Source organism: Streptomyces sp. NPDC050703 (genome assembly GCF_040654435.1).
Lineage (GTDB): Bacteria > Actinomycetota > Actinomycetes > Streptomycetales > Streptomycetaceae > Streptomyces.
The window spans coordinates 1-51105 of record NZ_JBFAHX010000049.1 but is presented as its reverse complement, the minus strand read 5'-3'; the positions used below and the strand labels follow the sequence as shown (position 1 = coordinate 51105).

General features: G+C 73.2%; 41 protein-coding genes. 25 read left to right on the top strand and 16 right to left on the bottom strand.

Features of this window, described 5'->3' with window-relative positions:
• Window positions 1–399: 399 nt before the first annotated feature.
• Together AB0I16_RS31060 and ptsP are read left to right on the top strand one after the other, a co-directional pair.
• On the top strand, window positions 400–849 hold the full coding sequence (locus tag AB0I16_RS31060) for a PTS glucose transporter subunit IIA (protein WP_363252966.1): 450 nt from the start codon (window positions 400–402) through the stop codon (window positions 847–849).
• A 76-nt stretch (window positions 850–925) separates the two neighbouring features.
• Window positions 926–2596: a phosphoenolpyruvate--protein phosphotransferase gene (ptsP, locus tag AB0I16_RS31055; protein ID WP_363252965.1), complete on the top strand. Its 1671-nt coding sequence runs from the start codon at window positions 926–928 to the stop codon at window positions 2594–2596.
• A gap of 61 nt (window positions 2597–2657) precedes the next feature.
• Here the strand turns inward: ptsP and AB0I16_RS31050 are convergent, their stop codons facing one another.
• Together AB0I16_RS31050 and AB0I16_RS31045 are read right to left on the bottom strand one after the other, a co-directional pair.
• Window positions 2658–3551: a hypothetical protein gene (locus tag AB0I16_RS31050; protein WP_363252964.1), complete on the bottom strand. Its 894-nt coding sequence runs from the start codon at window positions 3549–3551 to the stop codon at window positions 2658–2660.
• An 85-nt stretch (window positions 3552–3636) separates the two neighbouring features.
• Window positions 3637–5622, bottom strand: coding sequence for an acetoacetate--CoA ligase (locus tag AB0I16_RS31045; protein WP_363252963.1), 1986 nt, complete (start codon window positions 5620–5622; stop codon window positions 3637–3639).
• A 215-nt stretch (window positions 5623–5837) separates the two neighbouring features.
• On the opposite strand from AB0I16_RS31045, the gene AB0I16_RS31040 reads away from it, so the two are divergent.
• Window positions 5838–8198, top strand: coding sequence for a glycoside hydrolase family 31 protein (locus AB0I16_RS31040; RefSeq protein ID WP_363252962.1), 2361 nt, complete (start codon window positions 5838–5840; stop codon window positions 8196–8198).
• A gap of 102 nt (window positions 8199–8300) precedes the next feature.
• Here the strand turns inward: AB0I16_RS31040 and AB0I16_RS31035 are convergent, their stop codons facing one another.
• Window positions 8301–8834: an NUDIX domain-containing protein gene (locus tag AB0I16_RS31035; protein WP_363252961.1), complete on the bottom strand. Its 534-nt coding sequence runs from the start codon at window positions 8832–8834 to the stop codon at window positions 8301–8303.
• 72 nt (window positions 8835–8906) lie between these two features.
• Here AB0I16_RS31035 and AB0I16_RS31030 point away from each other — a divergent pair, with 72 nt between their 5' ends.
• The 5 genes from AB0I16_RS31030 to glpK all read left to right on the top strand — a co-directional run bounded on the left by AB0I16_RS31030 (window position 8907) and on the right by glpK (window position 14182).
• The gene (locus tag AB0I16_RS31030) at window positions 8907–9713 is read left to right on the top strand and encodes a M15 family metallopeptidase (RefSeq protein WP_363252960.1); all 807 of its coding nucleotides are present in this window, start codon (window positions 8907–8909) and stop codon (window positions 9711–9713) included.
• Window positions 9714–9816: 103 nt separating this feature from the next.
• Window positions 9817–10263: a zinc ribbon domain-containing protein gene (locus tag AB0I16_RS31025; RefSeq protein ID WP_363252959.1), complete on the top strand. Its 447-nt coding sequence runs from the start codon at window positions 9817–9819 to the stop codon at window positions 10261–10263.
• Window positions 10260–11450 carry a lipid-transfer protein gene (locus AB0I16_RS31020; RefSeq protein WP_363252971.1) on the top strand — a complete coding sequence of 397 codons (1191 nt, stop codon included), beginning with the start codon at window positions 10260–10262 and terminating at the stop codon, window positions 11448–11450. The genes AB0I16_RS31025 and AB0I16_RS31020 overlap by 4 nt, the downstream gene beginning before the upstream one ends.
• 413 nt (window positions 11451–11863) lie before the next feature.
• Complete coding sequence (locus AB0I16_RS31015; RefSeq protein WP_363252958.1) at window positions 11864–12619, top strand: MIP/aquaporin family protein; 756 nt, start codon at window positions 11864–11866, stop codon at window positions 12617–12619.
• Window positions 12620–12661: 42 nt separating this feature from the next.
• The gene (gene glpK / locus AB0I16_RS31010) at window positions 12662–14182 is read left to right on the top strand and encodes a glycerol kinase GlpK (protein ID WP_363252957.1); all 1521 of its coding nucleotides are present in this window, start codon (window positions 12662–12664) and stop codon (window positions 14180–14182) included.
• A 73-nt stretch (window positions 14183–14255) separates the two neighbouring features.
• On the opposite strand, the gene AB0I16_RS31005 is transcribed toward glpK, so the two are convergent.
• From AB0I16_RS31005 to AB0I16_RS30990, 4 genes are all read right to left on the bottom strand, one after another.
• Complete coding sequence (locus tag AB0I16_RS31005; protein WP_363252956.1) at window positions 14256–14861, bottom strand: ATP/GTP-binding protein; 606 nt, start codon at window positions 14859–14861, stop codon at window positions 14256–14258.
• Window positions 14862–14962: 101 nt separating this feature from the next.
• Window positions 14963–15424, bottom strand: coding sequence for a DUF742 domain-containing protein (locus AB0I16_RS31000; protein WP_363252955.1), 462 nt, complete (start codon window positions 15422–15424; stop codon window positions 14963–14965).
• A gap of 9 nt (window positions 15425–15433) precedes the next feature.
• Entirely contained in the window at window positions 15434–15874 is a 441-nt protein-coding gene (locus tag AB0I16_RS30995) for a roadblock/LC7 domain-containing protein (RefSeq protein WP_363252954.1), read from the bottom strand.
• On the bottom strand, window positions 15871–18816 hold the full coding sequence (locus AB0I16_RS30990; protein WP_363252953.1) for a nitrate- and nitrite sensing domain-containing protein: 2946 nt from the start codon (window positions 18814–18816) through the stop codon (window positions 15871–15873). Before AB0I16_RS30990 ends, AB0I16_RS30995 begins: the two co-directional genes overlap by 4 nt.
• A gap of 437 nt (window positions 18817–19253) precedes the next feature.
• On the opposite strand from AB0I16_RS30990, the gene AB0I16_RS30985 reads away from it, so the two are divergent.
• Window positions 19254–19754, top strand: a complete 501-nt coding sequence (locus AB0I16_RS30985; protein ID WP_363252970.1) for a hypothetical protein — start codon at window positions 19254–19256, stop codon at window positions 19752–19754.
• Between the two features lie 49 nt (window positions 19755–19803).
• Here the strand turns inward: AB0I16_RS30985 and AB0I16_RS30980 are convergent, their stop codons facing one another.
• A complete protein-coding gene (locus tag AB0I16_RS30980; RefSeq protein WP_363252969.1) occupies window positions 19804–21009 on the bottom strand; it encodes an FAD-dependent oxidoreductase in 1206 nt (401 codons plus the stop codon).
• Between the two features lie 20 nt (window positions 21010–21029).
• A complete protein-coding gene (locus AB0I16_RS30975) occupies window positions 21030–21353 on the bottom strand; it encodes a bifunctional 3-phenylpropionate/cinnamic acid dioxygenase ferredoxin subunit (protein ID WP_363252952.1) in 324 nt (107 codons plus the stop codon).
• Window positions 21354–21543: 190 nt separating this feature from the next.
• Here AB0I16_RS30975 and AB0I16_RS30970 point away from each other — a divergent pair, with 190 nt between their 5' ends.
• From AB0I16_RS30970 to AB0I16_RS30950, 5 genes are all read left to right on the top strand, one after another.
• Window positions 21544–22374 carry an IclR family transcriptional regulator gene (locus tag AB0I16_RS30970; RefSeq protein ID WP_363252951.1) on the top strand — a complete coding sequence of 277 codons (831 nt, stop codon included), beginning with the start codon at window positions 21544–21546 and terminating at the stop codon, window positions 22372–22374.
• An 800-nt stretch (window positions 22375–23174) separates the two neighbouring features.
• Window positions 23175–24260, top strand: coding sequence for an S-(hydroxymethyl)mycothiol dehydrogenase (locus AB0I16_RS30965; RefSeq protein WP_363252950.1), 1086 nt, complete (start codon window positions 23175–23177; stop codon window positions 24258–24260).
• Between the two features lie 26 nt (window positions 24261–24286).
• Window positions 24287–26746, top strand: a complete 2460-nt coding sequence (locus AB0I16_RS30960) for an FAD-dependent oxidoreductase (RefSeq protein WP_363252949.1) — start codon at window positions 24287–24289, stop codon at window positions 26744–26746.
• Window positions 26747–26755: 9 nt separating this feature from the next.
• Window positions 26756–27910, top strand: coding sequence for an N-methyl-L-tryptophan oxidase (gene solA, locus AB0I16_RS30955; protein WP_363252948.1), 1155 nt, complete (start codon window positions 26756–26758; stop codon window positions 27908–27910).
• Between the two features lie 14 nt (window positions 27911–27924).
• Window positions 27925–29082 carry an aromatic ring-hydroxylating dioxygenase subunit alpha gene (locus tag AB0I16_RS30950; protein WP_363252947.1) on the top strand — a complete coding sequence of 386 codons (1158 nt, stop codon included), beginning with the start codon at window positions 27925–27927 and terminating at the stop codon, window positions 29080–29082.
• On the opposite strand, the gene AB0I16_RS30945 is transcribed toward AB0I16_RS30950, so the two are convergent.
• The 4 genes from AB0I16_RS30945 to AB0I16_RS30930 form a co-directional block, all read right to left on the bottom strand.
• Window positions 29039–33652, bottom strand: a complete 4614-nt coding sequence (locus tag AB0I16_RS30945) for a hypothetical protein (protein ID WP_363252946.1) — start codon at window positions 33650–33652, stop codon at window positions 29039–29041. The genes AB0I16_RS30950 and AB0I16_RS30945 overlap by 44 nt on opposite strands.
• Window positions 33653–33729: 77 nt before the next feature.
• The gene (locus AB0I16_RS30940; RefSeq protein ID WP_363252945.1) at window positions 33730–34623 is read right to left on the bottom strand and encodes a hypothetical protein; all 894 of its coding nucleotides are present in this window, start codon (window positions 34621–34623) and stop codon (window positions 33730–33732) included.
• A gap of 76 nt (window positions 34624–34699) precedes the next feature.
• A complete protein-coding gene (locus AB0I16_RS30935; protein ID WP_363252944.1) occupies window positions 34700–36226 on the bottom strand; it encodes a hypothetical protein in 1527 nt (508 codons plus the stop codon).
• A gap of 138 nt (window positions 36227–36364) precedes the next feature.
• The gene (locus AB0I16_RS30930) at window positions 36365–37069 is read right to left on the bottom strand and encodes a GntR family transcriptional regulator (RefSeq protein ID WP_363252943.1); all 705 of its coding nucleotides are present in this window, start codon (window positions 37067–37069) and stop codon (window positions 36365–36367) included.
• A gap of 212 nt (window positions 37070–37281) precedes the next feature.
• Between AB0I16_RS30930 and AB0I16_RS30925 the strand changes: the two genes are divergently transcribed.
• The 5 genes from AB0I16_RS30925 to AB0I16_RS30905 are packed head-to-tail and all read left to right on the top strand — an operon-like array spanning window position 37282 to window position 41666.
• A complete protein-coding gene (locus AB0I16_RS30925) occupies window positions 37282–38583 on the top strand; it encodes an MFS transporter (protein ID WP_363252968.1) in 1302 nt (433 codons plus the stop codon).
• On the top strand, window positions 38580–39383 hold the full coding sequence (locus AB0I16_RS30920; RefSeq protein ID WP_363252942.1) for a putative hydro-lyase: 804 nt from the start codon (window positions 38580–38582) through the stop codon (window positions 39381–39383). The genes AB0I16_RS30925 and AB0I16_RS30920 overlap by 4 nt, the downstream gene beginning before the upstream one ends.
• Before the next feature lie 29 nt (window positions 39384–39412).
• Window positions 39413–40177 (top strand): 5-oxoprolinase subunit PxpA, encoded by a 765-nt coding sequence (locus AB0I16_RS30915; protein WP_363252941.1) that lies wholly within the window; start codon window positions 39413–39415, stop codon window positions 40175–40177.
• Entirely contained in the window at window positions 40174–40800 is a 627-nt protein-coding gene (locus tag AB0I16_RS30910) for an allophanate hydrolase subunit 1 (RefSeq protein WP_363252940.1), read from the top strand. Before AB0I16_RS30915 ends, AB0I16_RS30910 begins: the two co-directional genes overlap by 4 nt.
• The gene (locus AB0I16_RS30905; RefSeq protein WP_363252939.1) at window positions 40797–41666 is read left to right on the top strand and encodes a biotin-dependent carboxyltransferase family protein; all 870 of its coding nucleotides are present in this window, start codon (window positions 40797–40799) and stop codon (window positions 41664–41666) included. The genes AB0I16_RS30910 and AB0I16_RS30905 overlap by 4 nt, the downstream gene beginning before the upstream one ends.
• A 51-nt stretch (window positions 41667–41717) precedes the next feature.
• On the opposite strand, the gene AB0I16_RS30900 is transcribed toward AB0I16_RS30905, so the two are convergent.
• Together AB0I16_RS30900 and AB0I16_RS30895 are read right to left on the bottom strand one after the other, a co-directional pair.
• Window positions 41718–43136, bottom strand: coding sequence for a HEAT repeat domain-containing protein (locus AB0I16_RS30900; RefSeq protein ID WP_363252938.1), 1419 nt, complete (start codon window positions 43134–43136; stop codon window positions 41718–41720).
• Window positions 43137–43435: 299 nt separating this feature from the next.
• Window positions 43436–43828, bottom strand: coding sequence for an ankyrin repeat domain-containing protein (locus tag AB0I16_RS30895; protein WP_076687167.1), 393 nt, complete (start codon window positions 43826–43828; stop codon window positions 43436–43438).
• Window positions 43829–44102: 274 nt separating this feature from the next.
• On the opposite strand from AB0I16_RS30895, the gene AB0I16_RS30890 reads away from it, so the two are divergent.
• Window positions 44103–44297: a hypothetical protein gene (locus tag AB0I16_RS30890; protein ID WP_062779671.1), complete on the top strand. Its 195-nt coding sequence runs from the start codon at window positions 44103–44105 to the stop codon at window positions 44295–44297.
• A 40-nt stretch (window positions 44298–44337) separates the two neighbouring features.
• Window positions 44338–45915, top strand: coding sequence for an ATP-binding protein (locus AB0I16_RS30885; RefSeq protein WP_363252937.1), 1578 nt, complete (start codon window positions 44338–44340; stop codon window positions 45913–45915).
• Window positions 45916–45927: 12 nt separating this feature from the next.
• Here AB0I16_RS30885 and AB0I16_RS30880 read toward each other — a convergent pair whose 3' ends face one another.
• Window positions 45928–47427, bottom strand: a complete 1500-nt coding sequence (locus tag AB0I16_RS30880) for a PLP-dependent aminotransferase family protein (protein ID WP_363252936.1) — start codon at window positions 47425–47427, stop codon at window positions 45928–45930.
• A 194-nt stretch (window positions 47428–47621) separates the two neighbouring features.
• On the opposite strand from AB0I16_RS30880, the gene AB0I16_RS30875 reads away from it, so the two are divergent.
• The 4 genes from AB0I16_RS30875 to AB0I16_RS30860 all read left to right on the top strand — a co-directional run bounded on the left by AB0I16_RS30875 (window position 47622) and on the right by AB0I16_RS30860 (window position 51029).
• Complete coding sequence (locus AB0I16_RS30875; protein WP_363252967.1) at window positions 47622–48245, top strand: hypothetical protein; 624 nt, start codon at window positions 47622–47624, stop codon at window positions 48243–48245.
• The gene (locus AB0I16_RS30870) at window positions 48242–49009 is read left to right on the top strand and encodes a glycerophosphodiester phosphodiesterase (protein WP_363252935.1); all 768 of its coding nucleotides are present in this window, start codon (window positions 48242–48244) and stop codon (window positions 49007–49009) included. Before AB0I16_RS30875 ends, AB0I16_RS30870 begins: the two co-directional genes overlap by 4 nt.
• A 42-nt stretch (window positions 49010–49051) precedes the next feature.
• Window positions 49052–50398, top strand: coding sequence for an MFS transporter (locus AB0I16_RS30865; RefSeq protein WP_363252934.1), 1347 nt, complete (start codon window positions 49052–49054; stop codon window positions 50396–50398).
• Window positions 50399–50654: 256 nt separating this feature from the next.
• A complete protein-coding gene (locus AB0I16_RS30860) occupies window positions 50655–51029 on the top strand; it encodes an RNA polymerase-binding protein RbpA (RefSeq protein WP_030360404.1) in 375 nt (124 codons plus the stop codon).
• Window positions 51030–51105 lie beyond the last annotated feature (76 nt).

Genomic DNA, 51105 nt, shown 5'->3' with positions numbered 1-51105 from the left:
GACTCTTTCGTGTCCGATTTCCTCGGCGCCTTTCCGGTTCCCGCTCGGCCTTTCGGCTCTCGCGTTTCCCTTTCCGGCGGTTCCGACTTTATCAGGTCTTGTCCGTCTCCCTGACCACGGTCACCGCAGACATGCGGAACCAGACTCAAGGATAGGATCTGATCTGATGGGTGCCGCCGAGGCGGGGCGCTTGACCGCGCTCCATGGCCTCAGGCAGGTCTACGACTCTACATCGCGTCCTCGGCGGGCGCAAATCGTTCGTGCTGTGCCTCTACGTCTGTCAACCGGTACCACTCATGCGGAACCGGGACTTCTCATGACTTACGCTTCTGAACAGCGCGCGTCGTCCAGGACAGGTAGCGACGACGGCCACGAATCTCCACCCCTGGGAGGCTTGCCATGACCACCGTTTCGTCCCCGCTTGCAGGACGCGCCATCGGACTCGCCGCAGTACCGGATCCCGTGTTCTCAGGCGCGATGGTCGGTCCCGGCACGGCCATTGACCCCGTGCGCGAGGCTTCCGAGGCGGTCTCCCCGGTGGACGGCATCGTCGTCTCTCTCCACCCGCACGCGTTCGTGGTGGTGGACGACCAGGGTCACGGCGTCCTCACCCACCTCGGCATCGACACCGTCCAGCTGAATGGTGAGGGCTTCGAGCTCCTCGTCAACAAGGGGGACACCGTTCGGCGCGGTCAGTCCGTGGTCCGCTGGGACCCGGCCGCCGTCGAGGCCGCGGGCAAGTCCCCGGTCTGCCCGATCGTGGCGCTCGAAGCCACGGCCGAGTCCCTCTCCGCACTGGTCGAGGCCGGCGAGGTCAAGGCCGGCGACGAACTCTTCAGCTGGCAGTGACGTCATCGCCGTCACTGACGGCGGACAGTACAACCATCGCGGCGGCCGTTCCGCCGCACTATCGGAGACGGGTTTGATGGAGACAACGCTGCGAGGCGTCGGTGTCAGCCACGGTGTGGCGATCGGCGAGGTCCGGCACATGGGGACGGCCGTTCTCGAGCCGCCGGCCAAGCAGATTCCCGCGGAGGAGGCGGAGCGCGAACAGGGGCGCGCCCGCCAGGCCGTGGAAGCTGTGGCCGCCGACCTGATGGCGCGCGGCAATCTGGCCGGGGGCGAGGCGCAGGCGGTGCTTGAGGCACAGGCCATGATCGCCCAGGACCCGGAGCTCATCGCCGACGTCGACCGGCGCATCACCGTCGGCAGCACGGCCGAGCGTGCCGTCTACGACGCGTTCTCCCACTACCGGGAACTGCTGGCCGGTGCCGGTGAGTACATGGCCGGGCGCGTGGCGGACCTCGACGACGTGCGGAACCGCATCGTCGCCCGGCTGCTCGGTGTTCCCATGCCGGGTGTGCCGGACAGCGACGAGCCGTACGTACTGATCGCGCGTGACCTCGCTCCCGCCGACACCGCGCTGCTCGACCCGGCCCTCGTCCTCGGCTTCGTCACCGAGGAGGGCGGGCCCACCAGTCACAGCGCGATCCTCGCGCGGGCGCTCGGTGTGCCGGCCGTCGTGGCGCTGCCCGGTGCCGGGGAGCTGGCCGAGGGCTGCGTCGTCGCCGTCGACGGCAGCACCGGTGAGATCTTCGTGGAGCCGAGTGCGGAGAAGCGGGCGCAGCTTGAGGCCGCCGCCGCGGAGCGCAAGGCGGCGCTGGCCGCGTCGACCGGTCCGGGTGCCACGTCCGACGGCCACAAGGTGCCGCTGCTCGCGAACGTCGGCGGTCCCGCCGATGTGCCGGCCGCGGTGGAGGCCGGCGCCGAGGGTGTGGGTCTGTTCCGTACCGAGTTCCTCTTCCTCGACGACAGCAGCAAGGCGCCGTCGGAGGAGGCGCAGGTCGAGGCGTACCGCAAGGTGCTTGAGGCCTTCCCCGAGGGTCGTGTCGTCGTGCGCGTCCTGGATGCCGGCGCGGACAAGCCGCTGGACTTCCTGACGCCGGGCGAGGAGCCGAACCCGGCGCTCGGCGTGCGTGGCCTGCGGTCGCTGCTCGACCACCCGGAGGTGCTGCGCACGCAGCTCACCGCGCTGGCCAAGGCGTCCGAGGGCCTGCCCGTCTACCTTGAGGTCATGGCCCCGATGGTCGCGGACCGCACGGACGCCAAGGCGTTCGCGGACGCGTGCCGCGAGGCCGGTCTGCGGGCGAAGTTCGGTGCCATGGTCGAGATTCCCTCGGCGGCTCTGCGGGCTCGCTCGATCCTCCAGGAGGTCGAGTTCCTCTCGCTGGGCACGAACGACCTCGCGCAGTACACCTTCGCCGCCGACCGGCAGGTGGGTGCCGTGTCCCGGCTTCAGGACCCGTGGCAGCCCGCGCTGCTCGACCTGGTCGCGCTCTCCGCCGAGGCGGCGCGTGCCGAGGGCAAGAGCTGTGGTGTGTGCGGTGAGGCCGCGTCCGACCCGCTGCTCGCCTGTGTGCTCACCGGTCTGGGTGTCACCTCCCTTTCGATGGGTGCCGCGTCCATTCCTTACGTGCGGGCGACGCTCGGCAAGTACACGCTGGCGCAGTGCGAGCGTGCGGCGTCGGCGGCGCGTGCCGTGGACACCGCCGAGGAGGCCCGCAAGGCCGCCCAGGCGGTGCTGTCCGGCGAGTAGCCGAGCTGTTCTTCTCGCCGAGGGGCGTTCCACCCGATGGGGTGGGGCGCCCCTCGGGCGTTCAGTGGGTGTGTCCCTCCTCGGGTGTCTCGTCTTCGAGGGCGAAGGCCGCGCAGTAGTCGACGCCGGACTCCGGGGAGATCAGTTCTCCGGTGATGGCGTCGGTGCAGTAGGCGTCGAAGACCTCGGCCGCGGTGAGAGGCAGGAAGCGGCCCTCGTGCATGCGCCAGCCCTGGACGCGGTCCCGGGTGCCTTCGGCGCTGGTGCGCAGCACCATGCCGGCCGCGCGCCGTGTGGCGACGCCGACCGCGAGGACCGTGGCGAATTCCAGGGCCTCGGTGTCGTCGAGCCGGGCGCTGCCGTCCGCTTCGATCTCGATGTGCAGGGCGGCGAGGAGTGTCTGGTTCTCCGCCGGGACGCTGCACACCAGATGCCGGGTGCCGGGTGCTGAGGTGTCCACGGCGCGGGTGATCAGCTGTGAGGCGCGGGCGAAGGCGGCCCGTCCGATGTCCTCGCCGCAGGTGGCGCAGGTGCCGCTGCGGGCGAGCGCCATCGTCGCGTACTCCCAGGTGGCCTTGCGGACCGCCTCGTCGACCAGGTCGGGAAGGAGGTCGGTGAGGGGCTGGCCCTCGTACGGCACGGTGGGGCCGCCCGACGCCAGTTCGGCGGTGAAGCGGGTGCGGCTGTCGGGGGTGTCGGGGTTCAGGCCCGCCTCCGCGCAGTACTCCTCGTACTCCTCGGGGTCGAAGAGGACGACGGCGGTGTGGCGGCCCTGGGCGGCGAGGGTTCTGAGCAGGGCTTCGACCTGCTGGAGGTAGGTGTCGTGGTCGTCGAAGGTGAAGGTGCGGTAGCGGCGCATGGCCGCGAAGTCCTCCTCGTCGGCCAACAGGCCGATGGTTCCGGCGACTTCGCGGCGCAGTGCGCGTCGCATCGTGTCGTGACGGGTTGGCGCCATCATGTCCCCCTGCGCTCGGTCGATCAATGCTCACTCACCGTAACCGGGGGCACTGACAACGGGCGCTGAGCTGCGGGGACGACCGTCAGGAGCGCTTGCGGGCGAGATCCTCGTAGAACCTCAGGAGGTTGACGTCGTCGACCGATCCCGCGTTGACCGCCTTGTCCAGCGGGGTGCCCTGCAGGAGGCGCTTGACCGGGACCTCGATGCGCTTGCCGGTGAGGGTGTGCGGGACGCCGGGGACCTCGATGACCTCGTCGGGGACGTGGCGCGGGGAGAGCTGTTCGCGGATGGTGCGCTTGATGCTGTCGCGCAGGGTGTCGTCGAGGGTGGCGCCCGGGGCGAGGTGGACGAAGAGTGGCATCCAGTAGCCGCCGTCGGGTTGTTCGACGCCGATGACGAGGGACTCGCGGATCTCGGGGAGTCGTTCGACGGCTTCGTAGATGTCGGCGGAGCCCATGCGGACGCCCTGGCGGTTGAGCGTGGAGTCGGAGCGTCCGTGGATGATCACGGAGCCGCGTGAGGTGAGGGTGATCCAGTCGCCGTGGCGCCAGACGCCGGGGTAGGTGTCGAAGTAGCTGTCGTGGTAGCGGGTGCCGTCCGGGTCGTTCCAGAAGTGGATGGGCATGGACGGCATCGGGTTGGTGACGACGAGTTCTCCGACCTCGTCGACGAGCGGCTTGCCCTGGGGGTCCCAGGACTGGAGGTCCGTGCCGAGGCAGGGGGCCTGGAGTTCGCCGATGTGGACGGGGAGGGTGGGTACGGCGCCCGCGAAGCAGGAGCAGACGTCGGTGCCGCCGCTGACCGAGGCGGTCCACAGGCCGCCCGGGGTGCCGGCGAACTCGTCGCGCAGCCAGCGGAAGCCGTCGGGAGGCAGGGGGGAGCCGGTCGTGGCGACGCACTTGACGCGCGAGAGGTCGAAGTCGCGGGCCGGGTGGACGCCGGCTTTGCGGCAGGCCATGACGTAGGCGGCGGAGGTGCCGTAGAGGGTGGCTCCGGTGCGTTCGGCGATGCGCCACTGGGCGCCGGTGTCGGGGTGGCCGGGGCTGCCGTCGTACAGGACGATCGTGGTGCCCGTCAGGAGGCCGGAGACGAGGAAGTTCCACATCATCCAGCCGGTGGAGGTGTACCAGAAGAAGCGGTCGTCGGGGCCGAGGTCGCAGTGCAGGCCGAGCTGCTTGAGGTGCTCGACGAGGATGCCGCCCTGGGACTGGACGATGGCTTTGGGCAGCCCTGTGGTGCCGGAGGAGTACAGCACCCACAGGGGGTGGTCGAAGGGCACCGCTTCGAAGACGGGTGCCGCGTCGGCCGAGGTGAGGGCCGACCAGTCCAGGGTGCCTTCGGGGGCGTCGGTGCCGAGCAGCGGGATGTGCACGACCGCGCGGAGGGTGGGCAGTCCGGAGCGGAGTTCGGCGACGGTGTCGCGGCGGTCGTGTTCCTTGCCACCGTAGCGGTAGCCGTCGACGGTGAACAGGACGACCGGCTCGACCTGCTGGAAGCGGTCGAGGACGCTGCGGGCGCCGAAGTCGGGGGCGCAGGAGGTCCAGACGCCGCCGACGGCGGCGGTGGCGAGGAGGGCGACGACGGCCTGCGGGATGTTCGGCAGGTAGCCGCTGACGCGGTCGCCGGGCCGCACGCCGAGGTCGCGCAGTTCCGCGGCCAGGGAGCCGACCTGGCGGCGCAGCTCGGCCCAGGTGACGGGGCGCGGGTCGTGGCTCTCGTCGACGTGCAGGAGCGCGGGGGTGTCCGCGCGCGCGGGGTCTTCGGCGGTGCGCAGGGCGTGTTCCGCGTAGTTGACGGTCGATCCGGGGAACCACTGGGCGCCGGGCATGGTGCGCTCGCCCAGCACGCGCGCGTAGGGGGTGGTGAAGCGGACGTCGAACCAGTCGGTGACGGCTTTCCAGAACGTGTCGAGATCGGTGACCGACCAGCGGTGCAGCGCTTCGTAGCCGCCGTCGGCGGGGGCCCCGTGGTGCTCGGCGGCCCAGGTCTGGAACCGGGTGACCTGCGCTTCCGCGATCCTCTCCGGGCTCGGCTGCCAGAGCGGCGCAGGGTTCGCTGAGGACGTCATGGGGCGGCTCCCGGACTGTACGCGTCGTATGCGTGTGGAGTGCGCACGTGCTGGATGTGCGCGTGAACACGGCTGGAGGGGACGATGCCATGTGATCGACTGCCGCACCAGGGTCTGCCTCACACAGTCGGCCCTCCGGTCATGTGTCCGTACCCCAGGTGAACGGCTGCTGAACGGAGCGTACTCGCGGCCTTTTCGATGGCAAGGTGAGCACTATGGACGGTCGTGACCTGGTGCGTTCGGTGAAGGCGGTCGGCATGGTCGGCACGGCGCGGGGGTTGCGCACGGTGCGCTCGTCGTGGCGCAGATGGCGGGCGGACGCGGCCGGTCTGTCCCCCCGGGGTGCCGAGCGCGCGCGGGTGCCGGGGCCCGTGGCGAAGGTGGAGCCGGGGCCCGGTGGTGGTGTGGTGCGGTTCGCCCGGTCCGAGCTGCGGGTGCGGGTGACGGCCGGGGGTGCCGTCTTCTGGGGGTGGGACGGCGCGGAGCCCGAGCCGTCGTACGCGCTGGCGTGCGGGAGTCCCGAGCCCGATCCCCGGGCGGTCCTGGAGCCCGACAAGGAGGGCGGCTGGCGCGTGGTGTCGGAGCGTACGACGGTGGTGGTGTCACGGCACGGCTCCGTGGAACTGCGCACGCCCGGCGGCGTGATGCTGCGGCGTGATCTGCCGCCCCGCTGGTGGGAGCCGGCCGAGGGCGGCGCGGCGCGCTGGGTGCAGCGCTCCGAGGTGGCCGCGGACGCGCGGTTCTTCGGGCTCGGCGGGCGGTCCGGCGGGCCGCGGCTGCGGAGCGGCACGTACCGGCTGTGGAACACCGATCCCGGTGGCTCCTTCGGGCCGGGGGACGATCCGCTGTACATCACGATGCCGGTGCAGATGGTGGTGGCCGACGCGGGTACGCATCTGGTCTTCCACGACAACACGTGGGAGGGCGCCGTCTCGCTGCGTGAGGGCGCGGTGGGGGCGGGTTCGGGGCATGACCGGGCGGGGTCGTGCGAGGTGCGGATGGACGGCGGTCCGCTGCGGTGCTGGGCCATGGTCGGCACCCCCGCGCGCGTGCTGCACACGTGGGCCTCGCTCACCGGTCCTCCCGCGCTGCCGCCGACGTGGGCGCTCGGGCACCATCACGCGCGGTGGGGGTTCGGCAGTGAGCGGGAGGTGCGGCGGATCGTCGCCGGCTACCGGGAGCGCGGGCTGCCGCTGGACGCCGTCCACCTGGACATCGACCACTATGAGGCGCATCAGGTGTTCACCGTCGACAAGGAGCGTTTCCCCGCGCTGCCGAAGCTGGCCCAGGAGCTGCGCGAGAGCGGGATCAAGCTCGTCTCGATCGTCGATCCGGCGGTGAAGGCGGAGCCCGGTGTCGAGTTGTACGAGGGCGGGGTGAAGGCCGAGGCCTTCGTGCGGGACGCGGCGGGGCGGCCGGTGCGCGGTGTCGTGTGGGCGGGCGAGTCGGTGTATCCCGACTTCACCGACCCACGCGCGCGCAAGTGGTGGTCGGGGCTGTACGAGGAGCGTCTGGAGCAGGGGTTCGCCGGGTTCTGGCACGACATGAACGAGCCGGTGTCGTTCGCCGCGTTCGGTGAGCCGACGCTGCCCCGTTCGGCGCGGCATGCCCTGGAGGGGCTCGGCGGGGACCACCGGGAGGCGCACAACGTCTACGGCCTCGCGATGGCACGTGCGGGGTACGAGGGGCTGCGCTCGCTGCTTCCCGAGAAGCGGCCCTTCTTGTTCTCGCGTTCGGGGTGGGCGGGCATGCAGCGCTACGGAGGGACGTGGTCCGGCGATGTGTCCACGGGGTGGCCGGGGCTTCGGGCGTCGCTGTCGCTGGTGCTGGGGCTCGGCCTGTGCGGTGTTCCGTATTCGGGCCCTGATGTGGGCGGCTTCGACGGGAGCCCTTCCCCGGAGCTGTATCTGCGCTGGTTCCAACTGGGGTCGTATCTGCCGCTGTTCCGTACGCACGCGGCGATCGACGCCGGGCGGCGCGAGCCCTGGGAGTTCGGTGCGGAGGTGCTGGGGCACGCGCGCGTGGCGCTTGAGGAGCGCAGGCGGCTGCTGCCCTACTTCGTGACGCTGGCGCATCTGGCGCGGCGTACGGGTGCTCCCTATGTGCGTCCCTTGTGGTGGGGTTCTCCCGACGACAGGGCGCTGCGCGACTGCGAGGACGCGTTCCTGCTGGGCGACTCCCTGCTGGTGGCCCCTGTCCTGGAGGACGGCGCGCGGCAGCGGACGGTGCGGTTGCCGCGGGGGCGCTGGTACGAGACGGCGACGGGCAGGGCGTACGAGGGGCCCGGGCAGGTCCGCCTCGACGCGCCGCTGTCGCGTGTCCCGGTGCTCGCGCGCGCGGGCACGGTGTTTCCGGTGCGCGGCGGCGACGGGGTCGAGCTGGAGGCGTGGGCTCCGGTACCGGGTGCCACGGGCGGCGGCCTCATGGTCGCCGACGCCGGTGACGGGTGGGAGGAGGCGGACCTCGAACGCTTCACGGTCCGCTGGGAGGGGGGCCGCGTACGCGTCGAGAGGGAGGGCGCCGAGGGCGGGGGCCCCGTGGATCTGCCGGTGCGGGTGCGGGGGCTGGGTGACTGAGCCGGGCCTCGCCGGGGCCGGGCAGCGGCCCGGCCCGCCCGTGTCCGCGCCGGGCCCGACCGCGCGCGTGGGCGGGGCCGGGCCGGTTCGGGAGGCGGACTCTCAGATGTAGCGGCCCTCGAAGAACGCCTGTGCGGCCAGTGTGTGCAGTGGGAAGGCCAGCTCGTCCGGGTGGCGCAGGACGGCCCAGCCCTCCGTCTCGTCCGTCGGCGTACTGGCCGGCAGGTCGGCTGCCGGGCGCTCGGGGAGGAGGCCGAAGAGCAGGAGGTAGCCGTCGGGTGCGCTCATGGCGTCGGCCAGGCGGACGTCACGGCTCTGGGCGCAGATGCCGGTCTCTTCCTTGAGCTCACGGACGACGGCGTCGCGCCAGTCCTCCCGGTCGTCGATGAAGCCGCCGGGCAGGGCGATGCCCCCGAGTGCGGGAGGGATCGTCCGGGTCACGACGACCAGGCCGGTGCCCTGGCGGTCGTACACCGGCTGGAGGGCCACTGCCACGGGCAGCGGGTTGCGGTAGGCCACGGCCCCGCAGGCGGCGCAGGTGCGGGGCCAGCCGGAGACATGGCCTTCGTAGGGTGCTCCACAGCTCGAACAGTGGGAGCCCTGGACGGAGTTGGCTGGGTGTGGGGATACGGACACGCGCGGACTGTATCCGATCTTCGTGGCGTCGGTCTTCCCTGGTGGGCCATGGTCCTGATAGACGCAGGGGGCATGACAGCTTTTGTCCCCGCTCTGCGGTATCTCGCCGTGTCCGCCGCCGCCCTGCTGGCCGTGGCCGTGGCCCCCTCCCCCGCGCACGCGAAGCCCGAACCGAAGGCTCCGGAAGAGTTCGTCGCGCTGCGCGACGTCGACCCGACGATCATTCAGGAGATGCGGTACACCACCCGGCACAACTTCGTGGGTGAGCCCGTCGACGGCTACAGGAAGCCGATGTGCATCCTCACGAAGCCCGCGGCGAAGGCGCTGCACAAGGCCCAGCGTTCGCTCCTGCGCAAGGGGTACTCCCTGAAGGTCTACGACTGCTACCGGCCCCAGCGGGCCGTCGATCACTTCGTGCGCTGGGCCGAGGACCTGGGCGACGAGCGCATGAAGGAGGAGTTCTATCCCCGTGTCGGCAAGGACCGGCTCTTCGCGGACGGCTACATCGCGGAGAAGTCCGGGCACAGTCGCGGCTCGACGGTGGATCTGACCATCGTGCGGCTCCCGGCCCTGCCCACGCGCCCGTACATCCCCGGTGAGCCGCTGAAGCCGTGCTTCGGCCCGGCGAGCGAGCGCTTCCCGGACAACTCCGTGGACATGGGGACGGGGTTCGACTGCTTCGACACGCTGTCGCACACGGACGACCCGCGCGTCGAGGGCAGGCAGCGTGCCCACCGGGACCTGCTGCGGAACGCGCTGGCCGAGCAGGGCTTCGTCAACCTTCCCGAGGAGTGGTGGCACTTCACGTACAAGCCCGAGCTGTTCCCGGACACCTACTTCGACTTCCCCGTCTCGCCGAGGTCGCTCCAGGGCTCGTAGCGGCGCCGGGCGGGACGGCCCCCCTGACGGAACCGGAGCGCCCGTGGCACACTCCTGACGGGCCGTCAGTTGTACCGGTCGACGGTGGACGCCAGGAGGAGCCTTGTCGCGCACACGCACACCGGTAGTGGCGAACTGGTTCGCCGGGGAGGGGGAAGAGTTCCGCTTGCTCGGCACACGCTGCTCGGCGTGCGCCGCGGTGTTCTTCCCCCGTGAGGACGCCCACTGCCGCGATCCCGGCTGTGAAGGCGGGAAGCTCACCGAGGTGCCGTTGTCGCGGAGCGGCCTCGTCTGGTCGTACACCGACGGCCGCTACCGCCCGCCCGCGCCCTACGTCTCCGACCCGGAACTTCCCTGGCAGCCCTACACGTTGATCGCGGTGGAGCTGGCGGCGGAGCGCATGGTGGTACTCGGGCAGGCCGCTCCCGGCGTCCATGCCGACGACCTGGAGGTCGGCATGGAGGTGGAGGTCGTCCCCGGCGTACTGCACGAGGACGGCCGGACGACGTGGACGACCTGGCACTGGCGGCCCGTGGGGGTGAGCGCATGACCGGCGAGGTGGCGGTGCTCGGCGCGGGCATGCACCCCTGGGGCAAGTGGGGCCGCGGCTTCGTCGAGTACGGAGTGGCGGCGGCCCGCGCGGCGCTCGCGGACGCCGGGGTCGACTGGCGTTCCGTGGGCTCCATCGTCGGCGCGGGCACGGTCAGGGGCGGCTATCCGGGGTATGTGGCGGGGGCCGCGTTCGCCAGGGCGCTCGGCTGGCAGGGGGCCCGCGTGGCGAGCGTGTACGCGGCGTGCGCGTCCGGCGCCCAGGCCATCTCCACCGCTCGTACGCAGATCCTCGCGGGCATGACCGACGTCGTCCTGGTGGTCGGCGCCGACGCGGCGCCGAAGGGCTTCTTCCGGCCCGCGGGCGGGGACAGACCGGACGATCCCGACTGGCTGCGCTTCCGGGTCCTCGGCGCGACCAACCCCGCCTACTTCGGGCTCTACGCACGGCGCAGGATGGCCGTCCACGGCGACACACTGGAGGACTTCGCACAGGTCAAGGTGAAGAACGCGGCGGCGGGCGCCCTCAATGAGTACGCGCGCTACCGCAACCCCGTCACGGCCGACGAGGTCGCCGCATCGGCCGTCGTCGCCGATCCGCTGCGGCTGCTCGACATATGCGCCACGTCGGACGGCGCGGCAGCGCTCGTCCTGTCCAGCATGGAGTTCGCTCGGCGGCACGGGGCGCCCGACCCCGTGCGGGTCCGCGCGGTCTCCACCGTCACGCCCACCTATCCGAACACGGTGCTCGACCTGCCGGACATCGCCACGGACTCGGCCGTCGCCGTCGCCCCCGCCGGCCGGACGTTCCGTGCGTCCATCGCGCATACGGCGTACGAGGAAGCGGGCATAGGCCCCGAGGACGTATCGCTCGCGGAGGTCTATGACCTGTCCACCGCGCTGGAGCTCCAGTGGTACGAGGATCTGGGGCTCTGCGGCGAGGGTGAGGGGGCCAAGCTGCTGCGCGACGGGGCGACGGCTCCGGGCGGGCGCGTGCCGGTGAACAGCAGCGGAGGTCTCGCCTCCTTCGGAGAGGCCGTCCCCGCACAGGCCATCGCCCAGGTGTGCGAGCTGACCTGGCAGTTGCGGGGCGTCGCCGGGGCCCGGCAGGTGGCGGGGGCCCGCGTCGGGGTCACCGCCAACCAGGGCCTCTTCGGCCACGGGTCCTCGGTGGTCGCCGTGCGCTAGGCACGCCGTGCGCGGGCGGCAGGGCGGGCGTCGTCACGGACGTCGGGCGGGCGACAGGGCGGGCTTCAGGGGGAAGCCCTCGCACCGGTTAACCGTTGCCGTCGGCGACCTTGACGCTCCATCACCGCCGGTGAACACTTCCGGGTGTCAGTCGGCGTCGCCGCACCTCGGCTCCGGCGCTCAGAGCCTCTGCGCGCGAAGGGTCCGTACGAAGACCCTGGTCAACCGGGTATCCCCCATCGGCGATGTGACTGCCACGACGCTGGTCATGGACGCCGGGCGGGTGCGGGAGACTTCCGCCTTCGGCTCCGGCTGCCGGGCCCCTCCAGGCCCCTCCAGGCAGCAGTCGTGGCAACCGCACCCTGCACGGAGTACCGGGGCGCACCGCCCCGGGCGAGGGCCTAGGAGCCGCCATGTACTCAAATGGGGACATCTTCATCGGTGAGGTCATCGGCACCGCGATCCTGATCCTGCTCGGCGCCGGCGTGTGCGCCGCCGTCACGCTCAGCCATTCGAAGGCGAAGGCCTCCGGGTGGGTCGTCATCGCCTTCGGATGGGGTTTCGGCGTGCTCGCTGGCGCCTACACCGCGGGCCCGCTCTCCGGCGGCCACCTCAACCCGGCCGTCACGCTCGGCATCGCCATCGACACCGGGAAGTGGGACAAGGTCTGGCTCTACGTGCTCGGCCAGCTGGTCGGCGCGATGCTCGGCGCCGTTCTCGCGTACCTCGTGTACCTCGCGCAGTTCAACGCCAACGTCACCCGCGGCGTCAAGGACGAGGTGACGAGCGCGCACGAGCCGACGCCCACGCTGGGCATCTTCTCCACCATCCCGGAGATCCGGAACCCCGTCGCCAACCTCGTCACCGAGGTCATCGCGACCGTCGCGCTGGTGCTGCCGATCCTCGCCTTCGGGCTCACCAAGGGGCTCGGTGAATCGGGCATCCAGACGCTGATCGTGGCCTTCCTCGTCGTGGGGATCGGCCTCTCGCTCGGCGGGCCCACGGGGTACGCCATCAACCCGGCGCGCGACCTCGGTCCGCGCGTCGTGCACACGTTCCTGCCGATCCCCAACAAGGGCACGTCCGACTGGGGCTACGCCTGGGTCCCGGTGGCGGGGCCGCTGGTCGGCGGAGCCCTCGCGGGTCTCATCTACAACGCAGCCTTCTGAGTCTTCCCGTCACCGGTCACCAAGGGCCATCAAGGGGTAGCCATGCCGGAGAGCCACGAGAAATTCGTCGCCGCGATCGACCAGGGCACCACTTCGAGTCGCTGCATCATCTTCGACCAGGACGGCGCGATCGTCGCCGTGGACCAGCGCGAGCACCGCCAGATCTTTCCCAGGCCCGGCTGGGTGGAGCACGACGCCACCGAGATCTGGTCCAAGGTGCAGGCGGTGGTCGCGGGGGCGGTCGCCAAGGCCGGACTCCGCGCCGACCAGCTGAGCGCGCTCGGCATCACCAACCAGCGCGAGACGACCGTCCTGTGGGACCGGGCCACGGGCAAGCCCGTGCACAACGCCATCGTCTGGCAGGACACCCGCACCGCGGGGCTCTGCGACGAACTGGGCGGCACCGACGGCCAGGACCGCTTCCGCGAGCGGACCGGGCTGCCGCTCGCCAGCTACTTCTCCGGGCCCAAGGCGGCCTGGCTGCTGGACAACGTACCCGGCCTGCGGGCGCGCGCGGAGCGCGGCGAGATCGCCTTCGGCACCATCGACTCCTGGCTGATCTGGAACCTCACGGGCGGCACCGACGGCGGCAAGCACGTCACCGACGTCACCAACGCGGGCCGCACCATGCTGATGAACCTGGAGACCCTCCAGTGGGACGCGTCGATCCTGTCGGCGATGAACGTGCCCGAGGCGGTCCTGCCGGAGATCAGGTCGTCGTCGGAGGTGTACGGGACGGCCGTGGGGCAGCTCTCCGGGGTGCCCGTGGCCTCCGCGCTCGGCGACCAGCAGGCGGCCGTCTTCGGGCAGGCGTGCTACGACACGGGGACGGCCAAGAACACGTACGGCACCGGCAGTTTCCTGCTGCTCAACACCGGCAACCGGCCCGTTCCCTCCAAGAACGGGCTGCTGACCACCATGGGGTACAAGATCGGTTCCGAGGCGCCCGTGTACTGCCTGGAGGGGTCGATCGCGATCACGGGCGCCCTGGTGCAGTGGTTCCGCGACCAGCTCGGCATCATCCGCAGCGCGGACGAGATCGAGACCCTCGCGGCGAGCGTGGACGACAACGGCGGCGCGTACATCGTCCCGGCGTTCTCCGGCCTCTACGCCCCGTACTGGCGTTCGGACGCGCGCGGCGTCGTCACCGGCCTGACCCGGTACGTCACCAAGGCGCACCTGGCGCGCGCGGTCCTGGAGGCCACGAGCTGGCAGACCCGTGAGGTCGTCGACGCCATGTACCAGGACTCGGGGGTGCGGATCACCACCCTGAAGGTGGACGGCGGCATGACCAAGAACAACCTGCTGATGCAGCACCAGGCGGACGTCCTCGGAGTGCCGGTGATCCGCCCGAAGGTGTCCGAGACGACGTGCCTGGGCGCCGCCTACGCGGCCGGGCTCGCGACCGGCGTGTGGAACGACCTCGACGAGCTCAAGGCGCACTGGCGGCAGGACGTCGAGTGGTCGCCGCGGATGGAGGCGACCGCACGGGACAAGGAGTTCCACCACTGGCGCAAGGCCGTGGAACGGAGCTTCGGCTGGCTGGAGGACGGACAGGGCTGAACCGGATGGAGCCGCGGCCCGTACCCCGGTCGGCGGGGGTACGGGCCGTGCACGCGCCGAGCGGTCCGTACGGTCAGGTCGTGGCGGGCTCACGGACGGCCGCGGCGGCTGCCATGGCGTGCTCGACGACGCCGATGAGCACTTCCTTGACGGACTCGCGGTCGCGGGCGTCGCACAGCACGACGGGTATGTCGCCGTCGATGTCGAGGGCCTGCCGGACGGCCTCGGCGGGGTAGCGCGAGGCGTCGTCGAAGCAGTTGACGCCGACCACGAACGGGATGTCGCGCCGCTCGAAGTAGTCGACGGCGGCGAAGCAGTCCTCCAGGCGGCGGGTGTCGGCGAGGACCACCGCCCCGAGCGCGCCGGTGGCCAGCTCGTCCCAGAGGAACCAGAAGCGGTCCTGGCCCGGCGTGCCGAAGAGGTACAGGACCAGGTCGTCCCGCAGGGTGATGCGGCCGAAGTCCATGGCCACCGTGGTGGTGTGCTTGCCCGCGACGCCGCTCGTGTCGTCGATGGGGCGGCCCACCTCGCTGAGGGTCTCCTCGGTGCGCAGCGGTTTGATCTCGCTGACGGCGCCGACCAGGGTCGTCTTGCCGACGCCGAAGCCGCCGGCCACCAGGATCTTCAGCGTGACCGGCTCGACGGGGGCCTTGCCGCGCTCAGAACGCCTGAAGATCATCGCTCACTTCTCCTGCATCAGTGGTGTCGCGCGGGGCCGGTCCGTTGCCGCCGCCCCTCAACTGCCGGCCAGTCACGTTCTCACTCCCGCTCCCGCGCCGGTCAGAGCGCCCGGAGGCCGCTGATCACGTCGCGCAGAATACTCTCGTCCGGCAGCTCGGCCGGCGGCACGGGCCGGGTCACGTGCACCAGTTCGTCGTCGACGAGATCCCCGATCAGCACCCGCACCACCCCGATGGGCAGGTCGAGTTCGGCCGCGAGTTCCGCGACCGACTGGGGTGTGTCACGACAGAGTTCGACGATGTCCACGTGCTCGGGGGACAGCGTCTGGTCCGCGTCGTGGTCGCCGGGGACCTGCGTCTCGGCGATCACGACCGCGATGAGATCGAGGCGGTGCTGACCCGGGCTCGTGGTGCGCCCCCGCGTCATGGCGTACGGGCGCACCACGGGTCCGGCCTCGTCGTCGAACCAGCGGTGCGTCTCCTGCGTCCCCGGGGTCCCGGCCGTACCGGACGTCCCCCACAGTGCCTTGGTTCTCTGCGTTCCTCGACCGTCGTGGCTCATGCCCTCCCACTACCCTCCCGCGTGCAGATCCGTGCGCGGCGCCGTACCCAGGTGCACACCCACCCTCTTGACCAGCAACGTCATCTCGTACGCCACCAGGCCGACGTCGGAGTCGGCGTCCGCGAGGACGGCGAGGCAGCTGCCGTCGCCCGCGGCCGTGACGAAGAGGAAGGCGTCGTCCAGCTCGACCACGGTCTGGCGGACCCTGCCCGCCTCGAAGTGCCTGCCGACGCCCTTGGCGAGGCTGTGGAAGCCGGAGGCGACGGCGGCGAGGTGCTCGCTGTCCTCTCTGGTCAGGTCCTTGGACACGCCGGTGGGCAAGCCGTCGCCGGAGAGCACGAGCGCCTTGCGGATGCTGGCGACGCGTTGCACCAGATCGTCAAGGAGCCAGTTCAGCTCCCTGGCCGCCCCGGTCGTGGCGATGCGTGCGTCGGCCTTCGGTGCGGTCATCGACCGTCCCCCTCAGATGTCGTTCCTGGTGCTGTGCCGTCGGTGGCGTCGTCGCCCGCGGCATTCTCGTCGCGGCCGCGCTGCCAGCCCCGCTGGAGCGAGGCCATGCGGCTGCGTACCTCGTCCGCGTCCCGCTCGTCCGGCCGGGTCTCGGCGCGGTCGGAGCGGCGGTCGGGTCCGTCCTTCAACTGCGGGGCGAGGTTGGCCTGCCGGACGCGGCGGGGCAGCCCGCCCGGGGCGGTCGTGGGTGCGCTCCGGCCCTGCTCGGCGTCGGCCGCCGGGGCGGGGCGCGGTCCGGCCCCGGCCCGGGTGCCGCGGCCCTGCGCGGGGCGGTCGGCGGCCGCGCCGCCCTGCGGTCCGGTGCGGCGGGTGCGCCGGGGCAGGTCGGGGGCCGTGCCGTCGTCGGTGACGTCGCGGTGCGGCGGGGACAGATCGGGCCAGGCGGAGTGCGGCCCGGACGCCCGCGGGGGCTCCGGGGCCTCGTCCGCCGGCGCGGGGGCCAGGGGGAACCCGTCGGGGAAGCGGCTGTCCTGCGACCGGCTCTCCTGGGTCCTGCCGTCCCTGGACCGGCCGTCCTGGGACCTGCTGTGCGTGACCGGACGGCCGTTGGACCTGACGAGCTTCGGGGTCCTGCGGCGCGGCAGCGGCACGAGGCCGCCGGTGTGGGCGCCCTCGTCGAGGTCGTCGTCGCGGATCTGCGCGGCGTCGGCGCGGGTGGGTTCGGCGCGGCCCGGTTCACGGACGTCGCGGGCCTGCTGGTGCTGCTCACCGGGCGTGCCCGCGACCCTGCGGCGCGGGCGGAAGAGGCCGCCGCGCTCGCTGTCGTCGTCGCCGAGCGCCCCGGGGAAGGCGTCGAGGTCCACCATGCCGACGGGGGCCTCCAGCTCCACGGGGCCGTCGAGCACGGAGGCGGGCAGTCCGGGCAGTTGTACCGGGACCTGGGCGAGCGCGGCGGCGCGGTCCGCGGCCCTGTCGGCGCTCGACACGGGCTCCTTGGCCTGCGGGCGGTCGAGCCGGAAGCCGATGCCTTCGGTGTCGGGGACGTCGTCGGTGAGCAGGGCCTCGGGGATGAAGACGACGGCGGTCGTGCCGCCGTACGGCGAGGGCTGCAGGGAGACGCGGACCCGCTGGCGCTGGGCGAGCCTGCTGACCACGAAGAGGCCGAGCCGGTCGGTGTCGGACAGTTCGAACTCGGGGGTCTCCGCGAGCCTGAGGTTGGCGTCGAGCAGGGCGTCGGCGGTCATGCCGAGGCCCCGGTCGTGGATCTCCAGGGTGAAGCCGTTGGCGACGTGCTCGCCCAGGACCTGTACCGCGGTGTGCGGCGGCGAGAACACCGTGGCGTTCTCCAGGAGTTCGGCCATGAGGTGCGTGAGGTCGGCGACGGCGGGGCCCGTCACCGCGATGCGGGGCAGCCTGCGCACCTCGATGCGCTCGTAGTCCTCGACCTCGGCGACGGCCGCGCGGACGACGTCCATGAGCTGGACGGGCTTGCGCCACTGCCGCGAGGGGGCGGCGCCGGAGAGGATGACCAGACCCTCGGCGTGCCGGCGCATGCGGGTGGTGAGGTGGTCGAGGCGGAAGAGGTCGGCCAGCTCGTCGGTGTCCTCCGTCCTGCGCTCCATGGTGTCGAGGAGCGTGAGCTGCTTGTGCAGCAGGACCTGACTGCGGCGGGCGAGGTTGACGAAGACCTCGGAGACGCCGCGCCGCAGGTCGGCCTGTTTGACGGTGGCCTCGACCGCGGCGCGCTGCAGGGTGTTGAGCGCCTGGCCGACCTGCCCGATCTCGTCCTTCTCGTACGTGAGCCGGGGCGCCTCGGTCTCGACGTCCACCTGTTCGCCCGCGGCGAGGCGGCGCAGCACGCCGGGCAGCCGGACACCGGAGGCCTCGTGGGCCTCCAGGCGGAGGCGGCGCAGGTCACGGATGAGGCCGCGGCCGATGCGTACGGAGACGACGATCGACACGAGGAGCGCGAGCAGGCCGAGCACCCCGGCCAGGACGAGGCGCACGACCACGTCGAAGGCGGCCGGTTCCACGCGGTCCTTGAAGCGGTCGCTCGCCGCGACGTCGCGCTCGGCGAGCTGCTTGAGGACCCGGCCGGCCGTCTCGTCCCACTGGGCGGACGCGACCCTGTGCGGGGTGCCGGGCGTGGAGGCGACGATGTCCTTCTCGGCCTTGCGGAGCTGCGTGGTCTGGGCGCCGTTCCAGTAGCGCTCGTAGCGGCCGCGTTCGTCCTGGGGCAGGGGCGCGAGGTTCACCTCGTACAGCAGGGTGCGCTGGGCCCTGAGCTCCGCGACCTGCTGGATCTCGGACTTGGTGAGCCGGCGGGCGACGAGCGCGGAGCCGACCATCGCGTCCTCGCGGGAGAGCAGTTCACGCGCGCGTGCGACGCCGACGAGCGCGCGGCCTTGCTGGTCGAAGCTCACGTCCTCCAGGCCGGCGAAGCCGTTGAGGGTGGTCAGCAGGCTGAAGCAGGGGTCGATCAGCTTGGTGTACATCTTCAGGGCGCCGGACCGGGAGATCGTGCCCTCTTCGACGGTGCGGCGCAGCGAGACGATGCCGTCGAGGGCGTCCACGAGCGCGGTGAGGCGGGTGTGCGAGTTGGCGTCGATGCTGTCGAGGACGCCGGAGTCCCTGCTGTTCTCGCGGACCTCGGAGATGACGTCGTCGGTCGCGGTCCTGCTGCGCCGCAGCGCCGCGAGGGCGTCGGAAGCGCGCGGATCGGCCAGGTACACCATGGTCTGGCGGCGTTCCTGCTGGACGACGCGGATCGTGTCCTCGATCGGGTAGCCGATCTTCTCGACGACGTTGGCGGTGTCGAGGAGCCTCGCGGCCTCTCGTCCGGTGATGACGGTGGCGAAACCCCAGATCGCGGTCAGGGAAACCAGCGGCACGAGCAGCAGTGCCACGATCTTCCGGCGGATGGACTTCCCGCGAAAGCGCATGGCCTCCCCCAGATCGGCCCCCTGCGACCGTTGCATGGGCCAGGGGCACACATGTGCGTCAACAAACGGCGCGAGCCTACTACTGACTCACGAGCAACTCGAAGACGCATCCGAACGCTTTTCGGCCGTGACGCGAAAGGGACGTCGGCAGTTGTCCCTTCATTACGGACTATTGCGCCCCACCGAGGGGGGCACGTCCCCCGGCCCCATCCCCCTTGCCCTGTATGCCAGTTGGCCGATTTTCTTCGCTGTACGGAACCGGAGGGGGAATCTTTCCGATCTCTCGTTCGTCCTTCATGCAGAGGGCAGGCCGTCGACAGGCGGTGTACGGCGCGGCAGAGCGGGCACCCAGAGGTGAGTTGATCCAAGGGCTTCCTGCCCGGGGCCCGCGATGCGTTCGTGAACGGCCGCGAAGCAGCGGGGGGAGTGACGAAATGATGGGCACGGCAGAGCGCCACAGGGCGTCGGGGAGCAGCGGGCCCATGGGGGCCGCGGAGGCCGGGGAGTCCGCCCGGCGGGAACAGGCGGCGGACGTGGAGGTCCGCCCGCCGTTGTGGGTCGAGGAGCCCGCCCGCAGGCGGCGGCTGCCCGATCCCGTGCGGACGGCGGCCGTGCGGGCCGTGATCATAGTGGCGGTCACGCTGGTGCAGGCGATGGTCGCCGTCCTGGCGACGCTCGCGAGCTCCTGGCTCGCCTTCCCCATGGTGTTGAGCAGCGTGGCCAGCACGGTGGTGGCCACCTGGGGCGTCCTCGACGTATGGGTGACCCGCCAGGTGTGGAATCAGCGGCACGGCGTGGTGTCGATGCCGAGCAGCACGGCGCGGCGGCTGCGGCGTGAGCGGCGCCGGGCCCGCAGGCAGGCCAGGGCCGCGGCCCGCGGCAAGGCACGCATACGCATACGTGGGCGCGGTGGAGCGGGGCAGTTGTCGCACTCCTGAGCCGGTTCGCCGGGGCGCGCCGCCGGGACCCGGCGTACGGCGACCGGACTCAGCTCGCCACGGGCTCCTCCGCGGGGACCGCGGCCCAGGCCGCCGCAAGGTCCCTGCGGAGTCTCATGAACGGCCGGTTGCGGCCGACCGCGAGCGCCGCCACGGTGCGGCCCGCGCGTTCGTAGACGGCGAGGAAGCCCTCGTCCGGTGTGTCCAGGGAGCCTTCGAGGAGGCGCACGGTGTCGTCTTCGCGCCGCCGCCCGGCGAACTGGATGCGGGTGCCGTACTGGTCCGACCAGAAGTAGGGCAGGGGGCGCGCCGCCTCGACCGTGCGGCCGGCGAGCAGGTTCCGCACGGCCACGCGGGGTTGCTGGGTGGCGCTCGTCCAGTGCTCGGCACGGACTCCGCCGGGGCGGGCGACATCGCCCACGGCCACGACGCGGGGCAGCGCGGTGACGCAGCCGTCGTCGCAGAGCACACCGTCGTCCAGGGAGAGGGGAGAGCCGGCGAGCCAGTCCGTACGGGGAGTGGCGCCGATGCCGACGACGACCAGGTCAGCGGGGAGCAGCCGCTGATCGGACAGTTCCACGGAGGTGACGTGGGCCGCCGTCCCGGGGCCGTGCGGAGCGCCGTGGAGTGCGGTGACGCCGACGCCCGTCAGCAGACGCGTCCCCGCGCTCGCGTGCAGCCGGGCGCAGGCGAGCGCGGGCTCGGCGCCGAGTGGGGCGGCGAGCGGGACCGGTGCCGCCTCGACGACCGTGACGTCGTGCCCGAGCGCCGCGCACGAGGACGCCGTCTCCGCGCCGACGAAGCCGCCGCCGATCACGACCACGCGGCGGGGGCCCGCAGTGAGTGCCGTCCGCAGGGCGCGGGCGTCGTCGAGGGTCCGCAGGGTGTGGACGCCCGTGAGAGCGGGGCCGGGGAGCCGTCGCGCCGACGCCCCGGTCGCGATGACCACGCCGTCGCTCGGCAGTGTCCGGCCGTCGTCGAGCACGACCGCGCGTGCGCGCGCGTCGAGGGCTCGGGCGCGGATGCCGATGAGCCACTCGGCGTCCAGCTCCGCCGTCTCCTCGGGGTCGGTCAGGGCGAGGCGGCTCTCGTCCGTCCCGCCGGTGAGGAAGTCCTTGGAGAGCGGCGGTCTGTCGTACGGCTGGTGCGGTTCGGCACCGACCACCACCAGGCGCCCTGCGAAGCCCTGGGCGCGCAGCTCCCGCGTCGCGTACAGGCCGGCGAGGGAGGCGCCGACCACGGTGACGGTGCGCATGCCGTCCCCGGCGGCCACGCTCATGCGGCGGACCCCTCCTCGGCGGTGGCCAGGCGGACGAGGACCATGCCGTCCTCGACGTACACCTGGTGGGTGCGGACGGGCCTGCGCGCGGGCAGGCAGGTGGGGCGCCCGGTGCGGAGGTCGAACGTGGCCGCGTGGAGCGGGCATTCGACCAGGCAGCCCTCCAGCCACCCCTCCGAGAGGGACGCGTCCTGGTGGCTGCACGTGTCGTCGACGGCGAAGAGCTCGCCGTCGGCGTTGAACACCGCGACGGGCGGTGTCGTGTCGATGCGGACGGATTCGCCCGCGGGGAGGTCTTCGAGGCGGCATACGGGAATCATGGGCCCCCCTCTGGTGTCATTCGGCCCGGTCCCGACCCCTTCTGGGGTCAAGACCCTTCGGTAACATGATGTTTCACATGGCGCACGAGGGAGCGCTATACGCAACAGAATCCGGTCGGGGTGCCCGTCACGTCAAGGGCTCCCCCGAAGACGCGGCTCAAGACAGCCGCCAGGTGGTGAGAGTCGAGATATGACCGGCACGCGGAAACAGGCTGATCACGGCAGTGAGCCGGACGGGGGAACGCGGGAGAGGCAGTCGAAGGGAGCCGCCGGGTCCGTCCAGTCCGTGGACCGCGCGGTGAGCGTTCTGGAGATCCTGGCGCGCCACGGCGAGGCCGGGGTCACCGAGATCGCCGACGAGTTGGGGGTGCACAAGTCGACGGCGTTCCGCCTCCTCGGCGTCCTGGAGAACCGCGGTCTCGTGGGCCAGGCCAAGGACCGCGGGAAGTACTTCCTCGGCGCCGGCGTACTCCGCCTCGCGGGGGCGGCGGCAGTGCGCATGGACATCTCGCAGGAGGGCGCCCCGGTCTGCCGGGAGCTCGCGGACGAGCTGGGCGAGACGGTCAACATCGCGGTCCTCGACGACGACGCGGCCGTCAACATCATGCAGGCCCGCGGCCCGGCCTCGGTGACCGCGCAGAACTGGCTCGGCCGGCGCACCCCGCTGCACGCCACGTCCAGCGGCAAGGTGCTGCTCGCCCATCTGCCCACGACGCTGCGCGAGGGCATGGTGGCGCGCACGCTGCCGCGCCTCACCGAGCACACGGTGACCGGCACGGTGGCGCTGCGCGGCGAGCTGGAGACCGTCGTGGAGCGCGGGTTCGCCGTCGCCGTCGAGGAGTTGGAGGTCGGCCTCGCCGCGGTGGCCGCGCCGGTGCGCGCGCACGACGGCAAGGTCATCGGGGCGCTCAGCGCGTCGGGCCCGGTGTACCGGCTGACCGAGGAGCGCCTCACGGAGGTCGCGAAGCGGACGGTGGCGGCGGCCGTGGAACTGTCGCGGCGGATGGGGTACGGCTTCTGACGACGGCACAGGCGGCGACCGCGGGCGCGGCGGGCACGGGAGCGCGGCGGGCGCGGCAGCGCGGCAGCGCGGCAGCGATCACGGCACCGGTGGCGCCGACCGCACCGGCAGCCCGGGGAAGCGCTCACCGCGGGTGCAAGCCTTCACCGCGGGTGCAGGTGATCACTCCGGGCAGACGGTCACCGCCGGGCGGGGCGATCACCACCGGTCGGGGCGTTCACCACCGGGCGGGGCGGTCACCACCGGGCGGGGCGGTCACCACCGGTCAGACCGGCACCGCCAGGCGGGTGTTCACCACCGGGCAGACGGTCACCACCGGGCGGGGCGATCACCACCGGTCAGACCGGCACCGCCAGGCGGGTGTTCGCCACCGGGCGGGGCGATCACCACCGGGCCGGGCGTTCACCACCGGGCAGACCCGCACCGCCAGGCAGGCGATCACTCCCGGCAGACGGTCACCACCGGGCAGACGGTCACCGCCAAGCCAGTGGTCACCGACAGGCCGGCGTTCGCCGGTTGGTGGGTCGGGGGCGGTGTGAGCGCGGTCGTGCGTGGGCGGGGGCAGGGATTCCTGGTCCCGCCCGCGTGCGTTTCCGCGGGGCCGGATCGGCCGGACTCCGTCGCGCCGACCGGACTCCGCCGTTTTGTGCGCGCTTGGCTCCACCCTCTTGACGCCCTCTCGATGGCGTTCTCACTATGTCTCTCATAGCGCAACCGATCGTGCAGTACGCAACAGCGTCGTAGAGCAGTCGTACGCCTCCATGCCATCGAGCCATGCGCAACAGCAGAGGAGTCTGGCCGTGCCCCACGAGGTCCGTGCCGTCGTCGCCGTGAAGAAGGGCGCGCCCGTCGAGGTCCAGACGATCGTCGTGCCGGACCCCGGCCCGGGTGAGGTACTCGTCTCCGTACAGGCCTGCGGGGTCTGCCACACGGATCTGCACTACCGGGAGGGCGCCGTCGACGACGAGTTCCCGTTCCTGCTCGGCCATGAGGCGGCGGGCACGGTCGAGGCGGTCGGCGCGGACGTCACCGACCTGGCCCCCGGCGACTACGTGGTCATCGCCTGGCGCGCCCCCTGCGGAGCGTGCCGGTCCTGTCTGCGCGGACGCCCCTGGTACTGCTTCGACTCACGCAACGCCCGACAGCCCATGAGGCTCCTTGACGGCACCCCGCTCAGCCCGGCCCTCGGCATCGGGGCCTTCGCCGAGAAGACGCTGGTCGCCGCCGGGCAGGCCGTGAAGGTCGACCCGGCAGCGCGCCCCGAGGCCGTCGCTCTGATCGGCTGCGGCGTCATGGCGGGCTACGGCGCCGCGGTGCACACCGGCCAGGTGGGCCGCGGCGACACCGTGGCGGTCATCGGCTGCGGCGGCGTGGGCAACGCCGCCGTCGCCGGGGCGTCCCTGGCCGGGGCCCGCCGCGTCATCGCCGTCGACATCGACGACGCCAAGCTGGACGGGGCGACCCGCTTCGGCGCCACGCACACGGTCAACTCGCGCGGCACCGACCCGGTCGAGGCCGTCCGTGGACTGACCGGCGGCCACGGGGTCGACGTCGCGATCGACGCGGTCGGCACCCCGTCCACGTACAAGCAGGCGTTCTTCATGCGCGATCACGCGGGTGTGCTCGTGCAGGTCGGGGTGCCCGATCCGGAGACGGTGGTCGAGCTGCCGCTCATCGAGCTGTTCTCGCGGGGCGGCGCCCTGAAATCGTCCTGGTACGGGGACTGCCTGCCCACCCGGGACTTCCCGATCCTGGTCGACCAGTATCTGAGCCGCCGCCTCGACCTGGGTGGCTTCGTCTCCGAGACGATCGGCCTCGACCACGTGGAGGAGGCCTTCGCCAGGATGCGGCGGGGCGAGGTGCTGCGTTCGGTGGTGGTCCTGTGAGCCCCGCACGGACGAGCCCCGCGCAGATGCCCGCCGCACGGACGAGCCCCGCACCGAGCCGAGGGCCGCGCGTCGTCGTCATCGGCGCGGGCATCGTCGGCTGCTCCCTCGCCGACGAGCTGACCGCCCGCGGCTGGACCGACGTCACCGTCCTCGAACAGGGGCCGCTGCCCGCGCCGGGCGGCTCCACCTCGCACGCGCCGGGCCTGGTCTTCCGAACGGGGCCTTCCCGGACGATGACCGAGTTCGCGAAGTACACCGTGGAGAAGTTCGGCTCGCTGGAGGTGGACGGACTCCCCTGCTTCACCCCGGTCGGCGGCCTCGAACTGGCCACCACACCCGAGCGCTGGGCCGATCTGCACCGCAAGGCCGGACTCGCCGCCTCCTGGGGCGTGCGCGCCGAACTCGTCGGCCCCGGGCGCTGCAAGGAGCTGTGGCCGCTGATCGACGAGGGCCAGGTGTACGGCGGGCTCCACACGCCGGACGACGGTCTCGCCCGCGCGGTGCCCGCCTGCCGTGCGCAGATGGCACGGGCACGCACGCGTGGAGCACGATTCCTGGACAGGCACACGGTGACCGGCATCGAGAGGGACGGCGACCGCGTCACCGCCGTCGTCACCGACCGCGGCACGTTCCCCGCGGACCACGTGGTCTCGGCGGCCGGTTTCTGGGGCCCGGTGATCGGACGGATGGCCGGGGTGGACGTGCCCCTGCTGCCGCTCGCCCACCAGTACGCGAAAACGACTCCCCTGCCGGAGCTGGCCGGGGTCGACGACCCGCGTACGGAGGCCTCGCGTCCGATCCTGCGGCACCAGGACCGCGACCTGTACTTCCGCGAGCACGTCGACCGCGTGGGCATCGGCTCGTACGCGCACCGCCCGCTGCCCGTCGACCCGTTCGCGGTCCCCGCCTTCGACGACGCCGCCGCGATGCCGTCCTCGTACCCCTTCACCGAGGACGACTTCGCGCCGAGCTGGGAGGACTGCCGCCGCCTCATCCCCTCGCTGCGGGCGGCGGAGATCGCGGAGGGCTTCAACGGCGTCTTCTCGTTCACCCCGGACGGCATGCCGGTGCTCGGCGAGTCCCGTGCGCTGCGCGGCTTCTGGCTGGCCGAGGCGGTGTGGGTCACGCATGCGGCGGGCGTGGCCAGGGCCGTCGCCGAGTGGATGGTGGACGGGCGGCCCTCGCTCGACCCGCACGAATGCGAGCTGACGCGCTTCGAGGACGCCCAGCGCTCCCCGGCGTACGTGGCCGAGCGCGGCGCGCGGCAGTTCGTCGAGGTCTACGACGTCATCCACCCGCTCCAGCCCCCGGACCACCCGCGCCCCCTACGGGTGAGTCCCTTCCACGCCCGCCAGCGGGAGCTGGGCGCGGTCTTCCTGGAGGGCGGCGGCTGGGAGCGCCCGCACTGGTACGAGGCCAACGCCGCCCTGGCCGAGGGCATCGAGGTGCCGGGCCGCGATGAATGGGCGGCCAGGTACTGGTCCCCCGTCGTGGCGGCCGAGGCGCGCGCCACCCGTGAGGGGGTCGCCCTGTACGACATGACGCCCCTGCGCCGCCTGGAGGTCGCGGGGCCCGGCGCGCTCGCCTTCCTCCAGCGCATGACCAGCAACAACCTCGCCAAGCGGCCGGGTTCGGTCACGTACACCCTGCTGCTCGACGAGGCCGGCGGCATCCGTTCCGATCTGACGGTGGCGCGGCTCGGGCCCGACCGCTTCCAGGTGGGCGCCAACTCCCCCGCCGACCTGGACTGGCTGCTCCGGCACGCCCCCGCAGACGTACACCTCAGGGACATCACCTCGGGGACGTGCTGCGTCGGCGTGTGGGGGCCGCTGGCCCGCGCCCTCGTCCAGCCGCTGACCCGGGACGACTTCTCGCACGAGGCGTTCGGCTACTTCAGGGCCAAGGAGACCTACGTCGGGCACGTCCCGGTGACCGCGATGCGCCTGAGCTACGTCGGGGAACTGGGCTGGGAGCTGTACACCACCGCGGACCTGGGGCTCCGCCTATGGGACACGCTCTGGGAGGCGGGGCGGGAGCACGGTGTGGTGGCGGCGGGCCGTTCCGCCTTCAACAGCCTGCGCCTGGAGAAGGGGTACCGCGCCTGGGGCCAGGACATGACCACCGAACACCACCCCTACGAGGCGGGGGTCGGCTTCGCCGTCCGCATGGACAAGGGCGACTTCGTGGGCCGCGCGGCGCTGGAGGAGCTTGGCCCGCCGCGGCGCAGGCTCACCCCGCTGCTCCTCGACGACCCGGCCGCCGTCGTCCTCGGCAAGGAACCCGTGTACGTCGACGGCGTCCCCGCCGGGTACGTCACCAGCGCCGCGTACGGCTACACGCTGGGCCGCTGCGTCGCGTACGCCTGGCTGCCGCCGCTGGAGGCGGGCACGGGCGTCGGCATCGAGTACTTCGGCGAGAAGGTGCCCGCCACCGTTGCCGACGAGCCCCTGTTCGACCCGCAGATGACCCGCATCCGCCTCTAGGAGGTCCCGGTGCCCCCCACCTACGACGTGATCGTGATCGGCCTCGGCGGCATGGGCAGCGCCGCGGCGCACCACCTGTCCGCGCGCGGCGCCCGCGTACTCGGCCTGGAGAAGTTCGGCCCCGTCCACCGGCGCGGCTCCAGCCACGGCGGTTCGCGCATCACCCGGCAGTCCTACTTCGAGGACCCCGCCTACGTACCGCTGCTGCTCCGCTCCTACGAGCTGTACGACCGTCTCGAACAGGACTCCGGCCGCGAGATCGCCACGCTCTGCGGCGGTGTGATGCTCGGCCGCCCCGAGAGCCGCCCGGTCTCCGGATCGCTGCTCTCCGCCGAGCGGTGGGACCTGCCGCACGAACTGCTCGACGCGAAGGAGATCCGCCGCCGCTTCCCCACCCTCACGCCCCGCGACGACGAGGTGGCCCTGTACGAGGCGCGGGCGGGCCTCGTCCGTCCCGAGAACACCGTCGCCGCGCACCTCCAACTCGCCACCGGGCAGGGCGCGGACCTGCACTTCGACGAGCCGATGACCCGGTGGGAGCCGTACAGCGACGGTGTGCGCGTGCACACCGCCGAGGACGTGTACACGGCAGGGCAGCTCGTGCTCTGCCCGGGCGCGTGGGCGCCTGAGCTGCTCACGGACCTGGGGGTGCCGTTCACGGTCGAACGGCAGGTCATGTACTGGTTCCAGCCCACCGGCGGCGTGCGGCCGTTCCTGCCGGAGAACCATCCGATCTACATCTGGGAGGACGCCGACGGCGTCCAGGTCTACGGCTTCCCGGCGATCGACGGGCCCGGCCTCGGCGCGAAGGTGGCGTTCTTCCGCAAGGGCACGCCCTGCACCCCCGAGACCATCGAGCGGACGGTCCACGACCACGAGGCGGCCGCGATGGCCGACCAGGTGGGACGGCTGATCCCGTCGCTGCCCGGCCGCTTCCTCAAGGCCGCGACCTGCATGTACTCCAACACCCCCGACGAGCACTTCGTCATCGCGCGCCATCCGGCGCACCCCGGGTCGGTGACCGTCGCGGCCGGCTTCTCGGGGCACGGGTTCAAGTTCGTGCCCGTGGTCGGGGAGATCGTCGCCGACCTGGCCCTGGAGGGCACCACCGGCCACCCCATCGAGCTCTTCGACCCCGCCCGCCCGGCCGCCGCGCCCGCTTGAGGAGTACGAGAACCGTGACGACGACCCCCTTGCCGCCGAGCCTCATCGCGACCCTCCCCGGCCACTACTACACCGATCCGGAGATCTTCCGGCAGGAGCAGGAGCGCGTCTTCGAGGCCCTGTGGTTCTGCGCGGTCCGCTCCGCCGACCTGGCCGCGCCCGGTGCCTTCCGCACGGTGCGGGTGGGCCGCGAGAGCGTGCTGCTCACCCGCTCCCGCGGCGGGGGGCTGCGCGCGTTCCTCAACGTCTGCCGCCACCGGGGCGCCCGGCTGTGCGCCGAGGAGTCGGGGCAGGTCCGCCGGGCCCTGCGGTGCCCCTACCACGCCTGGACGTACGACCTCGACGGCAAGCTGATCGCCGCTCCCAACCTGGTCAGGATGCCGGACGTGGACCGCTCCTCGTACGGCCTGGTCGAGGTGGCCCTGCGGGAGTGGCTGGGCTATGCCTGGGTCTGTCTCGCGGAGGAGCCGCCCTCCTTCGAGGAGACCGTCATCGGCTCGGCGGTCGAACGGCTGGGCGACACGGCGTCCATCGAGCGCTACGGAGTCGACCGGCTGGCGCTCGGCAAGCGCGTCACGTACGACGTACGGGCCAACTGGAAGCTGATCGTCGAGAACTTCATGGAGTGCTACCACTGCGCGACCATCCACCCCGAACTGACGGACGTGCTGCCGGAGTTCGTGGACGGTTTCGCCGCGCAGTACTACGTGGGGCACGGTGCCGCGTTCGCCGAGGACGCCTGCGGCTTCACGGTCGACGGCAGCGCGGGCTTCGACCGCCTGCCCGAGGTCGACGACGGCCAGGACCGCCGCTACTACGCCATCACCGTGAAGCCCACCGTCTTCGTCAACCTCGTGCCCGACCACGTGATCCTGCACCGCATGTTCCCGCTGGCCGAGGACCGCACGACCGTCGAGTGCGACTGGCTGTACGCACCCGACGTCGTCGCCTCCGGCGCCGACCTCTCCAAGTCCGTGGAGCTCTTCCACCGGGTCAACGCCCAGGACTTCGCGGCCTGCGAGCGCACCCAGCCCGCGATGGCGTCACGCGCCTACCGCGCGGGCGGGGTGCTCGTGCCGACCGAGCACCACATCGGCCTCTTCCACGAGTGGCTCACCGAGCGGCTCGCTACGCAGTCGCCGCCGGACGCTTGTACATACGTGTCGCCGTGATCTCGCCGTGCACCGTCTCGCCGTCCGGGTCCTGCTGGGGAAGCCCCGGGCGCAGGTGCTCCTCGACGCTGATGTACTTCAGGCCCGCCCGCAGATCCGCGTCGTTGCGCAAGCGGATGACCAGCGGGAACTCCGCGAGCGCCGTCGTGTCGAAGAGACCGGTCGTGTAGAGCAGCTGCACGCCGAGCGCGTCGGAGACGGCCCGCTGGAGCTCCAGGAGGTACGTGGCGTTGGCGCGGCCGATGGGGTTGTCCAGGAAGAGCGTGCCGGCGTGCCGGTGCTTGTCGCGGCCCCGGTCGTTGCTGCGCAGCGCGGCCATCGTGCAGTACAGGGCGATGGCCGCGGTGAGGAGCTGGCCGCCGGAGAACACGTCGCCCATCTGTCCGACGGGCACCCGCTCGGCGCGCAGCACGGCGTCCGGCTTGAGGATCTCCACGGCGACACCGCGCGGCTCCAGCGCCGCCTGGACGCCGCGCAGCAGCAGGGACATGCCGTCGCGCCGCAGGTCGGAGTTCTTCCTCACCGCCGCGCGCGTGGCCTCGTCGATGACCTCGCCGAGCCGCTCGACGAGCGTGGCCTGGTCGGGCTCGTCGAAGCGGACCCGCAGGAACTCCTGGCCCGACCACTCGCCGAGCCCCTCGGGCAGCCGGGACAGGCGCTGGGCGGACCGCAGCGTGGCGAGGGCGGACTCCACCAGGCCGCGGAGGCGGTCGACGATGCTGTCGCGGTTGCGCTCCAGCTGCTCCAGCTCGTCGGTGAGGACGCGCAGCCGGGGCGCGAACGCGTCCGCCCACTTCTTGGCGTGCTCCGGCAGCGCGGAGGCGGGCAGCTCCCTGATCTGCTGCCGGGCGGGGGTGCGGACCTGCTCGTACCGTGTGGCGTTGGCGTGTCGTACGAGGATGTCGCTCGCCTCGCGGACGGCCGACTCCGCGGTGGACAGGTCGGCGGCGCAGCCGCGCAGCGAACGGCGGGCCTCGGCGGCGGCCTGGCGGGCCTCCTCCAGGGTGCCGGGACAGGGCTCGGGCTCCTCCTCGGCGTCCTCGTGGTGCTCGCGCAGCAGGTCGCGCAGGAGGGCCGCGGTCTCGTCGAAGCCGCCCGCGGCGTCCTCGGTGGCGCGGTGGGTGCGCAGCAGCGCGGCGTGGGCCTCCTTGGCGGCGGTCAGCGCCTCGGTGTGCGCGGCGAGGTCGCCGGTGGCGGTGCGCAGCAGCGCCTGGGCCTGCTCGGCGTCGGCGGGGACGAGGTCGTCGGGCAGCTCGGTGTGTGCCTCGCCGTCCTCGGGGGCGTGCCGCTCGGCCTCGCCGCGCAGCCGGCCGAGCTGCTCGCTCGCGGTGGCGGCGCGGGCCTCGATGAGCTGGACCTGGGCCTCCGCGCGCGCGGCCGCGGCCTGCCGGGACGGGCCGTCGGAGCCGTCGGTGCCTTCGAGGAGCTGGGCCGCGCGGGTGCGGACCTTGTTGCTGAGCCGGTTCAGCTCGGCGAGGGCGGCGCTCTCGTCGCCCTCCGCGCGGGCCTGCTCGGCGCGGAGGTCGGCGCCGACGCCCACCTTCTCGTAGAGCTGCGAGGCCGCGCGGTAGGCCTCGCGGAGCGCGGGCAACGACGTCTTCGGCGCCTCCGGGTCGGCCGGGACGTCCTCGGGGGCGCCGGCGATCTCGGCCCGCTCGGCGCGCAGGGCGCGGGCGGTGCGGCGGGCGTCGTCGGCGGCGCGCTGGGCGGCGCGGCGGTCCTCGTCGGCGGCGCGGGCGCGGTCGAGGCAGGTCTGGGCGCGGGCCTCGTACTCCACGGCGTCGCCGGCCAGTTCGCGGAGCTTCGCCTGCCAGCCGGCCCGCTCCCGCAGGCGGAACGCGAGGCCCGCGAGGGCGTCGGCGGCGCGCCGGGCGCGCTGGGCGGCCTCCTGCCGCTCGTCACGCACGCGTGCCGCCTCCGCGGCGGCCTCGTCGGCCTCGGCGCGCGCGGTGCGGGCCTCGGTCAGCTCGGCCTCGGCCTCCTCGGCGAAGGCGCGCGCCTCGTCGGCGGCCGCCGCCAGCTCCGCGAGGCGTCCGCTCGGGCAGCCGGCGCGCCAGGAGGTGAGGCGGGCGGCCAGCTCGCGGTCCTTGCCGAGCCGGACGGCGAGCGCCCGGATCTCCTCGTCGCGCCCGGCGGCCCGCGCGCGCAGGGCCTGGCGCTCCTCGTCGGCGGCGTGCTCGTCGTGCATGGCCGGGTTCGGCGGTACGAGGAAGACGCCGCTGTCCGCGCTCTCCTCGCCCGGGGTGGGGGCGAGGAGGGCCGCGGCGGTGCCGACGGCGACGGCGGAGCGGGGCAGCAGCGCGGCGTCGGCGAGGGCTTCGCGGGCGCGGGCGTGCGTGGCCGGGTCGGTGATGACCACGCCGTCGACCAGCTCGGGCCGCCCGGCGAGCACGCGCGCGTGGTCGGCGGGGTCGACGGCCTGGGCGAGATAGCGCCAGCCGGGCAGGGCGGGGATGCCGTGCTCGCCGAGGAACTCGACGGTGGCGAGGACGTCGGGGCCCGGCGGGAGCAGTCCGCCGTCGCCGAGGGCGCCGAGGATGCGGGAGTCGTCGGCCGCGGCGGTGCGCAGGTCGAACAGCTGCCGCTCGGCGGAGGTGACGCTCTCCTCCAGGAGGGCGCGCAGGTCGTCGGCGGAGCGGTCGAGCTCCGCCACGGTGAGGGTGCTGCCCGGCGTCGGGTCCTCGGTGCCCCGGCGGGGCCTCGGCACGCTGCCGCCGCCCTCCGCGGCGGGCAGGCCGAGCAGTTCGGCGAGCCGCTCTTCCCCCGCGATGGCTTCGGCGGCCCTGCGCTCGGTGCCGTGGGCGGCCTCGGCCGCGGTCGCGGCGTCGGCGGCGCGGGCGGCCGTCAGCTCGGCGCGCGCTTCGGCGGCGGCGGCCTCCCTGGCCTGGTCGGCGGCCCGGCGGGCGGCCTCACGCGCGGTGTCCCAGGCGGCGACCGTGCTCTTCTCGGCGTCACTCGCGGCCAGGGCGGCGCGGGCCGGGTCGGCGTCGGGGGCGGTGTCGTCGAGCCAGCCGGCGCGGACCGCCTCGGCGGTCTCCTGCTCGACCTCGGTGAGGCGCTGGCGCAGGTGCCCCGCCTCGCTGCGGGCCCGCTGGGCCTCGGTGGCGGCGGCGGTGGCGTCGCGGTGCGCGGTCTCGCCGGTCTCCTGGAGGGCCGCGGAGCGCTCCTCCTCTTCGTTGGCGAGGTTCTCCGCGCCCTCGGCCGCGGTGTGCAGGGCCCGTACGAGGTCGGAGGCGGCCCTGGCGCGGGCGGCGAGGGCGGGTGCCGCGTCGCGCTCGGCCTCGCGGATCGCGGCGGCCACGCGCGCGGAGCGGTCGGCGGCCGCGCGGTGCCGGAGGACGGCTTCGGCGGCCTGCCAGGCGGAGTGCAGGGTGCGGGCGTCGGCGAGCTCGCGGCGCTGGGCGGCGGCGGCCTTCTCGGCGACGGTGAGGGCCAGGGAGGCGTGGCGGTAGGCCAGTTCGGCGGAGATCAGGGCGCTCTTGCCGCGGGTGCGCTCGGCCTCGGTGACGGTGTGGGCGGCGGCGGTGACCTGCTCGGCGAGTGTGGCCGCGCGCCCGCGCTCCTCGACGGCGCGGGCGGCGAGCCTGCGGGCCAGGGTGCGGGTCCTGCGCTCGGCGCCCGCGTGCACGTCACGCGCGCGTGAGCGCGTCTCGGCGGCCTCCACGATCCGCCCGAGCAGGTCCACGGAGCCCGCGGTGAAGTCCCGCTCGGCCATCAGCTCGGCCCTGCGTCCCAGCTTGTTGCCGAAGCCGTGGACGAGGTCGGCGAGGCCGTCGGTGTCCCGGGTGTCGGTGACGGCGCGCAGCAGCAGGTCGGTGAAGTCGGAGTCCTTCTTGACGGCGAAGAGGCCCGCTGCCTCGCCCTCGTCGGCGTTCATCTCGCGCTGGTAGCGGAAGAGTTCGGGGTCGAGGCCGAGGTCGCCGAGGTGTTCGTTCCACCGGTCGTGGATCTCCTCCCAGTGCACCTCCAGGTGGGGGTATGCCTTGCCCGCCTCGGTCAGGGCGTCGCGGAAGCCCTTCATGGTGCGCCGGCGTCCCTGGGCGCCCGACGCGCCCTCGGCGGAGGGCCTGACCGCGGTGGACTCGGCGACCGGCAGGGAGTCCAGGCTCATGCCGGGGCCCGGCCGGAAGGAGTACCAGGCCTCGGCGAACTTCCGCGGGTCGTTGGAGACCTGCCGGCCCCGCCACTCGCTGACCTTGCCGACGACCACGCACTCGCCGGTCAGGGTGTGCTGCCACTCCAGGGCGACGTGCCCGCAGTCGTCGGCGAGCAGGAACTTGCGCAGCACTCCGGAGCTGGCGCCGCCGAGCGTGTTGCGGTGGCCCGGCAGCATCACCGAGAAGATCAGCTTGAGCAGGACGGACTTGCCGCCGCCGTTCTCCAGGAAGAGGACGCCCGCGGGGGCCGGGCGGCGCGGCGGGCCGACCGGCTCGTCCTCGAAGAACTCCGCCTGCGTGGGCGCGGGGTCGGGTACCTCGGCGCCGACGCCGCGCAGGTCGAGCACGGTGTCGGCGTAGCGCGCACCGGCCGGACCGATGGAGTAGAGGCGGATCCGGGACAGCTCGTACATGGCGGCGGACTCTCGTCGTAAGTCGTGGGGAACGGCGGGGAGGGGCGGGGCGGGCCCGGTACGCGGGCCGGAGGGGGTCAGGAGTGGAAGGGCAGTCCCGCGTCCGCGGCCAGCTCCAGATCGTCGGTGTCTTCGGGCGGCAGCAGCGTCGCCGAGCCGTCGGTGACCGGGACGACGCCGAGGTCGAGCAGTTCGGCCATGGCGGCGCTGCCCGCCATGTCGCGCACCTGGAGCTGGTAGCGGGCCGTGGTGCGGTACGTCCCTCCGGAGTCGTCGCCCGTGCGCTGGAGGAACCCGGAGTCGGTGAGGAAGGCGACCGCCTTGGCGACGATGCCGGTGGTCGAACCGGCCAGGCGGCGGGCGTCCTTGGTGGCGCCGGTCGAGCTGCGCCGTGCCCAGATCCGCCAGGCGGCCTCCAGGCCGGGGGCGTCGGTGGCCGGGTCGGTGTTCTCGCCCTGCTCCTCGGCGCGTTCCTCCAGGCGGCGGCAGGCCTGGCGGACGAACGCGTCGACGCCGTTGACCGTGACCCGGCCGATGTAGCCGTCGTCGGCGAGGTCCTCGGGGCGCGGGAAGGCCATGGCGGCGACGGCGAGGTGCGCGAGGCCGTGCAGGAAGCGGTCGGTGGAGTCGGTGGCGGCACGGCGGGCGTAGTCGCCCATGCGGACGGCGAAGAGGGAGTCCTCGGCGGCGGTCACGGCCATGCCCGCGCGCGGGGAGACCTCAAGGACGACGAGGCCGAGCCCGGTGGCGACGGCGTCGGCGAGCCGCGCGAAGGGCGGGTCCTCGCGGTAGCGGCGCAGGAGTTCGCCGTACTCCTGGTCGCGGGCGGGCTGGAGCTTGGGCTGGAGGCCGAAGGAGACGAGCCGCGCGGCGTCGGCGGCGTCCGCCGGGGTGACGGGCGCGGTGGCCGCGGGGGCCGTCGTGGGGTCCGGCTCGCCCCACGCGGCGTGCTCTGCGGGGTGGTCGGTCACGGCGTGTGCTCCTTGGTGGGGCTGTGGCGGTACGGGGAGGGGCCGGCGGGGCGGCACGGGCTGGTGCGGGTCGCGGTCATGCCGCCTCCGTCCGGTCGGCCGCCATGCCGGCGGCGTCGAGGAGGGCGGTGCCGACGATGAGGTCGGCGCCGCCGAACTCCTCGTCGTCGAGTTCCGTGCCGTCGTCCACGGCGAAGAGCAGCTTCTCCTCGCCCTGGCGGTAGGCGGTGCCGACCGGCGGGCTCGCCGCGTGGACGGCCAGGAGCGCGACCAGGTAGGGCAGTTCGGGGTCGCGGACGCGGGCCTCGGCGAGCAGCCCGGAGAGCCGTCGTGGCGCGTCGGACGGCAGGTCGAGCAGGTCCATGGCGCTCGCGAGCTGTTCCTCGCTGAAGCGGCTGTCGTCCGGGGTGGCGATCAGATCGGGCTCGGGCATCTCCGCGCCGAGGTGCTCGCGCTCGACGGGGGGTGTGAGCAGTATGTCGACGAGGTCGCCGACGCGGACGGAGACGGGCGTGCGCAGGCCGGTGCCGCGGGCGAAGAAGGCGTCGGTCACGCGCGTGGCCCGCTCGGCGGGGAGCGGCAGGAGGGGGGCGAGGAGCTGTCCGTACAGATCGAGGCCCGCGCGCGCGGTGGGCGCCGCGAAGGCCTGGCGGTCCTGCTCGGCGCGGAACAGCGGGCCCGCTTCGAGGAGGCGGGACTGCAGCTGGGTGTGGCGGCGGATGCAGTCCTTGACGATGTCGACCAGCTCGGCGGCGCGGCGCTTGTGCTCGGGGTCCTCGGACTCGTCGCGGGCCTTGCGGATGTTGGTGAGGATCGCGTTCTCGTGGCGGTAGCGGTCGGCCACGTGGTCGAGCGCCTCGGCGATCATGTCGGGGACGGCCCGCAGCCAGTCCACCGCGCGGACGTTGCGCCGGGTGGCGTCGAGGGCCTTGCGCAGTGTCTCGGCATACTGCACCGTGCGGTACCGCGCCTGCTCGGCGGCGAGCTGCGCGTCGGCGAGCCTGCCGCGGTTGATCAGGACCTCCAGCTTCACCTCGGCGGCGATCTGGGCGCTGGTGACGTCGGTGTCGAGGGCGCCCACCAGGACGTTGACCGCCTCGTCGGTCGTGCGCAGATAGACACCGCCGCCGTACCCGGGGACCTCTTCGAGGAGCTTGAAGTCGTAGTCCCTGCGGACATACGTCCCGTCGGGGGCGAACGTGCCGTACACCGCGCGGAAGCCGCGGTCGACGCTGCCGACGTTGATCAGGTTCTCCAGGACCCAGCGGGCCACCCGCTCGTGCTCGGCGGCCGGGCGGCGCGGGGCCTGGGCGGCGACGCGCGGCAGCAGCCGGGCGACGATCTGCTCGTGGTCGGCGCCGGTGTCGAAGTCCATGTTCAGCGTGACGAGGTCGATGGCGGCCAGGGCCACCTCCGCCATCGCGTACACCGTGTACTCGCCCGCGAGGTTGGCCTTGCGCACGTCGAGGTCGTGCAGCGGAGCCGTGCAGGCGAGGGCGCGCAGGCGGCGCGCCAGGCCCTCGTCGGCGGCCGGGCCCTGAGCGGGCCTCGGCCCCGCGCTGAGCTGGGGCGGAGCGGTGTCCGTAACGGCAGGCGAAGTCACGGTGCACACCCTAGGTCCTCGGTCTGACAACGGTCGAAACGGCGCAGAACCCTCGGCGGACCCGGCGCCTCGGCCGACCGGCCGCCGACGGCTCGGCCACCGGCCCCCGGAGCGTCGGCCACCGGCCGGCCGCCGCGGTCAGGCGCCGCCGTTCACCCGCCGTCCGTACACCTCGACCAGACCGGCGAGGGAGTCCTCCAGGTAGGCCGCCAGGAGCCGTTCGGCCCGCGCGGCGCTCCCCTCCCGCAGCGTCCTGAGGATCTGCTGGTTGCGTTCGAGGTAGGGCTCGTGGAGGCGGCGCGCGTCGTCCACCACGTGGAAGGCCAGGCGCAGTTCGGCGAAGACGCTGCGCATCAGCTCGTCGGTGCGGGCGCTGCCGGCGAGGGCGACGAGTTCGCGGTGGAAGTGGATGTTGGCGGTGGAGACGCCCTTCCAGTGCTTGTCCGCGGCGGCGGCCACACCGTCCGCGACGGCGCCCGCGACGCCGTCGAGCGCGTACGGGGGCTCGCCGAGTCCGCGGACGACGGCGCACTCCACGAGGCGACGCGTGCGGTAGATGTCCTCGACGTCCTCGATCGTGAGCACCCGTACGAAGACGCCGCGGTTGAGCCGGTGGACGAGGAGCCGTTCGTGCGTGAGCAGCCGGAAGGCCTCGCGGAGCGTGTTGCGCGAGACGCCGAGCGCTCCGCCGATGGCGTCCTCGGAGAGCCGTGTGCCGGGCGGGAAGTAGCCCTCGGCTATGCGGCTCCTGAGGATGTCCGACACCCGCTCGGCCGTGCTGGTGCGCCCGAGGAGCGCACGGTCGTCGGCCAGGCCGCTCACTTCAGTCGTCCCCTCCGCCATGCCGGGATTCAATCGCAGATACAAGAACGAGACAACATGGGTATTGAGGGATCGTTCAACGATCCTCTACCTTGGCGGGCACGGCTCGCCACCCGTCGGGCCCCGCGCTCGAACCGTCCGCGCCCGAACCGTCCGCGTACGACCCGCTCGCGTACGACCCGCTCCGGCTCGACCCGCTCCAGCACCCTCCGTCCCTCATCTGCGAGGTGCCCATGAGCACGACCCCTCCCGCCAAGGCCGCTCCGGCCGACATCGATCCCGAAAGGGATATATCGCCGGGTGACGACGGCGTCCTCGGCTGGCTCCGTGCCCTCGGTCCGCGCGGCCGCCGGGCCTTCGCCGGAGCCTTCGGCGGCTACGCCCTCGACTCCTACGACTACTTCACGCTGCCGCTGAGCATGGTGGCGCTCGCCGCCTACTTCGGCCTCGACAGCGGCCAGACCGGGCTCATCACCACGGTGACCCTCGTGGTCTCCGCCGTGGGCGGTGCCGTCGCGGGCGTCATCGCCGACCGGATCGGCCGGGTCAAGGCGCTGATGATCACCGTCATCACCTACGCCGTCTTCACCGTGGCCTGCGGCTTCGCACCCAACTACGAGACCCTGCTGGTCTTCCGCGCCCTCCAGGGCCTCGGTTTCGGCGGCGAGTGGGCGGTCGGCGCGATCCTCGTCGCCGAGTACGCCACCGCCAAGAACCGCGGGCGTACCCTCGGCGCGATCCAGAGCTCCTGGGCCGTGGGCTGGGGACTCGCGGTGGTCGTCTACACCGTGGTCTTCCACTTCCTGGACGGGGACATCGCCTGGCGCGTGATGTTCTGGACGGGCGCGCTCCCCGCCCTGCTGATCATCTATGTGCGCCGCAACGTGCAGGACGCGCCGGAGGCCGCCGAGGAGCGGCGCAGGAGCACCGACAAGGGCTCGTTCACCGCCATCTTCAAGCCGGGGCTGCTGCGCACCACGCTCTTCGCGGTGCTGCTGTCCACGGGCGTGCAGGGCGGCTACTACACGCTGGCCACCTGGGTTCCGACGTATCTGAAGAGCGACCGCGGCCTCACCGTCGTCGGCACCGGCGGCTACCTGGCCTTCCTCATCTCCGGCGCCTTCATCGGCTACCTGGCGGGCGGCTACCTGACCGACATCCTCGGCAGGAAGCGGAACATCACGCTCTTCGCCTTCCTCTCCGCGGCCTGCATCCTCGCCTACACGAACATCCCCGACGGGGCCAACGGCCTTCTCCTGGTGCTCGGTTTCCCGCTGGGCTTCTGCATGTCGGCGATCTTCAGCGGCTTCGGCTCGTTCCTCAGCGAGCTGTACCCGGCCGCCGTGCGCGGCACGGGGCAGGGCTTCACGTACAACACCGGCCGCGCGGTGGGCGCCGTGTTCCCCACCATGGTCGGCTTCCTCGCCGACAGCTGGGGCGTCGGCGGCGCGCTGGTCTTCGGCGCCCTGGGGTACGCCCTCGCCGTCGTCGCGCTGTTCGGCCTGCCGGAGACCAAGGGAAGGGAACTGCTGTGACGAAGCCCGCGCACACCGAAGCCCCCCGGTACCGCACCGCCGCCGAGGCCCGCGCGGCCTTCCGGGCCGGCGAGGCGCGGCCGACCGCGGGCTGCGCCGCCGGATACACGCAGGCCAACCTCATCTCGGTCCCCGCCGACTGGGCGTACGACATGCTGCTGTTCTGCCAGCGCAACCCCAAGCCCTGCCCGGTGCTCGACGTCACGGACGCGGGCTCCTGGACCACTCCCCTGGCCCCCGGCGCCGACCTGCGCACGGATCTGCCGCGCTACCGCGTCTGGGAGCACGGCACGCTGACCGACGAGCCCACCGACGTCGTCGGCCACTGGCGTGACGACCTGGTGTCGTTCCTGATCGGGTGCAGCTTCACCTTCGAGTGGGCGCTCGCCGACGCGGGTGTCCCCCTGCGCCACATCGAGCAGGGCCGCAACGTCCCGATGTACGTGACCGAGCGCCCCTGCCGTCCCGCGGGGCGGCTGCACGGCCCCATGGTGGTCTCCATGCGGCCCGTGCCGCCCGAGCACCTGGACGACGCCATCAGGGAGAGTTCCCTGATGCCCGCGGTGCACGGCAGCCCGGTGCACTGCGGCGACCCCGCGGGGCTCGGCATCGCCGACCTCGGCCGGCCCGACTTCGGCGACCCGGTGGTCCCGCGGCCCGGCGACATCCCGGTCTTCTGGGCCTGCGGGGTGACGCCGCAGGCCGCGGTGATGGCGTCCGGGCCACCCTTCGCGATCACGCACGCGCCCGGCCGGATGTTCGTCACGGACGCCCGCGACGAGCAGTACCGCGTGGCGTGACCGACGAGAACCACAGGAGAATCACGCACATGAGCACCCCGACCATCGACCTCAACGCCGACCTCGGCGAGGGCTTCGGCCGCTGGCACCTGACCGACGACGACGCGCTGCTGTCCGTCGTCACCAGCGCCAACGTGGCCTGCGGCTTCCACGCGGGCGACCCGGCCACCATGCGCCGGGTCTGCGAGCGCGCCGCGGAGCGCGGGGTACGGATCGGGGCGCAGGTCTCCTACCGCGACCTGGCGGGCTTCGGCCGGCGCGCGATGGACGTGCCGGCCGCCGAGCTGGCGGCCGAAGTGGCGTACCAGATCGGCGCCCTGGAGGTGTTCGCGCGGGCGGCGGGCACGCGCGTGGCGTACGTCAAGCCGCACGGCGCGCTCTACAACCGCGTGGTGCACGACGAGGTGCAGGCGGGCGCGGTCGTCGAGGGCGTCCTCCTCGCGCATGACGCGATGCCCGTCCTGGGGCTGCCCGGATCGCGCCTCCTGGAGGCGGCGGCCGGGGCCGGACTCCCGGTCGTCACCGAGGCGTTCGCGGACCGCGCCTACACCGACGAGGGCACCCTCGTCCCGCGCGGCGCCGAGGGCGCGGTGATCACTGACGGGGACGCGGTCGTCGAGCGCTCCCTCGGCATGGCACGGGCCGGCACCGTCACCTCGCTCTCCGGGCGCGGGATCGCGGTCCGCGCGCGGTCGCTGTGCCTGCACGGCGACACCCCGGGAGCCGTGGACCTGGCCCGGCGCGTCCGCTCGTGCCTGGAGTCGGCGGGCGTGCGCGTGGCGGCCTTCGCGTGAGGGCCCTGCCGGTGGGCGAGCACGCCCTGCTGGTCGAACTGGCCGACGGGGCCGAGGCGCAGGCCCTCCACGCCGAGCTGCTGCGCCGGAGGGCCACGGGCGCCCTCCGGGTGCGGGAGATCGTGCCCGCGGCCCGTACCGTCCTCCTGGACGGCCTGGAGGAGCCCGCACGCCTCCGGGAAGAGCTGCCCCGCTGGGAGGTCCCGCCGCTGCCGCCGCGGGAGGGAGCCGTCCTGGAGATCCCGGTGCGCTACGACGGCCCCGACCTCGCCGACGTCGCGGCGCTCTGGGGGGTGGACGTGCCCGAGGTGGCACGCATCCACTCGGCGGCCGAGTTCCGCGTCGCCTTCTGCGGCTTCGCCCCCGGCTTCGGCTATCTGACGGGCCTCGCCGAGCGCTACGAAGTGCCCCGCCGGGCCACGCCCCGCACCACCGTCCCGCGCGGCAGCGTCGCGCTCGCCGGGCCCTACACCGGCGTCTACCCGCGCGCCTCGCCCGGCGGCTGGCAGCTGATCGGCTCGACGGAGGCCGTGCTGTGGGACCACGCGCGCGTGCCCGCGGCCCTGCTCTCCCCCGGCGTGCGCGTCCGCTTCGCCGTGGCCGACGCGCCGGAGGCCCCATGACCGACCGCGCCCTCCACGTCGTGCGGCCCGGGGCCCTGACCACCGTGCAGGACCTGGGCCGCCCCGGCCACGCCCATCTCGGGGTGCCCCGCTCGGGGGCGCTCGACCCGCCCGCGGCACGCCTGGTGAACCGCCTGGTGGGCAACGCCCCCGGCGCGGCGGTCCTGGAGACCACCCTCGACGGCTGTGCCGTACGCCCTCGCGGACCCGTGACGGTCGCGGTCGGCGGCGCCCCCTGCCCGGTGACCGTGGACGGCCGCCCCGCCCCCTGGGGGGCGCCGGTGCGCGTACCCGCGGGGGCGCTCGTCGACGTCGGGTCCGTCGTCTCCGGAGTGCGGTGCTACGTCGCGTTCGACGGCGGCGTGGCCGTCGACCCGGTGCTCGGCAGCCGTTCGACGGATCTGCTCTCCGGGCTCGGGCCGCCGCCGCTCACGACGGGCGCCGTACTGCCGCTCGGCGACCCGAGCGGCACGCACGCACGCGTGGACGCCGTTCCGCAGCCCTCGCCCCCGGCAGAGCTGGTGCTCGACGTGACGCTCGGGCCGCGGGCGGACTGGTTCACGGCGGCGGCCCTGGCGACGCTGACCACGCGTGCGTACCGCGTGTCGTCGGCGAGCAACCGCATCGGCCTGCGCACCGAGGGGCCCGCCCTGGAACGTGCCTTCGACGGCGAGCTGCCGAGCGAGGGCATGGTCCTCGGCGCGGTCCAGGTGCCGCCCGACGGCAGGCCGGTGGTCTTCCTCGCCGACCACCCCACCACCGGGGGCTACCCGGTGATCGCGGTCGTCCGCGAGGCCGGCCTCGCGGCGGCGGCCCAGGCCCCGCCGGGGACGCCGGTGCGCTTCGTCCGCGTCGGCCGGCGCTGACCCGCGGCGGCCCGGGGCCCATCCGCGCCGGCTACACCGCGGGCGCGTCGGCTACACCGCGGGCGCGTCGGGGCCGATCCGGCTGCGGACGGCGGTCTGCACCTCGTCCTCCTCGGCGGGGTCGGCGGCGAGCCTGCGGAGGCGGTTGACGACGCGGGCGTCGCCGGTCTCGGCGTGCCGGGCGGCGACCTCGCGGGTGGACTCCTCGCAGTCCCAGAGGCATTCGACGGCGAATCCGACGGCGAAGGAGGGGTCGGTGGCGGCGAGCGCGCGGGCGGCCCGGCCGCGGAGCTGCGACGAGGCGGTCTCGCGGTAGACGTGGCGCAGCACGGGGGCCGCGCAGGCGATGCCGAGGCGCCCCGCGCCGTCGACGAGGCTCCACAGCGTCGGCGCGTCGGGGCCCTCGCCCCTGACGGCCTCGCGCAGCGCGGCGAGGACCGGCTTGCTGTCCTGCGCACCGCCCCGGCAGGCGAGCACACGCCCGGCGGCGGCCCCGAGGGCGTCGGGGCGGTAGGCCCAGCGCCGGGCGCGCTCGACGGCGGCGACGCTCCGCATGCGTTCGAAGGCCTCGATGGCGGCGTCCACCACGGACCGTGAGGGGCTCTCCACGGCGTGCTCGATGAGGTCGAGGACGGCCGGGTCCTGGGCGTCCGCGAGATAGCGCAGGGCGGTGCCGCGTGCCCCGTCGGAGCCGCTGCGGGCGGCCTCGATGATCTCGGGCCGGTCCTCGGGGCCGGCGACGGCGGACAGGCAGCGGGCGGCGGGCACGTGCAGCACGGCGCCGCGCTCAAGGCCCTCCTGGGCCCAGTCGAGGACGGCCTGGACGCTCCAGCCCGGCCGCGGCCCCGACGGCCGCATCTGGCGCTGCCAGCGGTCGAAGGAGCCCTGCTCGCGCGCGGCTCGCACGCGGGCGCCGATGCCGGGGCGCGGGTCCTCCTCCCAGAGCCGCCAGGGGCGCGGTTCGTAGGCGTCCCGGACGGCGGCGGCGAGGTCGGCCTCGCCCTGGGCGTCGGCGGGGAACCTGGCGAGCACGGAGGCGGCGAGGGCGCGCAGGCCCGCGTCGTCGTCCCGCAGCGCGAGTTCGTCGAGGGCCCAGGCCCAGTTCGCCCCGGTTCGCGCGTATCCGCGCAGGAGCTCCAGGGCGTCGTCGCGGCCGTAGGAGGCGAGGTGACCGAGGACCGCGAGGGCGAGCCCGGTCCGTGAGTCCTCGGTGTCCAGGACGTCCTCGGCGTCGAAGAGGTGCCGCTCGATCTCGCCGAGCCCGCCGTTCAGGTCGAGGTAGAGCCGGGCGTAGTACAGCGAGCGGTTCTCCACCTGCCAGTCGTGGCGTGGGTCGTTCAGCACGCAGTGGTCGAGGGCGGCGAGCGCCTCGTGCCGGGGTGCCGTGAGGGCGTGCAGGGTGCCGTCGCCGCGGCCCCGCTGCAGCAGGCCGAGCAGCGTACCGCTGGGCGCTATGACCGGATCGAACATGGGAAACAGCCTCACATCAAGCGTCGACGCAACCGGGAATCACGCATTACCTGGCCGCGCGCCAACAGGTCGGGCCGCCCGCCGTCTCTTGCTTGTCGAAGACCATTTTCCTCTGCCTCTCGTCAGTGGCCCCGCGGGTCCCGGACGGAGGTCCGGGGGCGGGCCGCTCACGGCCCACGCGGTGCGGCAGAACCTGCCCCGCCGTCGCGTCCGTGAATCACGTCGTCATGATGACCCGGCGGTCGTGCCCGCCGCGACCACATTTCCAGCGCCCCCGTCGTTGCTGGTCGCGTACCCCCTCAGGCGGCCCCGAACAGCTCGATCAGCTCCGTCTTCGCGAACATCCTGGCCGTGTCGATCGCCGACGGGGTGCCCGCCGCGGGATCGGCGCCGCCGTCGAGGAGGGCGCGGATCACCTCGTTCTCGCCCTTGAAGACGGCTCCGGCGAGCGGTGTCTGGCCCCGGTCGTTGGCGCGGTTGGCGTCGCCGCCGCGCTCCAGCAGGGCCCGGACCGCCTCGGCGTGTCCGTGGTAGGCGGCGAGCATCACCAGGGAGTCGCCGCTGTCGTTCGTGAGGTTCGCGGGGACACCGGCGTCGACGTAGGCCGCGAGCGCCGCGGTGTCGCCCTGGCGGGCCAGATCGAAGATCTTGGTCGCCAGCTCCACGACCTCCGGGTCATGGGCTTCGCTCATGGGGGCGTCCGCCTTTCTGGGTGCGCTGCGTGTGCAGCCGTACGAGTGAATCGACAGGGTACTGCCCTGACGGGCACATGGCGCGGCCCGACCGAGGCGGAGGCCCTCCCGACCGCCGTCCACGCCCTGACCTGCTCACGAGTGGCCCTGGCGCCCTCCGCCATTCGAGGGAAATCGTAACGATTTCACTCTTTTGCACCTTTTGTCGTATGGATACATGCTGTGAGCCTGGAACACCTCATGGTGACTGTCCCCCGCGAACCAGGAGAACCCCATGATCCTGTCCATCTCAGGTGTCGTGCTGCTCGGAATCATCGTCTTCCTCTTCTTCCGCAAGGACGGACTCAAGGCCTCCCACGCCCTCGTCTGCGCCCTCTTCGGCTTCTACCTCGCGGGCACCGCCCTGGCGCCGAGCATCAAGGCGAGCGGCGCGAGCCTGGCGAGCCTCCTGGGCGGGATCAAGTTCTGACCTGCCCGCCGCCCCTCGTACGCACCCCCAGGAGACAGACGTGGCCAGGCGCCCACTCCCCCGCATCACGAGCAACGGCACCGCGTCCCTCGCGCGGGGCCGGGAGCTGGCACGGTCGGCCGTCGACAGCGCCACCGACGTCCTCCACCCGCTCATCACGATCACCCGCGGACTGCGCCGCCTCGCGGGGGCCGGGCGGCGCAAGTGGTCGGACACGCCCAAGGACAGGCGCGGGCCCCTGCTGTTCATGGCCGCGTCCGTGGTCCTCGTGGTGGCCCTCGTGCCCTTCGGGGGCATGCTGGCCCTGATCTGCCTGATGGGAGCGGCGGCCTGGGCGGGCCGCGAGCGCGCCGAACCCGTCCCCGAGGGCCCCGACGAGGCACAGACACAGCGGCTGCGGACCCTCTACGAAGCGCTCGTGCCCCACTTCTCCGTCCCCGACGACCCCGCCCCGCTCTACGCCCACGGCGGCGACTGGACGGCGGCCCTCACCTCCTACGCCTTCGACGACACCGGCCGCGTCCGCTGCCTCGCGGTGAGCTATCCCGCGTACTTCGCCGACGGCGACCCGGAGTCCCGCGCGCGCGTGGAGGCCTTGCTGCACGCGAAGGCGGGCCGCGGCCGGGAGTACCACTTCGCCTGGGACGAGGAGGCCAACGAACTGACGCTCACTGTGCTGGCCCCCCTGCCCACCGACATCGCGGCCCAGCGCTTCGTCACCGCCCCCGGCGAGACGGTCCTCGGCTTCACCGACGAGACCGGCGTGCAGCGCACCCTGCCGGTGACCGACGGCGACGACACGCGCGACGCGTCCCCCGTCGTGTGGCGCACCGGCGTCCGGTCCACCGAGCCCCACCTGCTGGTCGTGGGCAGGCCCGGCAGCGGCGCCACGACACTGCTGCGCTCCCTCGCCCTCCAGGCGCTGCGGCACGGCGACGTCCTGGTCGTCGAGGGCAGCGGCACCGGCGACTACGCGTGCCTGGCGGGCCGCGACGGAGTGCTCGCCGTCGAGTGCGGTCTCGCCGGGGCGCGGGCGAGCCTCGAATGGGCGGCGCACGAGACCGAGCGCAGGCTCATCGCCGCCAACCGCGCCCGGCAGGCGGGCCACTCCCCGCCCGAGGACGTCAGGCGCCCCCTGTGGCTGCTCGTCGACCGCCCGAGCGCGCTCGGCCACCTGGCCGCCGCCGACGGCCGCGAGGACCCCCAGTCGCTCCTTGAGGTACCTCTGCGGCACGGCAGGGCGGCCAACGTGACGGTCGTGGTGGCCGACCAGCTCGACTGCCTCGACGCCCTGAGCGACGCCGTACGGCAGCACACACGCGCGCGTGTCGTGCTCGGGCCCGCCGTCCCCTACCAGCTCGCCGAAGTCCTCGGCACGCCGCCGCACACGACACCCACCCAGGACGTCCCGCCGGGCCGGGGCTACGCGCGGCTCGGCACGGGACCGGTGCACCGCCTCCAGGTGCCCGCGACGCCGGACCCCTACGACGACGCCACCAGCGAGACGCACCGGCAGGCGGTCATGGACCTGCTGCCGCCGCGGAGCGGCCCGGCCGGGAGCGCCCCCGCCGCCAGGGCCGCGGACCCCACGGAGCAGCCGGCCACCGCGGAGGGCTGAGCACCGGGGGCGTCAGGCGACGAAGGGGTGCGTGACCTCGGCGCCCGCGCCGGCCCCCGTCTCCACCAGGCGGGCCGCCGCGGCGAGCCGCACCGCGGCCTCCTCGGCCACCGCGCCGCCCACGGTGAACGGCAGCCGCACGTACCCCTCGAAGGCGCCGTCGACCCCGAAGCGCGGCCCCGAGGGCACCCGTACGCCGACGCGCTCGCCGACCTCGGCGAGGCGTGACCCGGAGAGCCCCCCGGTGCGCACCCAGAGCGTCAGGCCGCCGCGCGGCACCTCGAACTCCCAGTCGGGCAGCTCGCGGCGGACGGCGGCGACCAGCGCGTCACGGTTCTCCCTCGCCTGCTCCCTGCGCAGGTCGACGGCGGCCTGCCAGCCGCCGGTGTTCAGGAGCCAGTTCACGGCGAGCTGTTCGAGCACCGGGGTGCCGAGGTCGGCGTAGGCGCGGGCGGCGACGAGGCTGCGGATCACGTCGGGGGCGGCCCGCACCCAGCCGATGCGCATGCCCGCCCAGAACGCCTTGCTCGCCGAGCCGACCGTGATGACCGTGGAGCCCGCCGGGTCGAACCCGCAGACGGGGCGCGGCATGTCCGGGTCCGCGTCGAACCCCAGTTCGCTCATCGTCTCGTCGACCACGAGGACCGTGCCCGCCGAGCGCGCGGCGTCGACGAGCTGCCTGCGCCTGTCCTCGTCGGCGAGCGCGCCGGTGGGGTTGTGGAAGTCGGCGACGACGTAGGCGAGCCGGGGCGCGGCGTCGCGCAGGACCTGCCGCCAGCGGTCCATGTCCCAGCCCGTGAGCCCCTCGGCCATGGCCACGGGGACGAGCCGCGCCCCCGCCTCGCGCATGAGCTGGAGGATGTTGGCGTACGAGGGGGACTCGACGGCGATGCGTTCGCCGCGCCCCGCGAACAGGTGGCAGATGGCGTCGATGGCGCCCATCGCGCCCGTGGTCACCATGATCTGCTCGGGCATGGTCGGGATGCCGCGCGCGGTGTAGCGCTCGGCGAGCATCTCGCGCAGCGCGGGCAGCCCGGCGGGGTAGTCGCCGTGCGTGTGCGCGTACGGCGGCAGCGCTTCGAGGGCGCCCTGCACGGAGCGGGTGAGCCAGGGCTCGGGCGCGGGCAGGGCGGCGCAGCCCAGGTCGATCATGGAGCCGAGCGCCTCGGGCGGCAGCGGTTCGAGACCGCGCGCGGGCAGCGGGTTGCCCGCGGGGGCGGCCGTCCAGCTCCCCGCACCCCTGCGGGATTCGAGGAACCCCTCGGTGCGCAGCGCCTCGTAGGCGGCGGCGACGGTGGTGCGGCTGACGGCGAGCGCCACGGCGAGCTCCCGCTCGGCGGGCAGGCGGGCGGCGACCGGGACACGGCCTTCGAGCACGAGCAGCCGGATGCCGTCGGCCAGGGCCCGGTAGGCGGGCGGCTTGCGGGCCCCCGTGCCGCTCGGCCTGGCCTGCTGGGAGGCGAGGAGCCTGGCGAGCTGGGCCGAGCCCATCGCCGACGTCCACTGAGCCATGATGACCGGTCCACCTTCCCCGAATTGGCCGTGGTTTTGGCCTGCTTCCACGCCACAGGGTGTCATGTGTCCACCGACAGCACTACAGGGGGAGCTTTTCCTTGTCCGGTACGAAGCCCGGGGCGCAGCCCGGCACGACGCCTGGTCCGAAGCCCGGCAGGGCGCCGCACCCGCGGTCCCTCCTTCCCAGACGCCTGGGCCAGCTCTACGGAGGCCTCGTCCTGTACGGCGTGAGTTCCGGACTGATGATCGAGGCCGGCTTCGGCCCCGAGCCGTGGAACGTCCTCAACCAGGGCCTGTCCGAGCTGACGGGCCGTTCCATCGGCGCCGTGTCGATCGTGGTGGGCGCCGCCGTGCTCCTGCTGTGGATACCGCTGCGCCAGCGGCCGGGCCTCGGCACGGTGTCGAACGTCGTCGTCTGCGGCCTGGCGATGGACGCCGTCCTCGCGCTGCTGCCGGACGTCCACGGGCCGGCCCTCCGCGTGCCCCTGCTGGCCGCCGGCATCCTCCTGAACGGGGTGGCCACCGGGCTCTACATCTCCGCCGCCTTCGGCCCGGGGCCGAGGGACGGCCTCATGACGGGCCTGCACGCGCGGACCGGCCGCTCGGTGCGGCTGATCAGGACCTCGATCGAGGTGGCGGTCGTCGCCACCGGCTTCGCGCTGGGCGGCACCGTCGGCGTCGGCACGGTCCTCTACGCCCTGTCGATCGGCCCGCTCGCCCAGTACTTCCTGCGCCTGTTCGCCCTGCCGTCGCCCGCCGCGGGACACGTGGCGGCCACGGGCGGCCCTCCGGAGCGGGCGATACTGCAACCGTGACCTCGCGCGTACGCCATCCCTACCTCGACCACCCCGGCCCCCTCGCCCTCGCCCACCGCGGGGGCGCCGCGGACGGCCTGGAGAACACCGCGGCCGCCTTCCGGCGGGCGGTCGGGCTCGGCTACCGCTACATCGAGACGGACGTGCACGCCACGGCCGACGGCCGCCTCGTGGCCTTCCACGACGCGACGCTGGAGCGCGTGACGGACACGGCGGGACGCATCATCGACCTCCCCTGGAGCGAGGTGCGCCACGCGCGCGTGGCCGGCCGCGAACCGGTGCCCCTCTTCGAGGACCTGCTCGAAGAGTTCCCCGAGGTGCGCTGGAACGTCGACATGAAGGCGGAGCCGGCGCTCCTGCCGCTGCTCGATCTGATGCGCCGCACCGGCAGCTGGGACCGCGTCTGCGTCGGCTCGTTCTCCGAGACCCGGGTGGCCAGGGCGCGGCGCGTCGCGGGCCCGCGCCTCGCCACCTCCCTCGGCACGCGCGGCGTGGCGGCGCTGCGCCTGCTCTCGTACGGCGTGCCCGCCGCCCCGCGCCGCTCCGCGGTCTGCGCCCAGGTGCCCGAGACACACGCCGGCGTCCGCGTGGTCGACCGCCGCTTCGTCCGGGCGGCCCACGCGCGCGGGCTGCAGGTGCACGTGTGGACGGTGAACGACGCCGACCGGATGGCCGCCCTTCTCGACCTGGGGGTGGATGGCATAGTTTCCGATCACATCGAGACGCTGCGCGAGGTGCTGAAGGGCCGGGGGACCTGGGTCTGACCGCCGCAAGGGCGGCACACCACGGGGAACGGCGGGTCACGCGTGAGCACCGACAGCGTGCGGGAGACGGCTGCCGAGAGCGCCGTACGGCGCCGCGAGCAGCACGGCTGGTACGTGTACGACTGGGCGTGCTCGGTGTACTCCACGAGCGTCCTGACGGTGTTCCTCGGGCCTTATCTGACGGAGGTCGCCAGGGCCGCCGCCGACTCCGACGGCTACGTCCACCCACTGGGCATACCGGTCAGCGCCGGATCGTTCTTCGCGTACGCCGTCTCCGCGTCCGTGCTCCTGTCCGTCTTCGTGATGCCGCCGGCGGCCGCGTCCGCCGACCGCTCGGGCCGCAAGAAGCCCCTCCTCGCGGTGGCCGCCTACCTGGGTGCCGCCGCGACGACGGGCATGTTCTTCCTCGACGGCGACCGCTATCTCCTGGGCGGCATCCTGCTGATCGTCGCCAACGCCTCGCTCGCGGTCTCGATGGTCCTCTACAACTCCTATCTGCCGCAGATCGCCCTCCCCCACGAGCGGGACGCGGTCTCCTCGCGCGGCTGGGCCTTCGGCTACGCCTCCGGCGCCCTCGTCCTGGTGGCGGACCTGGTGCTGTTCCTGGCGCACGACAGCTTCGGCGTCTCGGAGGGGACGGCGGTCCGCATCTGCCTGGCCACGGCCGGTGTGTGGTGGGGCGCCTTCACCCTCGTACCCCTGAAGCGGCTGCGGGACCGGCGTGTGGCGCCCGCGGGGCCCGCCGGGCGCGGAGGGCTGCGGCAGGTGGTGTCGACGGTGCGGGACATGCGCCGCCATCCGCACACGCTGGCGTTCCTGCTGGCCTACCTGGTCTACAACGACGGCGTGCAGACGGTGATCTCGCAGGCGTCCGTCTACGGCTCGGAGGAGCTGGGGCTCGGCCAGTCCACGCTGATCGTCGCGGTGCTGCTGGTGCAGGTGCTCGCCGTCGCCGGGGCGCTCGGCATGGGCAGGCTCGCGCGGACCCACGGGGCCAAGAAGACCATCCTCGGCTCCCTGCTCACCTGGACGGCGACCATCGGGGCCGGGTACTTCCTGCCGGCGGGCGCGCCCGTCTGGTTCTTCGTCCTCGCCGCCGGGATCGGTCTCGTGCTCGGCGGCACGCAGGCGCTGTCCCGCGCGCTCTTCTCGCATCTCGTCCCGCGCGGCAAGGAGGCCGAGTACTTCTCGGCGTACGAGATCAGCGACCGCGGCATGGCCTGGCTCGGGCCCCTGATCTTCGGGCTCACCTACCAGCTCACGGGGAGCTACCGGGACGCGATCGTCTCCCTCGTGGCCTTCTTCCTGCTGGGTTTCGCGCTGCTCGCGCGGGTGCCGGTACGGCATGCGGTGCGCGACGCGGGGAATCCGGTACCCGAGCGGATTTAGCAACTGGAGCCAAAGGCCGGTAGTGTACGCGTTTGGCCTGCCAGGCGGACCGTTACTGCGAGCTGAAGTGTCTGGAACGCTGGGTGACATCTACTACCAGATGTGACAAACCGGGCGCTGGTGGGTACAACAAGGGGCGGCATACGACGGCGACGCATGACCCTGAACGGGAATCTTTACCGCCGACCGGACGTTGACCGGATGACGACGACAGCGACACCTGTCCTGTGGGCGACAAGCCCGGGAGGCACGATTCATGAGTGAGCGAGCTCTTCGCGGCACGCGCCTCGTGGTGACAAGCTACGAGACCGACCGCGGCATCGACCTGGCTCCACGCCAGGCCGTGGAGTACGCATGCCAGAACGGACATCGTTTCGAGATGCCGTTCTCGGTCGAGGCGGAGATCCCGCCGGAGTGGGAGTGCAAGGTCTGCGGGGCCCAGGCACTCCTGGTGGACGGCGACGGACCTGAGGAGAAGAAGGGCAAGCCGGCGCGTACGCACTGGGACATGCTCATGGAGCGGCGTACTCGAGAAGAACTCGAGGAGGTCCTGGAGGAGCGCCTCGCGGTTCTCCGGTCCGGCGCCATGAACATCGCGGTGCATCCGCGGGACAGCCGCAAGTCCGCCTGACGACGGACGCGGCGCACGACCGCACCACGTTTCAAGCGCAGCAAAGAGGGCCGGGTCCACTGCTCAGCAGTGAGAT

Bases quoted from the DNA above. Each gene is read 5' to 3' on its own strand.
- AB0I16_RS31060 (WP_363252966.1), top strand. From the start codon at position 400: ATGACCACCGTTTCGTCCCCGCTTGCAGGACGCGCCATCGGACTCGCC.
- ptsP (WP_363252965.1), top strand. From the start codon at position 926: ATGGAGACAACGCTGCGAGGCGTCGGTGTCAGCCACGGTGTGGCGATC.
- AB0I16_RS31050 (WP_363252964.1), bottom strand. From the start codon at position 3,551: ATGGCGCCAACCCGTCACGACACGATGCGACGCGCACTGCGCCGCGAA.
- AB0I16_RS31045 (WP_363252963.1), bottom strand. From the start codon at position 5,622: ATGACGTCCTCAGCGAACCCTGCGCCGCTCTGGCAGCCGAGCCCGGAG.
- AB0I16_RS31040 (WP_363252962.1), top strand. From the start codon at position 5,838: ATGGACGGTCGTGACCTGGTGCGTTCGGTGAAGGCGGTCGGCATGGTC.
- AB0I16_RS31030 (WP_363252960.1), top strand. From the start codon at position 8,907: ATGACAGCTTTTGTCCCCGCTCTGCGGTATCTCGCCGTGTCCGCCGCC.
- AB0I16_RS31020 (WP_363252971.1), top strand. From the start codon at position 10,260: ATGACCGGCGAGGTGGCGGTGCTCGGCGCGGGCATGCACCCCTGGGGC.
- AB0I16_RS31015 (WP_363252958.1), top strand. From the start codon at position 11,864: ATGTACTCAAATGGGGACATCTTCATCGGTGAGGTCATCGGCACCGCG.
- glpK (WP_363252957.1), top strand. From the start codon at position 12,662: ATGCCGGAGAGCCACGAGAAATTCGTCGCCGCGATCGACCAGGGCACC.
- AB0I16_RS31005 (WP_363252956.1), bottom strand. From the start codon at position 14,861: ATGATCTTCAGGCGTTCTGAGCGCGGCAAGGCCCCCGTCGAGCCGGTC.
- AB0I16_RS31000 (WP_363252955.1), bottom strand. From the start codon at position 15,424: ATGAGCCACGACGGTCGAGGAACGCAGAGAACCAAGGCACTGTGGGGG.
- AB0I16_RS30995 (WP_363252954.1), bottom strand. From the start codon at position 15,874: ATGACCGCACCGAAGGCCGACGCACGCATCGCCACGACCGGGGCGGCC.
- AB0I16_RS30990 (WP_363252953.1), bottom strand. From the start codon at position 18,816: ATGCGCTTTCGCGGGAAGTCCATCCGCCGGAAGATCGTGGCACTGCTG.
- AB0I16_RS30985 (WP_363252970.1), top strand. From the start codon at position 19,254: ATGGGCACGGCAGAGCGCCACAGGGCGTCGGGGAGCAGCGGGCCCATG.
- AB0I16_RS30980 (WP_363252969.1), bottom strand. From the start codon at position 21,009: ATGCGCACCGTCACCGTGGTCGGCGCCTCCCTCGCCGGCCTGTACGCG.
- AB0I16_RS30975 (WP_363252952.1), bottom strand. From the start codon at position 21,353: ATGATTCCCGTATGCCGCCTCGAAGACCTCCCCGCGGGCGAATCCGTC.
- AB0I16_RS30970 (WP_363252951.1), top strand. From the start codon at position 21,544: ATGACCGGCACGCGGAAACAGGCTGATCACGGCAGTGAGCCGGACGGG.
- AB0I16_RS30960 (WP_363252949.1), top strand. From the start codon at position 24,287: ATGCCCGCCGCACGGACGAGCCCCGCACCGAGCCGAGGGCCGCGCGTC.
- AB0I16_RS30945 (WP_363252946.1), bottom strand. From the start codon at position 33,652: ATGTACGAGCTGTCCCGGATCCGCCTCTACTCCATCGGTCCGGCCGGT.
- AB0I16_RS30930 (WP_363252943.1), bottom strand. From the start codon at position 37,069: ATGGCGGAGGGGACGACTGAAGTGAGCGGCCTGGCCGACGACCGTGCG.
- AB0I16_RS30925 (WP_363252968.1), top strand. From the start codon at position 37,282: ATGAGCACGACCCCTCCCGCCAAGGCCGCTCCGGCCGACATCGATCCC.
- AB0I16_RS30915 (WP_363252941.1), top strand. From the start codon at position 39,413: ATGAGCACCCCGACCATCGACCTCAACGCCGACCTCGGCGAGGGCTTC.
- AB0I16_RS30905 (WP_363252939.1), top strand. From the start codon at position 40,797: ATGACCGACCGCGCCCTCCACGTCGTGCGGCCCGGGGCCCTGACCACC.
- AB0I16_RS30900 (WP_363252938.1), bottom strand. From the start codon at position 43,136: ATGTTCGATCCGGTCATAGCGCCCAGCGGTACGCTGCTCGGCCTGCTG.
- AB0I16_RS30895 (WP_076687167.1), bottom strand. From the start codon at position 43,828: ATGAGCGAAGCCCATGACCCGGAGGTCGTGGAGCTGGCGACCAAGATC.
- AB0I16_RS30890 (WP_062779671.1), top strand. From the start codon at position 44,103: ATGATCCTGTCCATCTCAGGTGTCGTGCTGCTCGGAATCATCGTCTTC.
- AB0I16_RS30880 (WP_363252936.1), bottom strand. From the start codon at position 47,427: ATGGCTCAGTGGACGTCGGCGATGGGCTCGGCCCAGCTCGCCAGGCTC.
- AB0I16_RS30860 (WP_030360404.1), top strand. From the start codon at position 50,655: ATGAGTGAGCGAGCTCTTCGCGGCACGCGCCTCGTGGTGACAAGCTAC.